59 protein-coding genes and 3 tRNA genes (1 of these 62 running past the window's edge) are annotated in these 57,671 nt (G+C 43.3%); 31 read left to right on the forward strand and 31 right to left on the reverse strand.

The window, feature by feature from the left end:
• Nucleotides 1-3: 3 nt before the first annotated feature.
• The 7 genes from VXP95_RS11170 (at nt 4) to panD (ending at nt 2,850) form a co-directional block, all read left to right on the forward strand.
• Nucleotides 4-78 (forward strand) — tRNA-Gln (locus tag VXP95_RS11170).
• Nucleotides 79-97: 19 nt separating this feature from the next.
• Nucleotides 98-172 (forward strand) — tRNA-Gln (locus VXP95_RS11175).
• 92 nt (nt 173-264) lie between these two features.
• Nucleotides 265-339, forward strand: a tRNA-Gln gene (locus VXP95_RS11180).
• A gap of 36 nt (nt 340-375) precedes the next feature.
• Entirely contained in the window at nt 376-1,329 is a 954-nt protein-coding gene (locus VXP95_RS11185) for a ribose-phosphate pyrophosphokinase (RefSeq protein ID WP_064096350.1), read from the forward strand.
• Between the two features lie 98 nt (nt 1,330-1,427).
• Nucleotides 1,428-1,724 (forward strand): 50S ribosomal protein L25, encoded by a 297-nt coding sequence (gene rplY, locus VXP95_RS11190; protein ID WP_004645781.1) that lies wholly within the window; start codon nt 1,428-1,430, stop codon nt 1,722-1,724.
• A 19-nt stretch (nt 1,725-1,743) separates the two neighbouring features.
• Nucleotides 1,744-2,325: an aminoacyl-tRNA hydrolase gene (pth, locus tag VXP95_RS11195; protein ID WP_416681978.1), complete on the forward strand. Its 582-nt coding sequence runs from the start codon at nt 1,744-1,746 to the stop codon at nt 2,323-2,325.
• Nucleotides 2,326-2,469: 144 nt separating this feature from the next.
• On the forward strand, nt 2,470-2,850 hold the full coding sequence (gene panD, locus VXP95_RS11200; protein ID WP_008307603.1) for an aspartate 1-decarboxylase: 381 nt from the start codon (nt 2,470-2,472) through the stop codon (nt 2,848-2,850).
• 66 nt (nt 2,851-2,916) lie between these two features.
• On the opposite strand, the gene VXP95_RS11205 is transcribed toward panD, so the two are convergent.
• The 4 genes from VXP95_RS11205 to VXP95_RS11220 form a co-directional block, all read right to left on the reverse strand.
• Nucleotides 2,917-3,483, reverse strand: a complete 567-nt coding sequence (locus VXP95_RS11205; RefSeq protein ID WP_416712041.1) for a GDYXXLXY domain-containing protein — start codon at nt 3,481-3,483, stop codon at nt 2,917-2,919.
• Nucleotides 3,480-5,273 (reverse strand): DUF2157 domain-containing protein, encoded by a 1,794-nt coding sequence (locus VXP95_RS11210; RefSeq protein WP_416712042.1) that lies wholly within the window; start codon nt 5,271-5,273, stop codon nt 3,480-3,482. The genes VXP95_RS11205 and VXP95_RS11210 overlap by 4 nt, the downstream gene beginning before the upstream one ends.
• 114 nt (nt 5,274-5,387) lie before the next feature.
• Nucleotides 5,388-5,999 (reverse strand): LysE family translocator, encoded by a 612-nt coding sequence (locus VXP95_RS11215; protein WP_416712043.1) that lies wholly within the window; start codon nt 5,997-5,999, stop codon nt 5,388-5,390.
• 45 nt (nt 6,000-6,044) lie between these two features.
• Nucleotides 6,045-6,530, reverse strand: coding sequence for a DUF1289 domain-containing protein (locus VXP95_RS11220; protein ID WP_416681971.1), 486 nt, complete (start codon nt 6,528-6,530; stop codon nt 6,045-6,047).
• A gap of 188 nt (nt 6,531-6,718) precedes the next feature.
• Between VXP95_RS11220 and VXP95_RS11225 the strand changes: the two genes are divergently transcribed.
• The 4 genes from VXP95_RS11225 to VXP95_RS11240 all read left to right on the forward strand — a co-directional run bounded on the left by VXP95_RS11225 (nt 6,719) and on the right by VXP95_RS11240 (nt 9,303).
• Nucleotides 6,719-7,651: a rhodanese-related sulfurtransferase gene (locus VXP95_RS11225; RefSeq protein WP_005265894.1), complete on the forward strand. Its 933-nt coding sequence runs from the start codon at nt 6,719-6,721 to the stop codon at nt 7,649-7,651.
• A 207-nt stretch (nt 7,652-7,858) separates the two neighbouring features.
• The gene (locus VXP95_RS11230; protein WP_064096355.1) at nt 7,859-8,137 is read left to right on the forward strand and encodes a hypothetical protein; all 279 of its coding nucleotides are present in this window, start codon (nt 7,859-7,861) and stop codon (nt 8,135-8,137) included.
• A gap of 87 nt (nt 8,138-8,224) precedes the next feature.
• Nucleotides 8,225-8,842: a DedA family protein gene (locus tag VXP95_RS11235; RefSeq protein ID WP_064102442.1), complete on the forward strand. Its 618-nt coding sequence runs from the start codon at nt 8,225-8,227 to the stop codon at nt 8,840-8,842.
• 29 nt (nt 8,843-8,871) lie between these two features.
• A complete protein-coding gene (locus VXP95_RS11240; RefSeq protein ID WP_144724353.1) occupies nt 8,872-9,303 on the forward strand; it encodes an ABZJ_00895 family protein in 432 nt (143 codons plus the stop codon).
• A 63-nt stretch (nt 9,304-9,366) separates the two neighbouring features.
• On the opposite strand, the gene VXP95_RS11245 is transcribed toward VXP95_RS11240, so the two are convergent.
• Entirely contained in the window at nt 9,367-9,891 is a 525-nt protein-coding gene (locus tag VXP95_RS11245) for a YecA family protein (RefSeq protein WP_064096358.1), read from the reverse strand.
• Nucleotides 9,892-9,962: 71 nt separating this feature from the next.
• On the reverse strand, nt 9,963-10,169 hold the full coding sequence (locus tag VXP95_RS11250) for a PA3496 family putative envelope integrity protein (RefSeq protein ID WP_064096359.1): 207 nt from the start codon (nt 10,167-10,169) through the stop codon (nt 9,963-9,965).
• Between the two features lie 373 nt (nt 10,170-10,542).
• Here VXP95_RS11250 and rpoD point away from each other — a divergent pair, with 373 nt between their 5' ends.
• From rpoD to VXP95_RS11280, 6 genes are all read left to right on the forward strand, one after another.
• Entirely contained in the window at nt 10,543-12,456 is a 1,914-nt protein-coding gene (gene rpoD, locus VXP95_RS11255; protein ID WP_264753795.1) for an RNA polymerase sigma factor RpoD, read from the forward strand.
• Between the two features lie 114 nt (nt 12,457-12,570).
• Entirely contained in the window at nt 12,571-12,858 is a 288-nt protein-coding gene (locus tag VXP95_RS11260; protein WP_064096361.1) for a YbeD family protein, read from the forward strand.
• Nucleotides 12,859-13,007: 149 nt separating this feature from the next.
• A complete protein-coding gene (gene lipB / locus VXP95_RS11265) occupies nt 13,008-13,667 on the forward strand; it encodes a lipoyl(octanoyl) transferase LipB (RefSeq protein WP_064096362.1) in 660 nt (219 codons plus the stop codon).
• A 74-nt stretch (nt 13,668-13,741) separates the two neighbouring features.
• Nucleotides 13,742-14,275 carry a hypothetical protein gene (locus VXP95_RS11270; protein ID WP_416681967.1) on the forward strand — a complete coding sequence of 178 codons (534 nt, stop codon included), beginning with the start codon at nt 13,742-13,744 and terminating at the stop codon, nt 14,273-14,275.
• 1 nt (nt 14,276) lies between these two features.
• Entirely contained in the window at nt 14,277-15,461 is a 1,185-nt protein-coding gene (locus tag VXP95_RS11275) for an iron-containing alcohol dehydrogenase (RefSeq protein WP_064096364.1), read from the forward strand.
• Nucleotides 15,462-15,725: 264 nt separating this feature from the next.
• Nucleotides 15,726-17,114, forward strand: a complete 1,389-nt coding sequence (locus VXP95_RS11280; RefSeq protein ID WP_064096365.1) for an APC family permease — start codon at nt 15,726-15,728, stop codon at nt 17,112-17,114.
• Nucleotides 17,115-17,183: 69 nt separating this feature from the next.
• Here VXP95_RS11280 and VXP95_RS11285 read toward each other — a convergent pair whose 3' ends face one another.
• From VXP95_RS11285 to rplU, 8 genes are all read right to left on the reverse strand, one after another.
• On the reverse strand, nt 17,184-17,663 hold the full coding sequence (locus tag VXP95_RS11285; RefSeq protein WP_064096366.1) for a hypothetical protein: 480 nt from the start codon (nt 17,661-17,663) through the stop codon (nt 17,184-17,186).
• 88 nt (nt 17,664-17,751) lie between these two features.
• Nucleotides 17,752-18,228: a tRNA (cytidine(34)-2'-O)-methyltransferase gene (locus VXP95_RS11290; protein ID WP_416712044.1), complete on the reverse strand. Its 477-nt coding sequence runs from the start codon at nt 18,226-18,228 to the stop codon at nt 17,752-17,754.
• Between the two features lie 31 nt (nt 18,229-18,259).
• A complete protein-coding gene (gene cysG, locus VXP95_RS11295; RefSeq protein ID WP_144724351.1) occupies nt 18,260-19,633 on the reverse strand; it encodes a siroheme synthase CysG in 1,374 nt (457 codons plus the stop codon).
• A gap of 75 nt (nt 19,634-19,708) precedes the next feature.
• Nucleotides 19,709-20,980 (reverse strand): serine--tRNA ligase, encoded by a 1,272-nt coding sequence (gene serS / locus VXP95_RS11300; RefSeq protein WP_064096369.1) that lies wholly within the window; start codon nt 20,978-20,980, stop codon nt 19,709-19,711.
• Between the two features lie 100 nt (nt 20,981-21,080).
• Nucleotides 21,081-21,839, reverse strand: a complete 759-nt coding sequence (locus VXP95_RS11305; protein ID WP_416681962.1) for an RsiV family protein — start codon at nt 21,837-21,839, stop codon at nt 21,081-21,083.
• Nucleotides 21,840-22,005: 166 nt separating this feature from the next.
• Nucleotides 22,006-22,701, reverse strand: a complete 696-nt coding sequence (gene lolA, locus VXP95_RS11310; protein WP_416681961.1) for an outer membrane lipoprotein chaperone LolA — start codon at nt 22,699-22,701, stop codon at nt 22,006-22,008.
• A gap of 247 nt (nt 22,702-22,948) precedes the next feature.
• Nucleotides 22,949-23,203, reverse strand: coding sequence for a 50S ribosomal protein L27 (rpmA, locus tag VXP95_RS11315; protein ID WP_004280639.1), 255 nt, complete (start codon nt 23,201-23,203; stop codon nt 22,949-22,951).
• Between the two features lie 19 nt (nt 23,204-23,222).
• Nucleotides 23,223-23,534, reverse strand: coding sequence for a 50S ribosomal protein L21 (gene rplU, locus VXP95_RS11320; protein WP_004651211.1), 312 nt, complete (start codon nt 23,532-23,534; stop codon nt 23,223-23,225).
• A gap of 444 nt (nt 23,535-23,978) precedes the next feature.
• On the opposite strand from rplU, the gene sdsA reads away from it, so the two are divergent.
• The 9 genes from sdsA to VXP95_RS11365 all read left to right on the forward strand — a co-directional run bounded on the left by sdsA (nt 23,979) and on the right by VXP95_RS11365 (nt 35,538).
• The gene (sdsA, locus tag VXP95_RS11325) at nt 23,979-24,956 is read left to right on the forward strand and encodes an All-trans-nonaprenyl-diphosphate synthase (RefSeq protein WP_064096372.1); all 978 of its coding nucleotides are present in this window, start codon (nt 23,979-23,981) and stop codon (nt 24,954-24,956) included.
• A gap of 15 nt (nt 24,957-24,971) precedes the next feature.
• The gene (locus tag VXP95_RS11330) at nt 24,972-27,014 is read left to right on the forward strand and encodes a site-specific recombinase (RefSeq protein ID WP_416712045.1); all 2,043 of its coding nucleotides are present in this window, start codon (nt 24,972-24,974) and stop codon (nt 27,012-27,014) included.
• A 158-nt stretch (nt 27,015-27,172) separates the two neighbouring features.
• Nucleotides 27,173-27,775 (forward strand): phosphatase PAP2 family protein, encoded by a 603-nt coding sequence (locus VXP95_RS11335; RefSeq protein WP_416681955.1) that lies wholly within the window; start codon nt 27,173-27,175, stop codon nt 27,773-27,775.
• A gap of 37 nt (nt 27,776-27,812) precedes the next feature.
• Complete coding sequence (locus VXP95_RS11340) at nt 27,813-29,075, forward strand: efflux RND transporter periplasmic adaptor subunit (RefSeq protein WP_064096375.1); 1,263 nt, start codon at nt 27,813-27,815, stop codon at nt 29,073-29,075.
• Between the two features lie 13 nt (nt 29,076-29,088).
• Entirely contained in the window at nt 29,089-32,265 is a 3,177-nt protein-coding gene (locus VXP95_RS11345) for an efflux RND transporter permease subunit (protein WP_064096376.1), read from the forward strand.
• Nucleotides 32,265-33,737 (forward strand): multidrug efflux RND transporter AdeIJK outer membrane channel subunit AdeK, encoded by a 1,473-nt coding sequence (gene adeK / locus VXP95_RS11350; protein ID WP_064096377.1) that lies wholly within the window; start codon nt 32,265-32,267, stop codon nt 33,735-33,737. Before VXP95_RS11345 ends, adeK begins: the two co-directional genes overlap by 1 nt.
• Nucleotides 33,738-33,844: 107 nt before the next feature.
• Nucleotides 33,845-34,201 carry a YbjQ family protein gene (locus tag VXP95_RS11355; RefSeq protein ID WP_416712046.1) on the forward strand — a complete coding sequence of 119 codons (357 nt, stop codon included), beginning with the start codon at nt 33,845-33,847 and terminating at the stop codon, nt 34,199-34,201.
• 3 nt (nt 34,202-34,204) lie between these two features.
• Nucleotides 34,205-34,645 carry a YbjQ family protein gene (locus tag VXP95_RS11360; RefSeq protein ID WP_416712047.1) on the forward strand — a complete coding sequence of 147 codons (441 nt, stop codon included), beginning with the start codon at nt 34,205-34,207 and terminating at the stop codon, nt 34,643-34,645.
• Nucleotides 34,646-34,863: 218 nt separating this feature from the next.
• On the forward strand, nt 34,864-35,538 hold the full coding sequence (locus VXP95_RS11365; protein ID WP_064102451.1) for a DUF1345 domain-containing protein: 675 nt from the start codon (nt 34,864-34,866) through the stop codon (nt 35,536-35,538).
• 114 nt (nt 35,539-35,652) lie between these two features.
• On the opposite strand, the gene VXP95_RS11370 is transcribed toward VXP95_RS11365, so the two are convergent.
• The 3 genes from VXP95_RS11370 to VXP95_RS11380 form a co-directional block, all read right to left on the reverse strand.
• Nucleotides 35,653-36,150, reverse strand: coding sequence for a DUF2505 family protein (locus VXP95_RS11370; protein WP_064102452.1), 498 nt, complete (start codon nt 36,148-36,150; stop codon nt 35,653-35,655).
• 148 nt (nt 36,151-36,298) lie between these two features.
• A complete protein-coding gene (locus VXP95_RS11375; RefSeq protein ID WP_416712048.1) occupies nt 36,299-36,574 on the reverse strand; it encodes a hypothetical protein in 276 nt (91 codons plus the stop codon).
• Between the two features lie 280 nt (nt 36,575-36,854).
• Nucleotides 36,855-37,340, reverse strand: coding sequence for a hypothetical protein (locus tag VXP95_RS11380; RefSeq protein ID WP_416706315.1), 486 nt, complete (start codon nt 37,338-37,340; stop codon nt 36,855-36,857).
• A gap of 383 nt (nt 37,341-37,723) precedes the next feature.
• Between VXP95_RS11380 and VXP95_RS11385 the strand changes: the two genes are divergently transcribed.
• Nucleotides 37,724-38,191 carry a GNAT family N-acetyltransferase gene (locus VXP95_RS11385; RefSeq protein WP_416712059.1) on the forward strand — a complete coding sequence of 156 codons (468 nt, stop codon included), beginning with the start codon at nt 37,724-37,726 and terminating at the stop codon, nt 38,189-38,191.
• Here VXP95_RS11385 and VXP95_RS11390 read toward each other — a convergent pair.
• The 5 genes from VXP95_RS11390 to VXP95_RS11410 all read right to left on the reverse strand — a co-directional run bounded on the left by VXP95_RS11390 (nt 38,188) and on the right by VXP95_RS11410 (nt 43,005).
• The gene (locus VXP95_RS11390; protein ID WP_416712049.1) at nt 38,188-39,999 is read right to left on the reverse strand and encodes a diguanylate cyclase domain-containing protein; all 1,812 of its coding nucleotides are present in this window, start codon (nt 39,997-39,999) and stop codon (nt 38,188-38,190) included. The two genes, VXP95_RS11385 and VXP95_RS11390, sit on opposite strands and share 4 nt — an antisense overlap.
• 231 nt (nt 40,000-40,230) lie before the next feature.
• Nucleotides 40,231-40,569 (reverse strand): FKBP-type peptidyl-prolyl cis-trans isomerase, encoded by a 339-nt coding sequence (locus tag VXP95_RS11395; RefSeq protein ID WP_004280661.1) that lies wholly within the window; start codon nt 40,567-40,569, stop codon nt 40,231-40,233.
• 85 nt (nt 40,570-40,654) lie between these two features.
• Nucleotides 40,655-41,278, reverse strand: coding sequence for an MgtC/SapB family protein (locus tag VXP95_RS11400; RefSeq protein ID WP_416681951.1), 624 nt, complete (start codon nt 41,276-41,278; stop codon nt 40,655-40,657).
• An 87-nt stretch (nt 41,279-41,365) separates the two neighbouring features.
• Complete coding sequence (locus VXP95_RS11405) at nt 41,366-41,896, reverse strand: YaeQ family protein (protein ID WP_416712050.1); 531 nt, start codon at nt 41,894-41,896, stop codon at nt 41,366-41,368.
• Between the two features lie 101 nt (nt 41,897-41,997).
• Nucleotides 41,998-43,005: a CobW family GTP-binding protein gene (locus VXP95_RS11410; RefSeq protein ID WP_416681947.1), complete on the reverse strand. Its 1,008-nt coding sequence runs from the start codon at nt 43,003-43,005 to the stop codon at nt 41,998-42,000.
• A 389-nt stretch (nt 43,006-43,394) separates the two neighbouring features.
• Between VXP95_RS11410 and VXP95_RS11415 the strand changes: the two genes are divergently transcribed.
• The gene (locus tag VXP95_RS11415; RefSeq protein ID WP_416681946.1) at nt 43,395-43,640 is read left to right on the forward strand and encodes a hypothetical protein; all 246 of its coding nucleotides are present in this window, start codon (nt 43,395-43,397) and stop codon (nt 43,638-43,640) included.
• Nucleotides 43,641-43,987: 347 nt separating this feature from the next.
• The gene (locus tag VXP95_RS11420; RefSeq protein WP_416706317.1) at nt 43,988-45,592 is read left to right on the forward strand and encodes a bifunctional 3-(3-hydroxy-phenyl)propionate/3-hydroxycinnamic acid hydroxylase; all 1,605 of its coding nucleotides are present in this window, start codon (nt 43,988-43,990) and stop codon (nt 45,590-45,592) included.
• Nucleotides 45,593-45,785: 193 nt separating this feature from the next.
• Here VXP95_RS11420 and VXP95_RS11425 read toward each other — a convergent pair whose 3' ends face one another.
• The 7 genes from VXP95_RS11425 to VXP95_RS11455 form a co-directional block, all read right to left on the reverse strand.
• Nucleotides 45,786-46,400: a glutathione S-transferase family protein gene (locus tag VXP95_RS11425; protein ID WP_416712060.1), complete on the reverse strand. Its 615-nt coding sequence runs from the start codon at nt 46,398-46,400 to the stop codon at nt 45,786-45,788.
• Nucleotides 46,401-46,621: 221 nt separating this feature from the next.
• Nucleotides 46,622-47,515, reverse strand: a complete 894-nt coding sequence (gene hcaR / locus VXP95_RS11430) for a DNA-binding transcriptional regulator HcaR (RefSeq protein WP_064096390.1) — start codon at nt 47,513-47,515, stop codon at nt 46,622-46,624.
• Nucleotides 47,516-47,519: 4 nt separating this feature from the next.
• On the reverse strand, nt 47,520-48,716 hold the full coding sequence (locus VXP95_RS11435) for an MFS transporter (RefSeq protein WP_416712051.1): 1,197 nt from the start codon (nt 48,714-48,716) through the stop codon (nt 47,520-47,522).
• 31 nt (nt 48,717-48,747) lie between these two features.
• On the reverse strand, nt 48,748-49,311 hold the full coding sequence (locus VXP95_RS11440; RefSeq protein WP_416681940.1) for a TetR/AcrR family transcriptional regulator: 564 nt from the start codon (nt 49,309-49,311) through the stop codon (nt 48,748-48,750).
• A gap of 427 nt (nt 49,312-49,738) precedes the next feature.
• A complete protein-coding gene (locus VXP95_RS11445) occupies nt 49,739-50,260 on the reverse strand; it encodes an acyl-CoA thioesterase (RefSeq protein ID WP_064096393.1) in 522 nt (173 codons plus the stop codon).
• A gap of 285 nt (nt 50,261-50,545) precedes the next feature.
• Nucleotides 50,546-50,722 carry a hypothetical protein gene (locus VXP95_RS11450; RefSeq protein WP_416712052.1) on the reverse strand — a complete coding sequence of 59 codons (177 nt, stop codon included), beginning with the start codon at nt 50,720-50,722 and terminating at the stop codon, nt 50,546-50,548.
• A gap of 346 nt (nt 50,723-51,068) precedes the next feature.
• The gene (locus tag VXP95_RS11455) at nt 51,069-52,073 is read right to left on the reverse strand and encodes a patatin-like phospholipase family protein (protein WP_416712053.1); all 1,005 of its coding nucleotides are present in this window, start codon (nt 52,071-52,073) and stop codon (nt 51,069-51,071) included.
• A gap of 123 nt (nt 52,074-52,196) precedes the next feature.
• Between VXP95_RS11455 and chrA the strand changes: the two genes are divergently transcribed.
• Entirely contained in the window at nt 52,197-53,402 is a 1,206-nt protein-coding gene (gene chrA / locus VXP95_RS11460) for a chromate efflux transporter (RefSeq protein WP_416712054.1), read from the forward strand.
• Between the two features lie 54 nt (nt 53,403-53,456).
• Here the strand turns inward: chrA and VXP95_RS11465 are convergent, their stop codons facing one another.
• Entirely contained in the window at nt 53,457-54,932 is a 1,476-nt protein-coding gene (locus VXP95_RS11465) for an alanine/glycine:cation symporter family protein (RefSeq protein ID WP_191730547.1), read from the reverse strand.
• A gap of 45 nt (nt 54,933-54,977) precedes the next feature.
• Nucleotides 54,978-56,216: a sodium/glutamate symporter gene (gltS, locus tag VXP95_RS11470; RefSeq protein ID WP_416712055.1), complete on the reverse strand. Its 1,239-nt coding sequence runs from the start codon at nt 56,214-56,216 to the stop codon at nt 54,978-54,980.
• Between the two features lie 899 nt (nt 56,217-57,115).
• Here gltS and VXP95_RS11475 point away from each other — a divergent pair.
• A protein-coding gene (locus VXP95_RS11475; protein WP_064096398.1) for a nitroreductase crosses the window boundary here: on the forward strand, nt 57,116-57,671 show its 5' portion. The gene runs 152 nt beyond the window's last position; only the first 556 of its 708 coding nucleotides appear in the window; the start codon lies at nt 57,116-57,118; its stop codon lies beyond the right edge, outside the window.

Here is a 57,671-nt window from a genome sequence, read left to right on the forward strand (position 1 = left end):
ATTAGGGGTATCGCCAAGTGGTAAGGCACCGGGTTTTGATCTCGGCATCCGTTGGTTCGAATCCAGCTACCCCTGCCATCTTACAGTTCATCAATTTAGGGGCGTCGCCAAGTGGTAAGGCACCGGGTTTTGATCTCGGCATCCGTTGGTTCGAATCCAGCCGCCCCTGCCATTTTCTCGAAAAAAGACAGAGCACTCATTTGCTGTAAGACTATTAATTTACCTTGACACTTTACCGCAAAAATATTAAAGTTCTGCCGCATTAGGGGTATCGCCAAGTGGTAAGGCACCGGGTTTTGATCTCGGCATCCGTTGGTTCGAATCCAGCTACCCCTGCCATCTATTCCCATATATCCCAACCGCCAAGGGTGCTTCATGCCCAATCTTGTCGTTTTTAGTGGATCTGCGCATCCACAATTCGCTCAAAAAGTCGTAAGTCACTTACATATTCCTCTAGGCGCTGCCTCTGTAGGTCAGTTCTCTGACGGTGAAATTGCTGTCGAGATTACTGAAAACGTTCGTGGTAAAGACGTATTTATCGTACAGCCTACTTGTGCCCCAACCAATGATAACCTGATGGAAATCCTGGTGATGGCTGATGCTTTGCGTCGTGCAAGTGCTGGTCGTATTACTGCCGTGATTCCTTATTTTGGTTATGCTCGTCAAGACCGTCGTCCACGTTCAAGCCGTGTGCCAATTACCGCTAAAGTCGTTGCAGACATGCTGACTACTGTCGGGATTGACCGCGTTGTGATGATCGACTTGCACGCTGACCAGATCCAAGGCTTCTTCGATATCCCTGTAGACAACATCTACGGTACTCCTGCGCTTTTAGCTGATCTTCGTCAGCAATCGCATCACAACCTGATGGTGGTTTCACCTGACGTGGGTGGTGTAGTGCGCGCACGTGCTGTTGCGAAACAAATGGGTGATATCGATCTTGCAATCATCGATAAACGTCGTCAAAAAGCGAATGAATCACAAGTGATGCATTTGATTGGTGATGTTAAAGATCGTGATTGTGTCATTGTTGATGACATGGTAGATACGGCTGGTACGCTATGCAAAGCTGCTGATGCATTGAAAACCTTCGGTGCTCGCAAGGTGGTTGCATATGCAACACATCCAGTACTTTCTGGTAAAGCACTTGAAAACTTAAAGAATTCTGTAATTGATGAACTGGTTGTGACTGATACCATTCCTCTTTCAGATGAAGCTTTAGCACTGGGTAAGATTCGCCAGGTTTCAGTAGCCAGCATGGTTGCCGAAACAATTCGTCGTATCAACAACGAAGAATCTATTAGCGCAATGTTCGATTCTTATCTATAATAGAGCGCTGAATTTTCAAAGCCCTGCCATTTGGTAGGGCTTTTACTCACCAGACTGGTCGCAAGTCTGGTTCATTTAACTTAAATAGGATGTCTATCATGGCAAACTTCGTATTAAACGCAGCAGCACGTGAAGAAGCAGTTCAAGGGAAAGGTGCGAGCCGCCGCCTTCGTCTTCAAGCTAAAGTTCCTGCAATCATCTACGGTGGTGAAGCTGCTCCTGTAGCAATTACTGTTGAGCTTCGTCAGCTTGTTAAATTCTTAGAAAACAATTCATTCTTTGAAGAAGTTATCGAAATTGATGTAGACGGCAAAGTTGAAAGCGTGAAAATCCAAGCGTTACAACGTCACCCAGCTAAAAACACACCAATGCACGCTGACTTCAAACGCGCATAAGTGTTAATGGTGTAAATTAGTGTCAAATATTTCACTGATTGTAGGTTTGGGTAACCCAGGTTCTGAGTATGCCCAAACCCGCCATAATGCAGGCTTCTGGTTCGTAGAACGCCTTGCAGACCAATATGGCATTACCCTCAAAAAAGACCCAAAATTCAATGGATTTAGCGGTCGTGGCAATATTGAAGGTCAAGACGTCCGTCTCCTTCTCCCAACAACCTTTATGAATCTTTCCGGTAAAAGTGTTGTTCCTTTCGCCAAATTCTACAATATCGCACCTGAATCGATCCTGATTGCCCATGATGAACTGGATATGAATCCTGGCATCATTCGCCTGAAAACTGGCGGTGGTCACGGGGGTCATAATGGTCTACGCGATATCGTGCCGCATATCGGTCCAAACTTCCATCGCCTTCGCATTGGCATTGGTCATCCTGGTGCCAAAGACCGTGTTTCCGGTCATGTGCTCAGTAAAGCGCCTAGCAGCGAACAGAGTTTAATGGATGATGCGATTTCCCATGCCCTCGCCCGTACAAAAATGCTGGTGAACGGTGAAGTACAGCAAGCCATGAATCAAATCAACGCATATAAGCCGAACTGAACATTCAAAAATTGCTGGACAATTCCGCTTGCCAGAAAGTTTATTTAAGCGCAAAATGCGTTTGCTCGATTGTTCACCATACAGCAAGCAAGATTGATTTAACCAAATGATCAAACTCTTAGGTCAACTCAGGGGACGCTAGCCATGCTATCTCGTTTATTAAAATGCAAAATTCACCGCGCTCACGTTACACATGCAGAACTACATTATGAAGGTTCATGTGCAATTGATGGCGTTTTGATGGATTTGGCTGGCATTCGTGAATACGAAGAAATTCATGTGTGGAACGTGACCAATGGTAAACGTTTTGCAACTTATGCAATTCGTGGCGAAGACAATTCAGGCATCATTTCAGTGAATGGTGGTGCTGCGCATCAGGCTGATGTTGGTGATATCGTCATTATTGCTACGTTCGGTGATTTCACTGAAGCTGAAGCAAATGCTCACAAGCCACGCTTAGTCTATGCAAATCCAGACAATACCGTGAATCACACAGCAAACTGCATTCCGGTACAAGTTGCCTGAGGTTTTAGATAAGATTCTAAAAAGTCCGCGAAAAGCGGACTTTTTTATGGACGAATAAAAATAGAATTAACTCCCCTGCCACCAGTTTTTACGGCTTTCACAAGTTAAGGATTTAAGCTGATCATCAACCAGATCTGCCAGCAAAGCCTTGCCATCAGCTTGTACTTTTAATTCGGCAAATTTGGCATTGCGATAACAAGGCTCAAGGCCTTCGGCAAACATAAAACTGTTGGCAGCCGGATAAAGCCCGTCAAATGTATTGCGCGGATTTTTCAGAACTAATCGGGCTAAATTTTTAGACTGATCCAGCTCAGTTCGATTAAAACTGGTTTTAATAACTCTGCGCTGCCGATCCAGCTGTACATAGCTCATCACATGCGATTGATTGTTAAAATCCTTGATACTGATTTCAGGTACAGGCTGTTGTGTAGCATCTTCAGGTGCTGTCGCACTAAAGTGCAGATTATAGTTCAAAGCCATATAATCCCCCTGCAGAATTGATCGCGGATCCACAGGAGCCAGCTCTACATAAATACTCTGGCTATGACGTAAATGCCATTCATGCTGCAGAATCAACCCACAAAATAAGGCGATGCTAAAAATAGCCAAATGCAAAGGAAGCAACTTTTTCATATTGTCTTTCCTTGAGCATGTTGTAGTTTTGGCTGTTTTAAAATATGGGCCAGCCCCAAGACTAATATTCCTGAGGCAAAAATGCTGATGCTTTTAAACAGGAAACTTAAACCCAGATTATAATACAGCATCCATAACCAGAAGATCAGCAGCAAGATGGATAAGGCCTGAATCAAAGACTGCCGATAGGCAATTGCCCAAGCCATCAACATCAAAATAACCAGAATCTCAAAATAGCCGAGCCAGATCAGGATTGCGCCCAAGACTGGAATCAGCCATAAATCATGCCGAGTAAATTGATGTCGCTGCACAAGTATAAAGCTGAATAACCAGATTATTGGCAGAATATAGAAGACCATGACATTTTCAGCACCCTGTTCAGTTATCTGCCGATGATCCAAGTGGAATAGAGTTTGAAACACTGCCATGACTACCAGTACGCAAATGCTCCATAACTGGATACTTCGGCTATAGTGAGACTGCAACCAGTACCCAGCAGTGAGCAAAACCACAATCAGAACCAGCCAGTTGATTGACATGGCAATGGTCATCAGATGATCATTATGAAGCACTGAATATAAAGCTATAATGGTCAGAACATGTGTCAATAGTAATTGCAGAAAGACGATCCACCAGTGCATGCGGCTTAAGATCGTGACCAGCATCATTCCCAGCTGAATCAGCCAGATCAGCGGCCAACTTTCGGTTAGTAATTCGCCATGAATCAGGATAGCCGCCTGGCCACATACCCATAGACAATATGCAAACTGGCGCAGAAAAATAGAACTTTTGACATGAATCAGCCACCATGCAACCCCAATGAAGATAATCCCCATAAAAATGGAAAAACTTTCCCAATAAGTCAGCAGTAGAACTGCCAAGATCACGCCGGCAATCCAGGCACCTAATGCCATTGGGATGACAGAAAATTTGCTCTTAGGTAACAGTTTCATCAGCACAGTACTGATTCCTGCAAACCAGCCGAAAATGAGAATCGCCAGCACAAGTAAACTCAAGGCCGACTCTTGCAGGTATTGCTGGGTCAGATCAAAAATCAAAATACTAAAACTCAGTGCCATTCCTGCAACGAGTAAGCTGGTTTCGAGCTGTTGCTGTCGGGTATAGAAATAAACACTGAATAAAATCGGCAGAACCAGTACCGAGCTCAAATACCAGATCGAATCCGAGTCGATAAACCGGAACATACTCAATATTGAAATGAATACAATAAGCAGAATAAACAGATAACGTAAGACCGGATAATAGCGCAGAGCAAAGAGAAAGCTTAATCCTGTAAAAATATTAAACATCAAAAAATAAGCTGTTTCAGCACGTATCAGCCAAAAGCTTTGTTTGAAATAAAAATACAGCGCCAGCTGGCTCACCAGACAAAATAAGACAAATACACCAATATTAGGCCGATACAACCAAGGCAATAGCAACACAGCCCAAAGTAGAAATAACTGATAGCTGTCAGCACCCGTCTGATAAATCTGTCCAATGACAGCCAGACTCAGCCCCAGCATCAGAGCAGAAACAGCATCCAGACTTTGCCGCAAGACAGCCTGGGTATCCAAGCGTATACTCAGTATCGCTGAAGCAAGCAGTAAAATCTGAGGAATAAACAGCTGCACAAATTTCGGCAACATCCACCAGTTTGCTGCCAGCAGATATATGATACTGATGGCGATTAGCGCAATGCCAATGATCTGCAGGTATTGAATGACAACAGGTTGAATGAATAACAACGGTGAAAATGGATTGTCTGACTTATGCAATATTTTAGACATTCTAATCTGTGCACTTTTTATTTGATTTTACCTTAACATGATTTTTGGCGGTAATTCCAGCCTAGGCCATAGAACCTGTCTTATCATTCTGTGTATCAATCTTAATTTTTTTAATTAAATAAGAACCTGATATATCCCATAAACGGCAATAATGATCAGGACCATACCGCACAATGCCAGCAAGTGTGGATATAGACGAGAGTGACGCAAACGGTTAAAGCCCAAATAAACCAAAGATAAAGTCATAAAATCCAGTACGATCCAGCTCAGGGTTAGAATTATTAAACTTAAATCCAGAGTGGGTGTAATCCCGATAAATTGTGGGAAAAAAGCCGCAAAGAAAATAATGTTTTTCGGATTAGAAATTCCGACCAGAAAACCTTGCTGAAAGCCGCCACGTACCGGAGATAACTTTTCTTGAGTTACCTCTGCTTGCTCAAAGAAAACCTCCCAGAATATCTGCAGCCCCAGATAGCCGATATAGAGACAACCCAGCAGCTTGATGGCATCTAGCCATTGCGCATTGATAACCAGCAAACCTTTCAAACTTAATATAGATAAAGCAATTAAAACCAGAGAGGCGAAATTGGTGCCAAAAATAGTTTTTAAAGCCGCAGCATAGCCACCTTTTAATCCTGCGCTGGCAACCAGTAGCATCACTGGTCCCGGTGTGGCAATCATCAGGACGACGGCCAGACAATACAGGATATATTCACTGATATTCACGCCATTCCCTCAGCTGTTATTATTTTGCCGCATAAAAAAGAGGACTTAGTCCTCCTCTTGCATATGCATCAGATGTTGACTGATGCCGTCTGCCCGTAGAAAAGCCAGATCATAGCTGGCGGTAGCCAACGCCAAAATACGGCGTTCGAACTCATCCCAAAGTGGGCGCACCTGCTTATAATGAATACCCAATCCACTATCGTCAGTAAAATGCCGGTTTTTCTCACACAGCTTTAACGCGTGATACAGTTTGCGCCCTTTGGAAGCATCCTTACGCAAACGTACCCGTTTTGAGAGCACAAAGGCCTGTACCCTGGCAAGATCGGCATGCGGCAACAGTGGCACCAGAATCTGGTCCAGTTGCACATCCAGACGCTGCCACACGGCACGATGCTGCTCGGCACTATAAGTATTCCAGTGAATCACTTCATGATTAAAACGGCGACAACCACGACATACCGCATCACCAAATACGGTCGAGCAACGCCCTGCACATGGGGTTAATGACGCAATACGACGATCTGAACTCAAAACATACTCCAAAGATACTGCAACTTTCAGTATCTGCATTACTTCACAAAATCCTGGGTCGGGCATGACTATACACGCTCTCCTCCCTGAATTGAAGCCTGCTAAAAGACTCGTGTTTTACTCGCTTATTCACTCGAATCAAGCTAAAATGTGCGCCTTTCAAATATCATGCTACGTTGGAGTATTCCATGAACGCTACTGTAGAACAGCTTGCACCTGTAGAACAGCAAGCGACGACTGGTTGGGTTGTTGCCGCACTTTATCAATTCAAAGAAGTTCAAGATCCTGCCGATCTTCAGCAACGTCTTTTGGACCTGGTAAAATCCATCAACCTTTGCGGTACTCTAATTGTGGCAGGTGAAGGCATCAACGGTACAGTTGCAGGCGACCGTGCATCGATTGATCAAATTCACCAGTTCCTTCTAAATGAAGGTTTTAACGAAATGGAATACAAAGAATCTGACAGTTCTGAAAAGCCATTCCGTAAAATGAAAATTAAATTAAAAAAAGAAATCGTAACTTTGGGTGTGGAAGTGAAACCGCGTGATCTGGTGGGCCACTATCTTGATCCGAAAGAATGGAATGAACTGATTGCACGTGATGACGTGATTCTGGTTGATACCCGTAACGATTACGAATACAAGGCAGGGACTTTCAAAGGTGCGATTGATCCGAAAACTGAAAGCTTCCGCGAATTCCCTGAATATGTGAAAAATAATCTGGAACAGCACAAAGACAAGAAAATTGCCATGTTCTGTACTGGTGGTATTCGTTGTGAAAAATCTACTTCACTTCTACTGCAAGAAGGCTTTACAGAAGTGTATCACCTGAAAGGTGGCATTCTAAAATACCTGGAAGAAACCCCGGCTGAAGAAAGCATGTGGGAAGGTGAATGCTTCGTTTTTGACGGGCGTACTGCTGTAACACATGGTGTTGAAGAAGGTCAAAATACCAAATGTCATGCTTGTGGCTGGCCTTTACTTCCAGAAGAAGTGGCCTTACCAAGTTATGAACATGGCGTCTCTTGTGTGTACTGTATTGATAAGACCACGGAGAAACAAAAAGAGGGTTTCCGTATGCGTCAGTCACAAATTTTAGCGGCGAAACGTAAACGTCTTTAATTCTATCTTTTGTAATAAAATCATATAAAAACCCTCTTCGGAGGGTTTTTTGTTTACATAAAAATTACAACTGTAATAAAACTCTTACCAATCCTTTACCAAGAACCTCATTTTTTTTCAAACAAGATTGTTAGTCTAATGATACGGTGATTTACATGCTAAGTCTTTCATTATTAACTGAAATTTTTAAATGAAAAGGAATATAAAATGCCAGGCTCACTTGCTCAAGATTCAGAAAATCTGGTTCATTTCCAACCTCAAGAAAATATAAAGCTGCAACGACTTCATCAAATTACTGAGGAGCTTGAACATCAGTCACATTTATTTGTCGTTATTCTGGGAACGGTTATTGGCGCGATTTTGGCGCTGTTCATTGGTTACCATATCAATACCGGTATCATACATTTTATCCTGCTGAGTATTTTGCCGGTGTGCTTGGCCTATTTCTTACGTAAAGTTTATATTTATACGCTGACGCATAGCTGATTCTGTCTGAGCATTTATATTCCAAGACTTTACCGCACCAAAAATACTGCTTAGGATACAGGCAGTATTTTTTATTTTGCCAATCATATGAATCTGACCGAATGGATTATTTCCATCATGGAGCAACTGGGCTACTGGGGCATCGCCCTGCTCATGTTCCTGGACAATGTCTTCCCGCCCATCCCGTCTGAAATCATTATGCCTTCTGCGGGCTATTCAGCCTCTCAAGGTGAGCTGGTACTGGTTGGAGTAATCATAGCAGGCTGTATCGGCTCCTTACTAGCAGCTGCTTTGCTGTACTGGATTGGCTATAAATTCAACCATGACTCTATTTTTAAATTTGTCGATCGTTATGGCAAATATTTATTTATTAAATCAGAAGATGTAAAAAAATCATTGAGTTGGTTTGAGCAGTACGGTCACCGGATTGTGTTTTTTGGCCGCATGATTCCTGCTGTTCGCTCCTTGATCAGCATTCCTGCAGGTATGAGTCATATGCCTTTCTGGAAATTCATGTTCTATAGCGCACTTGGAACCATCATCTGGACCACATTTCTGGCCTGTGTCGGGTTTTATTTTGGCGAAAACCAGCAGTTGATGCATCAGATTTTCAGTAAAGTCAGTTATGTGATTATTGCGATTGTTATCGTAATTATTGCCTGGGCTTTCTACCGTAGACAGCAGCGTAAAAATCGTCCATCCTGAATAGACCTCAGCATAAGGAGGTCAAAACGATGTCGCATTATCTGAAATATTTTGCCACCGTTTATCTGATCTTGGTTCTATTGGTGGGCCTATTCGTCTATTTATTTGGTCTGGGCGCTATTCTCCTGATTCCTGCCCTGATTGCTTCTGCCTTTCTCAGTGCCCGGTACTTCGTTAAACACCAACACCGCTTACCAACCCAGGAGGAGAAAAAACCACTCATCTGGGGTTCTACGATTATTGCCATGACCTTTGAGTTTATATTTTTATTTGTGCTGATCTGGATGTCCCCTCAGACAGATGAAATTTATAGAACCATCGCCTATACAGGAAGAGGACCTAACTCATTTCTGGTGGCTGCCAGCATTGCCTTACATGCCTTGCTGTTCCATATCGCCTACAATGGTTATGCCCGCTATAGTCTGTCCAAACGCGCAGGTCTGGAGAAAAACCGGGATTGAATATCTTTACCCATGTAAAAGTCCAAAGCTAAAAAAAGCACCGTACGGTGCTTTTTTTATGAATTATTCTGGCGTGTGGTACATCAGATACAATTCATTCAGGTTTTCTGGAATTTCTTCTGCAAGCTCATCCATTAACTGGCCGTTACGACGGAAAGTTTCCATTTGTGGATCTTCATCATCGATGCCGCTGAAGACCATGATTGGCAAGGTTAAATCAACCAGTTGTTCTTCAAACTCTTCAGTAAACCAAGCCTCTTCGTTCAGGAACATGGCATCTACAAAGCCCACGCTCCAGTCACCCAAGCTTGATTCGGTATCTGCTTCTTCAATTTCAAACGGGAATGTAATCCCTTCTTCATTGGCTAAGCTTTGACGAATAGACTCTAACCATGCTTTCACCTGACTGATGATTTCTGCAGGCACTTTCTTTTGATTGTTATCAAAAAGTTCGTCTAACCATTTGTCAAATTTTGGGCCTACTGCAATAGCACATAAGAAACCATGGGTTGCTGCGAAATCTAGACCGTGTTCATTCTGGTCACCATCTAGATACTCACTCAACAGGTCTAAATCTAAAGCACTCATCTAACATCCAAACTTAGAAAACCGAAAGGTTTAGCATAGCATTTATTCAGGCGATGCTAAATCCGAATTCGTTAATCTTCGTCATCAAAGTCATCGTCATCGTCGAAGTCGTAGTCAAAATCTTTGAGTTCGCGTTCCAAGCGACGCTGTGAAAGTAAATCATCAATCAGACGACGTTTTTCCAACGACTCTTTGGCACTCAGCTTACTGGAAGCCTCATCGAAATTAACATCATCCTCACCGAAGTTATCATCTAGTTCAAAATCTGTAGAAGACACTAAAACTTCCTCATAGTGAAAAATGTAAATGGTTTTAGCGCTATTTATCTTGCCTATAATCACAAGTCAAGTTTTATTTAAATTTTCCTATGTTAAAATTGTAAATAGGGCTTTTTTTCTAGCTCCATTGTGTGGCATGATATAATCCACCCTGCGTCCTTATGTTTTTTGACTACACATTTTTTGGTCAAATATACATATGCATGGGTTGGACTTGAAAATAACAAATTCATCCCCACCTTAAATTACTGAATTTCATTTTAAATATTTTATCAGTGAGCTTTAATGCTAATTACCCTGATGAAATAAGTAGGCTATTCACTAAATTTAATGAGCTTAAATCGTGCATACATAATTGTACGATTTTTTTACTATCACAGATTCAACGAAGAGTAAGCAAAAGATGAGCGATATGACTTCCCCTACTTCTCAAGTAGCGGCTCTGATTAGCCGAGGCAAAGAACAAGGTTACTTAACCTTCGCTGAGGTTAACGATCATCTGCCGGACTCCATCACAGAAAGCGAGCAGATTGAAGACATTATTCAGATGCTGAATGATGTGGGTATTCCTGTACATGATCGCGCGCCTGAATCTGATGATACGATGTTCGAGGACACTGCAGAAGCTGCCGATGAAGTTGCGGAGGAAGAAGCTGCAGCAGTACTTGCATCTGTAGAAAATGAGCCAGGTCGTACAACTGACCCAGTGCGTATGTATATGCGTGAAATGGGTACCGTAGAGCTTTTAACACGTGAAGGCGAAATTAGCATTGCAAAACGCATCGAAGAAGGTATTCGTGATGTTTTGCATTCAATTGCTTACTGGCCAAATGCGGTTGAAGTAGTACTGCAAGAATACAAAGATTATGAAGCGGGTGAACGCCGTCTTGCTGACCTTTTATCCGGTTATTTAGATCCCGAGTCAGATGAAGAAATTCCTGAAGTTCTAGAAGAAGAAGCCGTTATTGCTGATGAGACTGACTCGACCAAATCGACCAAAGACGTAAAACTGGACGATGATGAAGAGGAAGAAGAAGCTGAGTCAGATGACGAATCAGAAGCAGATTCTGGACCAGATCCTGAAATTGCCAAAGCGCGTTTCACTGAACTCGAAAATGCGTGGCTGAATACCAAATCAGCCATTGAAAAATATGGTCGTGACAGCAAACAGGCTGAAGAAGCCTTGCAGGCCCTTGCCACCGTATTTATGATGTTCAAATTCACTCCGCGTCTATTTGATATCATTTCTGAAATGATTCGTGGCACGCATGACCAGATTCGTGGTGCAGAACGTGAAGTGATGCGTTATGCGGTACGCCGTGGCCGCATGGACCGTACCCAGTTCCGTACCAGCTTCCCTGGTCAGGAATCGAATCCGGCCTGGTTAGACGAACAGATCGCGAAAACACCAGCAGACCAGAGAGCCTATCTGGAAAAAGTACGTCCAGACGTATTGGCCTTTCAGCAAAAGATTGCCGATATCGAGAAAGAGCTAGGTCTTGATGTGAAAGGCATTAAAGACATTGCCAAACGCATGGCTGTGGGGGAAGCAAAAGCACGTCGTGCCAAGAAGGAAATGGTTGAAGCAAACTTGCGTCTGGTAATTTCGATTGCCAAGAAATATACCAACCGTGGTTTGCAGTTCCTGGATCTGATTCAGGAAGGTAACATCGGTCTGATGAAAGCGGTAGACAAGTTTGAATACCGTCGTGGTTATAAGTTCTCGACCTATGCCACTTGGTGGATTCGTCAGGCAATTACCCGTTCGATTGCGGATCAGGCACGTACCATTCGTATTCCGGTCCATATGATCGAAACGATTAACAAGATCAACCGTGTATCTCGTCAGCTTCTACAGGAAATGGGACGTGAACCGACTCCTGAAGAACTGGGTGAACGTCTGGAAATGGACGAGGTCAAAGTACGTAAAGTTCTGAAGATTGCGAAAGAACCAATTTCGATGGAAACCCCAATCGGTGATGATGAAGATTCGCATCTGGGTGACTTCATTGAAGACAGCAATATCACTTCACCGATTGATGCGGCAACATCTGAAGGCCTGAAAGAAGCAACACGTGAAGTTCTGGAAAACCTCACTGAACGTGAAGCCAAAGTCCTGAAAATGCGTTTTGGTATCGACATGCCGACCGACCATACTTTGGAAGAAGTAGGTAAACAGTTTGACGTGACACGTGAACGTATTCGTCAGATTGAAGCGAAGGCGTTACGCAAGCTTCGTCATCCATCGCGTTCTGAACACTTACGTTCATTCCTTGAGAATGATTAAGATTTGATGCTTGATGTGGAGACTTGAAATTTAATCATCAGTCTCCATTTTAAGTAGCTAAGACAGACCCAAACGCCTGCATCATTGCAGGCGTTTCAAATCAGGGGGACTACCATGTTAGACCGTACACCATCTCGCGAACTTCAAGAACATCTTTGGGTGTTCCCAATGGACTATCCAATTAAATTAATTGGTTTGGCTGGCGAAGAACTCCATCAGGCCGTGAATGATATTTTTGTAAAGCATTTTCCTGACTTTGATGGCAGCCAAATGACTGTAACGCCTTCACGTACTGGTAAATATCATTCGATCACTGCCCAGCTGCGCTTCCTGGAACTAGAACAGGTTCATGCAGTATATGCTGACTTGGCAGCATGTCCGTTGATTAAAACAGCACTTTAATCAAAAACACAAAAGACACGCTTCCGGGCGTGTTTATTTATGCCCATTCAAAGCTGAGCTATGGCTTAAATATTGTTGATCTCACCCCTATTTCATGCCGAAATCATTATAATTATTGGCAGTATTTTTCATTATCAAGGACCCTCCCTGTGACTGATGCGCTGCAAAAGCCCGAGCTGATCATTCGTCAATATCATGATCTTACCCTGTATGAAGATCGTTTTCTGGAAATGAAAGCATTTACGGAAACGCGTGACGAAAATAGCCCTGATCAATTGTGGATTCTGCAACATCATGATGTCCTTACCCAGGGTCAGGCAGGTAAACCAGAACATATTCTAATACCTAGCAGTATTCCGGTAATTCAGACCGATCGTGGTGGTCAGGTCACTTGGCATGGTCCAGGCCAGTTGGTGGCTTATTTCATGTTTGACCTGAATCGCCTGGGCTGGAATGTGCGCACACTAGTGTCTTATGCTGAAAACCTGATGATTGATCTACTAAAAAAATATGGCATCGATGCCTATGCCAAACCAGATGCACCCGGGGTATATGTGGCTGAGCGCAAAATAGGTTCTCTCGGTTTTAAAATTCGTAAAGGCCGCAGTTATCATGGTCTTTCCTTGAATCTGGATTGTGACCTGAGCGGATTCAATACCATTAATCCTTGTGGATATGCAGGACTAGAAATGGTACGCATGAGTGACCTCCTAGACCAGCCACCCCAATTCAATCAGTTGTGCACTGAAATTATTGAAACTTTGCACCACAGCGGTTACTTTAATCAGGTAACTGTCGAGCAAAGATAAAGCCTTTGCATTTCACCCTTAAATAAATTAGAGTATTTACTCTAAACCAATAATATTGAGATAGGGATCATCACGTGATTGCAACTAAATCCGTAAAACCCGCTTTGCAGCTTGCCTATGTCAAACTCATGATGGATGTGATTGGCCGAGGTCTGGTCATGGCAAGTCAGGTGGATGAAGAAATAAAACAGGAAGTGGCTCATTTTCCAGTGAATTTTAGTCTTTCCATGAAAGTTTTTCCGCACGGCCCGGCCTTTGTGGCGCGGGTCACTCAGGATAAACAACTGGAACTGGTGAAAAATCTGGAAAAAGCGCCCGATCTGACCATTACCTTTAAGCACCTGCACCATGCCTTTTTAGTATTTTCTTTTCAGGAAAGTACCTCTCAAGCTTTTGCCAATGACCGCATGATTGCTGATGGCGATATTTCCAATGCCATTCGTCTGGTTCGCTGCCTGAATAAAATGGAAGCCCTGATTTTGCCGAAAATGGTGGCTCAACTGGCTGTTAAAGAATATCCAAACAATCTGAGCCTAAAAGAAAAACTAAGTGAAGCGAGCAGCATTTATCTGAAAATCGCTCAATCCTATTTGAAACGGAGTGTATAACATGGCTAAACCTTATTATGAATTTTTCTGTCCGGTCAAAATAATTGCCGGCCATGCCGCGTTAGAACATATTCCGTTTGAACTTGCAACCTTGGGAGCAAAACGTCCGCTGATCATTACTGATAAAGGTGTGCGCGCCAACAATCTGCTGGCACCGATTGAAGCTGCATTTGAAATGGCAGATGCTGCAATTGTCGCCATTTTTGATGATGTACCACCCGACTCCAGTTTGGGTACAGTTCGCAGTGCGGCAAAGCTATACCGTGAAAATTACTGTGATGCGATCATTGCCGTGGGCGGTGGTTCAGTTATTGACACCTCCAAAGCGACCAATATTCTGGTCTCTGAAGGGGGTGATGATCTGCTGAAATACTCAGGTGCACATAACCTGCCCAAACCGCTGAAACCGTTCTTTGTAATTCCAACCACTTCAGGTACAGGTTCAGAAGTGACCATGGTCGCTGTCGTGTCGGATACTGAAAAGAATGTCAAAATGCCGTTCGCTTCTTATTATCTGATGCCGCATGCCGCGATTCTAGATCCACGCATGACCCAGACCTTGCCGCCGCATTTAACTGCCATGACTGCGATGGACGCCATGACCCATGCAGTCGAAGCTTATACTTGTATGGCAGCCAATCCGATTTCGGATGCCTATGCGACCGCTGCCGTCAAGAAGATCAGCACCCACCTATTTAATGTATTGGACAATCCTACCGATGCACAAGGCCGTCTGGAACTGGCTCAGGCATCGACCATGGCGGGCATTGCATTTTCCAACTCAATGGTGGGCATTGTACATTCTCTCGGTCACTCATTAGGTGCAGTGGCTCACTTGCCGCATGGTTTATGCATGAACCTATTCCTGCCTTATGTGCTGGAATACAACAAAGATGTCAATGGTGACAAAATTGCAGATCTACTCTTACCTTTGGCTGGTGCAGATATTTATGCACAAACACCGGCGCATCTACGTGCTGACAAAACCATTGCAACGATTATGACCATGCGTGACCGGATTTACAGTCTGACCAAATTACCACGTACATTACGTGAAACCGGTAAGATTTCTGAAGCCCAGCTCGATGAAGTTGCTGAAAAAGCACTAAATGATGGTTCCATCATTTACAACCCGAAAGAAGCCAACTTGGAAGATTTAAAATCAATCTTAAAAAAGGCTTGGTAATTACTGAAAAATAAGCCAATATAGCAAAAATTTAAAGCCTGATGTTTTTTTAGACATCGGGCTTTTATCTTGCAGGAAATAGCCATTTTTTGCTACGAATGGCACACTTCGTGCAAATCTAAATTTAAAAAATAGCTAGCAAAAGCCGTAATTTTAAAGTAGATTGGCGCGCTTTTATAGAAAATTGTAGGGGGGATCGTTCGTCTCAAACGATCCTTATTAAATATGACTGATCCTTGATCAACGATTAAGAGGATAACGCCGTTGACAAATTTCTCTGGGACTCAATCGGCAGCTAAACTGCAAAAAACGCTAGGACTCTGGCACATCATTATTATTGGTTTAGCTTACATTCAACCCATGACCTTATTTGATACCTTTGGTTTGGTATCTGAAGAAAGTCATTTGCATGTTCCTACTTCTTACATCATTGCCCTCATTGCAATTTTGTTTACATCGATCAGCTATGGTCACATGATTCGTCGCTATCCTTCTTCGGGTTCGGCCTATACCTATGCGCAAAAATCGATTCACCCGAATATTGGCTTTATGGTGGGATGGTCTTCATGGCTTGATTATCTGTTATCACCAATGGTCAACATTATCTTGGCGGTGATCTATCTTGAGGCTTTGTTCCCGGATGTCAACCACTGGGTCTGGGTCGTCGTATTGACTGCCTTCATGACCGGGGTAAACTTGCGCGGTGCACGCTTCGTGGCCAACTTTAACAGTCTGATCGTACTGGTACAGTTACTGGTTATCGGCATCTTTACCTGGATGGTGTTTACCAAACTGCAGGCAGGCTTCAATGCCGATGGTCCGATCACGGCTGAACAGCGTTACCAGCTTTGGAGTCTCGAGCCTTTCTGGAATGAACTGACATCAGTCGGTGCACTGATTACCGGTGCAACTTTACTGTGCTTCTCATTCACTGGTTTTGACTCTTTAAGTTCTCTGGCAGAAGAAACCAAAGACACTGAAAAAACTTTGCCTAAAGCAATTTTCCTGACTGCTTTAATCGCCGGGATTATTTTCATTATTAGCACGTATTTCATGCAGCTGTACTTCCCTTCTAATCCAGGTTCTTATTTTAAGAATATTGCTGAAACTCAGCCAGAAATCCTGTTACTCGTAGGCGGTTCATTGTTCCAGTCTTATGTTCTGACTTTTGCAATCATTACAGTAATGGCATCAGGGATCTCAGCACATGCAGGGGTATCTCGTCTGATGTATGTAATGGGTCGTGATGGCGTGATCAATAAGAAGATCTTTGGTCATATTAGCCCGAAAAGCTACACGCCAAACTACAATATTCTGATTGTCGGTGCTGTGGCCTTAACGGCAGGCTTCATGGATCTGGATATCGTCATTTCAATGATCAGCTTCGGTGCCTTGACAGCGTTTACTTTCGTTAACCTGTCGGTGATTTCACGTTATGCACTGCGAGATGGCCGCACTAAAACTGCGAAAGACATTTTCAGCTTCGTGGTCATTCCAATGCTTGGTTTTTTCAGTATCTTTGCAATGTGGCTGGAAATTGAAGAAACTGCGCTGAAATACGGTTTATGGTGGGCGATGTTCGGTATTCTGTACTTGGGCTACAAAACCAAGGGCTTTAAGCACCCTGCTCCACAACATAACGAATTTGAATAATCGGTATTGTTCATCCTTAAAAAAGGCGCTTCATGCGCCTTTTTTATTTTTTTGCTTTTTTCAAGCTGACTAATTTAGAAGGCAATCAAAACCCATTTGAGTATCGACCCGATTATTTTTGTAGCCCAGTTTTTCAATAAACAGGCGACGGTTAGACAACATCTTCTGCTCTTCCGGAGCTAAACGGGCTTTATTCTGGACAGCCAGTTGATACATTTCATCCACAACACCCTGGAAGATATCACAAACTTCTTGGCGCTTGGCCTGTTTTAGTTTACGTCCCTGCCAGGTCCATTGAAAATCATCTGCATCCAGGCTCTGTCCCCATTTTTCAATACGGGCATCCAGGCGTTTCTGCATGTCGCGAAGGCTCTGCTGGATTTCCGCTTGAGTAATAGGCCGATTTTCAGTTGTCAGGGTTGCAGCACTACCGTCTTCCGCACTCACAGAAGCAGCAATGATGCTAAAGCAACATGTGATGACAAGTTTTACTAGAGGCTTCAAGGCAGTACCTTTTGCTATATTTGATGACGTTTCAAACCTAAGCATACAATGAAGTGCAAAACCTTTTATCTATTTGTTACACAAAATAAAAAAGCCACCCGAAGGTGGCTTTTTAAATTATTGTAGATTTCAGTTAAAGCGCTTTAAAACCCTGTTGACGCCAAGCCTCATACACAATCACTGCAGTCGCATTTGAAAGGTTCAGACTGCGCGAGTTCTCTGCCATGGGTAAACGAATCCATTGCTTTTGCGGGAACAGCATACGCACCTGCTCCGGTAGGCCACGAGTTTCCGGCCCCATTAACAAGGCCACAGGACGGTTTAAGTCCGAGGTATGTGGCGTTGCAGAACCTTTAGTAGTGAGTGGATAGACTGCATCCGGACCAATGCCTTTACTTGCCAGATCAACCAGACAGTCTTCGATATTTTCCCAAATCTGCATATTGGCATATTCGTGATAATCAAGGCCGGCACGTTTCAGCTTTTTGTCATCCAGTTCAAAACCCAGCGGCTTGACCAGATGCAACTGCGCTCCGGTATTGGCACACAGACGAATGATATTGCCTGTATTTGCAGGAATTTCAGGCTCATATAAAACAACGTGGATCACAGAATTTCTCTACTTGGGTTTAAGTGACAGCTTATTGCCACTTTAATTGTTCACGCAAACGCACAACTTCACCAATAATGGTCAAAGTCGGAGCTTGAATCTGATGTTCGGCCACCTTGGATGCAATGTCCGTCAGGGTGCCCACTACGACTTTTTGCTCAGGGGTCGTACCTTTAGAAATTAGCGCTACCGGCATATCGGTGCGTTGACCATGAGCAATCAACTGCGCACAGATTTTTTCCAGTCCCACCAAGCCCATATACAGCACCAAGGTCTGGTTTTCATAGACCAGTTCACTCCAAGGCAGTTCAGGCGAACCTTCTTTTAAGTGACCGGTCAGGAAACGTACACTTTGTGCATAATCACGATGGGTCAAGGGAATACCGGCATAGGCTGAACAGCCTGAAGCTGCAGTAATCCCTGGAACCACCTGAAAAGTAATGCCTGCAGCGAACAGTTCTTCAATCTCTTCACCACCACGCCCGAAGATAAAGGGATCACCGCCTTTCAGACGGCAAACCCGCTTTCCTTCACTGGCATATTTGACCAACAAGGCATTAATCCCATCCTGCGGCACCGCATGGTTGGAACGCGCCTTACCGACATAGATCTTTTCCGCATCACGACGACATAGATCCATGATGGGTGCTGAAACCAGACGATCGTAAATCACCACATCGGCTTGCTGCATCAAACGTAAGGCTTTTAAGGTCAGCAGTTCTGGATCACCAGGACCGGCGCCCACCAGATAGACTTCACCTTTTGGTTGTTGCCATTCCTGTAATGCTTGCTCGATCAGGCGATCTGCTTCTGCAATATTGTCGTTAAACACCTGTTCTTTCAGTGGACTGGCATATAAGTCTTCCCAAAAAATACGGCGTTCATCCGGATTGACAATTTTAGCCTTAACCGCACTGCGCCATTTTCCTGAAAACTCGGCTAGCTTGCCCATTTCATGCGGAATAGTGGTTTCCAGTTGAGTACGGATCTGCCGCGACAACACGGGCGACGTACCATTCGATGCGACTGAAATTACCAAAGGTGAACGGTCAATAATCGCTGGCACCATAAACCGGCAATGCGGTGGATCATCGACGCTATTGACTAGGACATTTTCCGCTTCACACAGTTCAAAGACCTGACGATTGGTCTCGGCATCATCAGTCGCCGCAATCACCAGTCGATATTGGCGTAATGCAACTTCAGGATAAAAAGCTGCCTGCACATAGTGTCCTTGGCTATTTTGCACAATTCGCAGCAGACTCTCTTCGATTTCAGGTGCAATCACATGAATGATCGCACCTGCTTTTTGAAGTAAAAGTGCTTTACGGTATGCAATATGCCCACCACCGACAATCAGACAAGGTTGCTGCTGCAACTTTAACGAGATTGGAAAAATATCCACGAACTACCTCAAAATTTTAAATCTGACTGTCTATGCAATTTTCATGCACATTTATAGGGATGCAAAGATCGACAATTAGTCGATATAAGTCGCACCACCCATATATGGACGTAATACTTCAGGAATCTCAATCGAGCCATCGGCGCGCTGATAGTTTTCCATCACTGCAAGTAAAGTACGACCCACGGCCAGACCTGAACCATTCAAGGTATGCACAAATTCAGTTTTCTTCTGATCAGCACGGTAACGCGCTTTCATGCGACGCGCCTGGAAGTCCCCCATGTTTGAGCATGAAGAAATTTCACGATAGGTACTTTGGCTTGGTACCCAAACTTCTAGGTCATAAGTCTTGGTCGCGCCAAAGCCCATATCACCACCACACAGGATGATCTTACGGTATGGAAGACCTAATGCCTGCAAAATACCTTCTGCATGACCAGTTAATTCTTCTAGTGCCTGCATCGAGGTTTCAGGTTTTACAATCTGAACCATTTCCACTTTGTCAAATTGATGCTGACGGATTAAACCACGCGTATCACGACCATAAGAACCAGCTTCACTGCGGAAACATGGCGTATGCGCCGCATATTTCAGTGGCAGACGGTCTGCATCAATAATTTCATCACGCACAAAATTCGTTACTGGCACTTCAGCAGTCGGAATCAGATAAAATTCTTTTTCGCCCTGCAGTTTAAACAGATCTTCTTCAAATTTTGGCAGCTGACCAGTCCCACGCAATGAATCTGCATTCACCAGATAAGGCACATAGGCTTCGGTATAGCCATTTTGGTCTGTGTGTGTATTCAGCATGAACTGGGTAAGAGCACGCTGTAAACGTGCCAATGGACCTTTCAGTACGCTAAAACGTGAACCGGTCAATTTGGTAGCGGTTTCAAATTCCAGACCGCCCATCATTTCGCCAAGATCAGTATGGTCTTTGATTTCGAAATCAAATTCACGTGGCGTACCCCATTTCAGGATTTCCACGTTATCGCTTTCATCTTTACCTGCCGGTACAGATTCGTCTGGCAAGTTTGGAATAGACAATGATTTTTCTTCAAGCTCAGCTTGCAGTTCAGCCAGTGCAGCTTCAGCAGCTTTGATTTCATCACCAATCGCTGACATACGTGCCATGATTTCAGATGCGTCACCGCCGGCTTTTTTAATTTGACCAACTTGTTTCGCACCCGCATTACGCTCAGCTTGTAGCGATTCAGTTTTGGATTGAATTTCTTTGCGGCGAGCTTCAAGTGCAGCCCACTCTTCGACATTCAGTTGAACACCACGTTTTGCCAAGGCTAAATTTACAGCCTCAATATTATTTCTGAGTAATTTCGGGTCGATCATAGCCAATCTTTTGTTAAGAAAAAAACTGGCTATAGTGTAAGCTCTTAACGTCAAAAAATACAGCGACCAGAACCCAAGCTTCGCCCTATTAGCACAATATTTAGGAAGTTGTCTGCTGCAAAATGGCCCAATATTCTGGCCGAATCACTTTTTTTAAATCTGCATAGGGTACTTTTAATTCAGGCATGCCTGCGGCTGTCGGAGCCAACTCACCCGCCGGATACACTATCACCAGACCAGAGCTGTCAAAATAATAGTTATCACTCAGCTTTAACTGTTGCCGTTGAATCCCTTGTTTATTCAACCATGGGGCATTGGCACGATACATCACCTCAAGCAGTTTCTGTTCGCTGCCATTGAACAAAAATTGATGTAAAGCCAGACGTTTTTTCTGCTGTAAATCAAAATTGATATATTCAGTATGAGTCATCGGTTGAACATGATTCCGAGGTAAATTGGAACTTTTTAAGGCAAAAGTGGCCAGATGAGCGCGCTGAGCCATAAATTCCACCTTGATCGACCGCTGATCCAGATAATGCGGTTCATGGGCTTTTTTAGGATTTTTCTGGATAACTTTAATGAATGCAACAGGTTCGGTATGCTGAATGCGCTCAACAAAATATTGATTAATCCAGTCAATATTGGTGTCTACCGTCTGCAAATCAAAGCGTATACACCCCTCTATTTCACACACCACTTTGGCCGCCCCCTTGAGTGGAACTGCTTTAGTTTCAATCTGCACATTCTGGTCTGTTTCAGGAATAGCAACTGAACTGGATTGAGGCTGACAACCCAGTATGCCCAGACCGATCAAGAACACTAGGTACACCCTGGAAATTTTAAACCGATTGATCTTCATACTGAGCTCCTAAAATTTTGCAATTTCATTGACTCGACTTTTATTTATTTTAAGATGCACTGCCATCCAGATATAGCTAAACCTTGTATCCAGTCCAACCGTATCCTGATCTCTGGCAATAAAAAAGCAACCTAAGTAAGTTGCTTTTATCGGTTCATTTTAAAGTTTATTGATCAATGATGTCTGTACCCTTGGGTGGGGTGAAGTTAAAAGTAGAAGCAGGAATACTGCTATTCACTTTTACATTGTTAAATTTGATTGTGGTGGTTTGCCCCAATGAATCCTGCAAAATCATCAAATTTGGTGCTTTATTCGTTCCAAAACTGATAGTCAGGCTTTCAAATACACCATCGGTATTTTTAGGATAAAGCGTGTAATAGGTTTTACCCTTATTTGGCTGAGTGACCCGGTAAGACTGCATAATCTGTCCAGTATTACCTGACAGCAATAATGCCGGTGTGTTGGCAACTTGCTCATCTAGACTTTGACGAACCGCCTGCTGCAGGTCAGGATCATAAATCCACACAGTTTTACCTGTAGTTGCAATTACCTGCTTGGATGGTGCTGTCGTTTCCCAATAGAATTTACCCGGACGCTCGACTTTCATCACCCCTTTAAAGGTTTGATTCATATGCTGTGCAGTCAGACCTTTCTTCTGAGTTGCTCTCGGGTTAGTCACCTTGGAGCTTTGTTCGAAGTTTGCCGTCATACTACGTACATGATTAAGCTGTTTCACCAGACTTGCAGTTGCCTGCTGCTCCGAAGCTGCTACAGGGGCAGCAAACACGGTTGTACTCATCACCGGAGCTAAAGTCACTGCACCCAGCGCCATCGCACAGACGGTTTTACGAAGCATATTCATAATTTCACCCTTATATTTTGCGTCATCGCAATTTATTTGATAACTCATCTTAAACGAAAATTAAAAGCTAAAATGATAGAAAATAAGAACTTTTGTATTGTTATTAATTCGAAACCGGTTTTTTTGTTCATCATCATGAAGATTTCAGAACAATTTTTACATTATGGAATGTCACTTAACCTGAACATTATTTTTCAGGCATAAAAAAACCCACAAAAATTGTGGGCTTTTTTTCTATCTCAGCGGATTACGCGTCAACAGATACGTAGCGACGGCCAAATTGACCTTTCACTTCGAATTTTACTACGCCATCAGCAGTAGCAAATAATGTATGGTCACGGCCCATACCTACGTTTTGACCAGCGTGGAATTCAGTACCACGTTGACGAACGATGATGTTACCTGCAGTTACAGTTTGACCACCGTAAACTTTAACACCTAACATCTTAGGATTCGAATCACGACCGTTCTTAGTCGAACCACCGGCTTTTTTAGTTGCCATGTCTATTTACTCCTCGTAATTAGCCTGAAATAGCTGTAATTTTCAACTCAGTGAACCATTGACGGTGACCTTGTTGTTTACGGTAGTGTTTACGACGACGCATTTTAACAATACGGATCTTGTCGTGACGACCATGGCTAACTACTTCAGCAGTTACAGTAGCACCAGCAACAACTGGAGCACCGATTTGAATGCTTTCACCGTTAACAAGCATCAATACGTCATCGAACGTAATAGTCGCGCCAGTTTCAGCTTTCAATAATTCTACTTTAAGGGTTTCACCCTCAACTACACGGTGCTGTTTACCACCGCTTTGGATTACTGCGTACATAATGTACTCCAAACTAACCCGTGTCGTCGTGCCGATAAAGGAATATATCGAACTTAAGACGTACGCCACTGGGGGGATATCTAAGGGCGAGGATTTTAAGGGATATTCAAAAAAACAACAAGCCATTTTACTGAAATAATAATGACCCGTTTACGCAAATTATTTAACTATTAAATATTTCCTATCAAATCAAGCACTCAAGATATATTCAGCAACAAAATACTACAGCAGAAATCTGGCGCATTTGATTAATATACTCAGCCGGATGAAGGGGGTGCGTCCTGACCTTTTGTGATTTTTTATGGCTCGAAATAGGGAGCAATTTCTCTTAATATCTATAAAAAGCTGATTTTTAGTGGAGTTTATGCATTTCTTAGGTTTCACTCATGTTATAAATTGTTAAACTACGTCCAGCGATTTACCAGACCAGAGGTTTTCTTTCACATGACCATCGACTTTAAGCAAGACATTCTCGCTCCTGTTGCTAACGACTTTGCTGCGATGGACACATTCATTAATGAAGGAATTACCTCAAAAGTTGCGTTGGTGATGGCCGTCAGCAAACACGTGGTAGAAGCCGGTGGCAAACGCATGCGCCCGATTATGTGTCTTCTGGCTGCCAAGGCGTGTGGTGCTGAAAATTTGGAACCGCACCGTAAACTTGCTGCAATCATTGAAATGCTGCATACCGCAACACTGGTGCATGATGATGTCGTCGATGAATCAGGTCTGCGTCGCGGCCGCCCCACTGCAAATGCAACCTGGAATAACCAGACTGCTGTTCTAGTCGGTGACTTTCTGATTTCACGTGCTTTTGATTTGCTGGTCGATCTGAACAATATGGTATTGCTCAAGGATTTCTCGACCGGGACCTGTGAAATTGCTGAGGGTGAAGTACTGCAACTGCAATCCCAGCATCAACCGGAAACCACTGAAGCAACTTATTTGAATATTATTCATGGCAAGACCTCGCGTCTGTTTGAGCTGGCCACCGAAGGGGCTGCCATTTTGTCGGATAAAAGTGAATTCCGTCAGCCTTTAAAAACCTTTGCCGGACATTTCGGTAATGCTTTCCAGATTATAGATGACATTTTGGACTACACCTCCGATGCGGACACGCTCGGCAAAAATATCGGTGATGATCTGATGGAGGGCAAGCCCACCCTGCCATTGATTGCGGCATTGAAAAACACCACCGGTGAGCAACATGAAATCATCCGTCGCAGTATTGCAACGGGTGGCACAGAACATCTGGAGCAGGTCATTCATATTGTTAATGAATCTGGTGCACTGGATTATTGCCGTCAACGTGCGACTGAAGAAACTGAAATCGCAATCAATGCCCTGCAGGCCTTACCTGATTCTGAATACCGTCAAGCCCTGATTAATCTGGCCAAACTGGCCCTACACCGAATTCAGTAATCTTTAAATTTGCCTATGCATATCAATTTTCTTGATCTTTTCCAAAACATGCAGCATCAGCTTGAACAACCTCAGGCAGTTCTGGATGAAAATCTTCTGATTGAGCTGGTTGAAAGAATCAGACCGGAAGACAGCAGAAATACCGAGGAGATCGAAGCAAAATTCAATGCATTTATTCGGGCTTTATTACTTACCCCGAATGCCGTTGCGACGCTTCAGACCTTTACCCTTCGGATCATTAATCGTTATAAACAGACGGGACTGTTTTCCGATACTGGCATTTTATCCCTAGATGGTTTCTGGAACCAGCTGAACCAGCGTATTGGCGCGCATATTTTGCCGCTTATTCCTGACCATCAGCAGCTACAGGAACTGTTTCGTAAGGTCTTTTATCATCGTACCGATAAATACTGGCTGGATTATTTTGATGCGGCAGACTGGCAGCGTTTGTTTTCGATCCTGAATCAGGGACATTCCAACCAGCCTGAAAAAACCCGGATTAAGGATGAGCTGATCAAGGCCCTGACTATTCTGTCTTATCGAATCAGCGGTATCGGTCTGCATCCCGAATTTATTAATGCCCAACCTGAACTGATGGAATATGAATCTCCTTTTCTGGTACAGAACCGTGAGATCAACGAATTTATTCAGGAATACAAGAAACGTTATAACACGGTAGCACTGGTCGATTCGATTACCCCACCGGATGCCTCACAAGCGCTGGTGATGCTGGAGCAATGTCATGATGTAGCGGCCAAGGTGCGCCGCTCTACCAGACGGATTGGGGTCAGTGTCAGTCTGACCTATATGTTGGCTCTGCTGGAACAGTGTTTGGAACGAGTCGAAATCCTGCTGAATATGGTCATGGATGATGATGACCTGCGTTATAAGTCGATTGGCCTTTTTATTGCGGATATCACTGAAGCAATTTACAGTGAACGCAGTGTCCGTGCCTTACTGGCAACCAATAGTGAACTTTTAGCTTTGCAGGTCACCGAAAATGCCAGCAAGACCGGTGAGCATTATGTCAGTACCGACAAGCAAGGCTTTCTCGCCATGTATAAGTCGGCTGCAGGTGCAGGCGTAATCATTGCCATTATGGCCACGCTAAAAACATTAATGGCTCGGGTTTCTATGGCACCCCTGATGCAGGCCTTTAGCTACAGCATGAATTATTCGCTAGGCTTTATGCTGATTCATGTCCTGCATTTTACCGTTGCGACCAAACAGCCGGCGATGACGGCTGCCGCGCTGGCTGCGACAGTACAACAGCGCAAAGGCACAAAAATGGCTCAGATTGCCGAGCTTGCGGCGCTGATTGTGAACATTATCCGCACCCAGTTTGTTGCCATTTTAGGCAATATTTCGATCGCGATTCCGGTAGCCGCTCTGATTGCCTTAACTTGGGATTATGCCCTGCATGAACCCTTAATGAGCCATGCCAAGGCAGCCAAAACCCTGCATGACCTGAACCCCTTTACTTCTTTAGCTATTCCGCATGCTGCAATTGCTGGAGTCTGTCTGTTCCTGTCCGGATTATTAGCAGGTTACTTTGACAATATGGCAGTTTATCGCAAGGTAGGACCTCGCCTGAAAGCAGATGTGCGTTTAGCCCAGCTTATGGGGCAGCAACGCCTGCTGCGCTTTGCTGACTATATCGAGCGTAATCTGGGGGCACTGGCGGGTAATTTTCTGTTTGGTATTATGCTGGGAAGCATGGGGACACTCGGTTTCATTTTGGGTCTACCACTGGATATTCGTCACATTGCCTTTGCATCAGCTAACTTTATTCAGGGTCTGATCAATATTAATGGTCCTGATGTCGGCTTGATTGTCGTATCTTTCCTCGGTGTCTTGCTGATTGGCCTGACCAACCTCTTTGTCAGCTTCAGCCTGACTATTATTGTAGCATTGCGTGCGCGACGGGTTCGTTTTGAACAGTGGAAACCGCTAGCAAAACTGGTCATGACTCACTTTCTGACTCGCCCCAGTGATTTCTTCTGGCCTCCTAAGCAAACACTTGAAATTGACGAAAATCATACATCTACAAAGTCCTAAAACTGTGATAATTTCGACATATTTGCTTCCAAATTCCTTACTAAGATAATGGAATTCGCATAAAATACACACACTTGAAAAAAAGTGTACTGACAAGTACACTTCACTTCAGACAATGAGCCGATCCTTTATCGGTGAGAGGGACAGAGATTCTCGGTATGCCTTACTTGTTGCTTTTTGTCGGAATTTTGCTTTTATTTTTCAGTGTTTTATTTCTTAACCTTCCAGTCTTGAGCCAGTTTGACTTGCTCAGTGTACAGTGGATGAGCGAGCATCGCACCGGAACTTTAAATCAGATTGCAACATACTTATCAGCAATAGGTGGCATGCCATTTGTATTATTTTTATCCATACTATGGTGTATTTATTTACTGTGGTATAAAAAGCGTACAAACATAACTTTTATATGTATCGGAATTATCGGAGGAATACTCCTAGCTTGGCTGTTGAAATTTGCGATTGCCCGACCAAGACCATCAGCATCCCTCCATCTGGTGGAAAGCTTTGGAAGTTCTTTTCCAAGTGCCCATAGTCTGTATGCAGCCTGTCTGGGATGTCTGGCAATTTATATCTATCGGCAACATTCCCGGTATTACATTATTGTGATGGGCGCAGTGTTATGGATGCTGATGATGGGAATTTCAAGAGTTTATCTGGGCGTACATTTTCCTTCAGATGTCATTTCTGGCTGGAGTATCAGTTTTATTTGGATTTCGTTGTGGTATATGGTGTGGATCAAATATTGCACGGCGCACAAATAAAAAAATATTTAGATAAAAATCTAATTGAGGTGGAATAATGATGTCTGCAAAGCTTTGGGCACCGGCCCTGACTGCTTGCGCATTAGCAACAAGTCTTGCACTTGTTGGTTGTAGCAAAGATCCCAAAGAGGGCCAGCAAGCTGGCGCTCAACAAAAAATGCCACCGACTGAAGTCGGTGTTCTTGTTGCACAACCGCAAAGTGTAGAGCAGTCTGTAGAGCTCTCGGGTCGTACAACTGCATTTGAAATTTCAGAAGTACGCCCGCAAGCCAGTGGCGTCGTTCTAAAACGCTTGTTCACTGAAGGCAGTTATGTACGTGAAGGTCAGGCGCTGTATGAAATCGATTCAAGCTCCAGCCGTACTACAGTAGACAACGCCCGTGCAGCGATTGCCAGTGCTGAAGCAAATCTGGGTGTATTGCGGGTCAAAGAAGGACGCTACCGTCAACTGGTCGGTACAAATGCCATTTCGAAGCAAGAGTATGATGACATCGTGGCACAGGTAAAACTAGCTGAAGCCGAGTTGAATGCCAATCGTGCCAGCCTGCGTAATGCTGAAATCAACCTGGGTTATTCAACGGTACGTGCCCCGATCTCGGGTCAGACCAACCGTTCGTCTGTGACTGCAGGCGCATTAGTCACGGCCAACCAGCCAGATCCGTTAGTGACAATTCAGCGTCTGGATCCGATCTATGTCGATATTAACCAGTCTAGTACTGAACTTTTGCGTTTACGTCAGCAATTGAGTAAAGGCGACCTGAACAGTTCAAACAATACCAAAGTCAAGCTAAAGCTTGAAGATGGCAGCACCTACCCGGTAGAAGGCCGTCTTGCATTCTCGGATGCCAGCGTGAATCCTGAAACAGGTACAGTCACCTTACGTGCAGTATTCCCGAATAAAAACCACCTGCTTCTTCCTGGCATGTTTGCAACTGCACAAATTGTGCAGGGTGAAATCCCGAATGCTTACCTCATCCCTTTGGCAGCCCTCACTCGTACCCCTACAGGTCAGGCGATGGCAATGCTGGTCGGTGCTGATGGTAAAGTGGCATCGCGTCCAGTGACTACAGTCGGCACACAAGGCGCTGACTGGATTGTGACAGAAGGTCTAAACCCAGGTGATAGAGTGATTGTAGACGGTATTGCGAAAGTTAAGCCTGAACAACAAGTCATTGCTAAACCTTATCAACCTCAAGCTGCTGCTCCACAAGGTGCTGCACCGAAACAGCCTGCAGCGAGCGAGAAAAAGGCAGATGATGCTAAAGAGAAACCTGAACAAAAACCTGCTGCAAATGCATAAGGAGTAATGGTTCATGGCTCAATTCTTTATTCATCGCCCGATTTTTGCATGGGTGATCGCATTGGTAATTATGCTGGCGGGTATTCTAACCATCAGCAAAATGCCGATTGCGCAATATCCGACTATCGCTCCGCCAACCATCACCATTTCTGCAACTTATCCAGGTGCATCTGCTGAAACTGTTGAAAATACAGTAACTCAGATCATTGAGCAGCAGATGAATGGTATGGACGGATTACGTTATATTTCGTCCACCAGTGCGGGTAATGGCTCTTCGTCTATTGCTGTAAACTTTGAACAGGGTATAGACCCTGACCTGGCGCAAGTTCAGGTTCAAAACAAATTACAGTCTGCTACCGCACTACTTCCTGAAGATGTACAGCGTCAGGGTGTACGTGTTACCAAGTCTGGTGCCAGCTTCTTACAGGTACTGGCTTTCTATTCGCCAGATGGCACCCTGACTGCAGATGACATTAAAGACTATGTGAACTCCAATATTTCTGAACCTTTAAGCCGTGTCGAAGGCGTTGGTGAAGTTCAGGTCTTTGGTGGTTCATATGCCATGCGTATCTGGCTCGATCCAGCCAAAATGGCAAGTCTGCAAGTCACTCCAAGTGATATTGCCACCGCAATTCGTACCCAGAATGCACAGGTTGCCGTGGGTCAGCTCGGTGGAGCACCTGCAGTAAAAGGTCAGGTACTGAATGCGACAGTCACAGCACAAAGCCTGTTACAAACCCCGGAACAGTTCAGCAATATTTTCCTGAAAAATACCACGTCAGGTGCACAGGTTCGCCTCGGTGATGTAGCACGTGTAGAACTGGGTGCAGATAACTACCAGTTTGATTCCAAATTTAATGGTAAACCGGCCGGTGGTGTAGCCATTAAGCTGGCTACAGGCGCCAATGCCCTGGATACTGCAAAAGCAGTTGAAGAGCGCTTAAAACAGTTACGTCCAAACTATCCTGAAGGGATGGTAGATACACTGGCTTTCGATACCACGCCTTTCATTCAGTTATCGATTGAATCTGTGGTTCATACCCTCATTGAAGCGATTATTCTGGTCTTCATCGTCATGTTCCTGTTCTTGCAGAACTGGCGTGCGACCATCATTCCAACCATGGCGGTTCCAGTCGTGGTATTGGGGACCTTTGCTGTTATTAATGTCTTCGGCTTCTCGATTAACACCCTGACCATGTTTGCCATGGTATTGGCGATTGGTCTTCTGGTCGATGATGCGATTGTCGTAGTCGAAAACGTGGAACGGGTAATGACGGAGGAACACCTCGATCCGGTTTCTGCAACTGAAAAGTCAATGAAACAGATTTCTGGTGCATTGATTGGTATTACTTCGGTACTTTCTGCAGTATTCGTGCCTATGGCATTCTTCGGTGGTACGACCGGGGTTATTTATCGCCAGTTCTCGATTACCCTTGTGACTGCAATGGTTTTATCACTCATTGTGGCGCTCACCTTTACCCCTGCTCTGTGTGCGACCCTGCTGAAACAGCATGATCCTAACAAACCGGAAAGTAATGGTGTGTTTGCACGCTTCTTCCGCTGGTTTAACAGCAGCTTTGAAAAGATGTCAGTGAAGTATCAGGGCGGAGTTAACCGCATGACTCACAGCAAGATCTTTTCGGGCATCATTTACGCTGTAGTACTGGGTATTATTGTTCTTATTTTCCAGAAACTGCCTTCTTCGTTCCTGCCGGATGAAGATCAGGGTGTAGTAATTGCACTGGTACAACTACCACCGAACGCAACGCTGCAAAGAACTGATAGTGTAGTCAATACCATGACTAACTATTTCCTGGAAAACGAGAAAGATACAGTTCAGTCCGTATTTAGTGTGGCAGGTTTCTCCTTTACCGGCGTAGGTCAAAACGCAGGTCTGGCTTTCATTAAACTGAAAGACTGGTCTGAACGTACCAATCCGGAAGCTCAGGTCGGTGCCATCATTCAACGGGGTATGGCATTAAACATGATTGTGCAGGATGCTTCTTACATCATGCCGCTACAGTTACCTGCAATGCCAGAACTGGGTGTATCCGCTGGCTTTAACCTGCAGCTCCAGGCAGCAGGTGGCCAGACTCATGAACAGCTTCTTGCAGCCCGTAATGCAATTTTGGGCATGGCAGCAAAAGATCCACGTCTGGCGGGTGTACGTCCGAATGGTCAGGAAGATACACCTCAGTACCATGTGATTATCGATCAGGCACAAGCGGGTGCTATGGGCGTGAGCATCGCTGAAATTAACACCACCATGGGCATGGCGTGGGGCGGTTCGTATATCAACGATTTCGTAGATCGCGGTCGTGTCAAGAAAGTCTATGTACAGGGTGAAGCAGATGCGCGCATGATGCCGCAAGATCTGGATAAATGGTATGTCCGTAATAATCGCGGTGAAATGGTTCCTTTCTCGGCATTTGCAACAGGCGAATGGACTTATGGTTCGCCACGACTAGAACGTTACAATGGCGTATCGTCTATGAACATCCAAGGTACTCCGGCGCCGGGTGTCAGCTCGGGTGCAGCCATGCAGGCCATGGAAGAAATTATCGCGAAGTTACCAGAGATGGGCTTGCCAGGTTTCGACTATGAATGGACAGGTTTGTCGCTGGAAGAACGTGAATCTGGTGATCAGGCTCCATTCCTGTATGCCCTGTCGTTATTGATTGTATTCCTGTGTCTGGCAGCCTTGTATGAAAGCTGGTCAATTCCGTTCTCGGTGCTGCTGGTGGTGCCATTGGGTATTGTGGGTGCGTTATTACTGACCTTTGGTGGGATGATGCTGTTCCAGAATCCAAACCTGTCCAATAACATCTACTTCCAGGTAGCGCTTATTGCAGTCATTGGTCTTTCTGCGAAAAATGCCATCTTGATTGTCGAATTCGCTAAAGAGCTGCAAGAACAAGGTGAAGAATTATTTGATGCTACCTTGCATGCGGCAAAAATGCGTTTACGCCCGATTATCATGACCACTTTAGCCTTTGGTTTTGGTGTATTGCCGCTTGCGCTGTCTTCAGGTGCTGGTGCTGGTAGCCAGCACTCGGTAGGTTATGGTGTACTCGGTGGTGTTATCAGCTCGACCTTATTAGGTATCTTCTTTATCCCGGTATTCTATGTATGGATTCGAAGTGTCTTTAAATACAAACCAAAAACACAAAATCAGGAGTATAAGTCGTAATGCAAAATCTATGGTCTATTACAGGTCGTAGCATTGCGGTATCTGCCCTTGCGCTGGCTTTGACTGCCTGTCAAAGCATGCGCAGTCCAGAACCCGTTGCGCAGGCAAATATCCCGAGCAGCTATACCAATGCGTCTGGTACTTCTGTAGCAGAACAGGGTTATAAAGAGTTTTTTGCTGACCCGCGTTTACTGCAGGTGTTGGATTTAGCGCTGAACAATAACCGCGACCTGCGTACTGCAGCACTCAATATTCAACGTGCGCAGCAGCAGTATCAGATTAGCGAAAATAACCAGTTACCTACGATTGGTGCCAGTGGCAGTGTACTGCGTCAGGACACTTTAAATAACAGTGCCCAGAACCGCGGTCCTATCACCAGTTATAACGTGGGGCTAGGCGTAACCGCATACGAACTGGATTTCTGGGGCCGTGTCCGTAGTCTGCGTGATAATGCGCTTGATACATTCTTTGCGACCCAGAGTGCACGTGATGCGACCCAGATTTCCCTGATTGGTCAGGTTGCACAAGCATGGCTCAGCTATTCGTTTGCCAATGCCAATCTGGCTTTAGCACAACAGACGCTGCAAACCCAACTTGAGTCTTACAATCTGAACAGGAAACGTTTTGACGTTGGGATCGACAGTGAGCTTCCTGTACGTCAGGCACAAATTTCAGTAGAAACAGCGCGTAACGATGTTGCCAACTACCGGACTCAGGTGGCACAGGCACAAAACCTGTTAAACCTTCTGGTGGGCGAGCCAGTGCCAACCAGTTTATTACCGGCACAACGTGTTACCCGTATTACTTCCAATACTGCACTAGGTGCGGGATTGCCAAGTGATCTGCTGATTAACCGTCCGGATATCCGTGCAGCAGAATATCGTCTGTCTGCAGCAGGTGCCAATATTGCGGCAGCTCGCGCACGTCTGTACCCGACCATCAGCCTGACCGGCTCTGCAGGTCTGGCGTCAACTGATCTGGGTGATCTGTTTAAGTCTGGTAGCTTTGTCTGGTCAGTAGGCCCAAGTCTGGATATTCCAATTTTTGATTGGGGTACCCGTCAGGCCAATATCCGCATTTCTGAAACTGATCAGCAAATTGCCCTGTCAGATTATGAAAAGTCGATTCAAACTGCTTTCCGTGAAGTCAGTGATGCCCTGGCAGTTCGCCAGAATATTGGTGATCGTCTTGCAGCTCAGCGCCGCCTGGTTGAAGCAACCAATACGACCTATCGTTTGTCACTTGCACGTTTCCGTGCCGGGATTGACAGCTATCTGAGCGTACTGGATGCACAGCGTGCTTCTTATGCTGCAGAACAGGGTTTATTATTACTTGAACAGGCCAATCTGAACAATCAGGTTGAAGTCTATAAAACCCTGGGTGGCGGCTTAAAAGTCAATACGACCGACATCGTGCCAAACCCACCGTCTGTGTCTGAACAACGCCGCGCGGCCGAACAGCAAGCGCAATAAATTCCAGACAGATCAAGAAAAGCTCACTTCGGTGGGCTTTTTTTATTGCATTTTCAAGGTAGTTTTCCTATTGTCATAGGCTAGCGATTTATTTAGAAAACATACACATGTTACTTAGCAATCTGGAATCTGTACCGGGACATACCATTCGCCAGCAAATAGATGTCGTTTATGGAAGTACCGTACGCAGCAAGCATGTCGGACGTGACCTACTGGCCGGGCTAAAAAATATTGTGGGTGGTGAACTTACTGCCTATACCGAACTACTGGAAGAATCCCGTCAGGAAGCGATGAACCGTATGACTGAAAAAGCTCGCAGTATGGGGGCCAATGCAATTGTCGGTATTCGCTTCTCGACTTCTAATATTGCCCAAGGCGCTTCTGAGCTCTTTGTTTATGGTACAGCCGTAGTGGTTGATCCAATCATGCCAAAATTACCCGATCCTTTTCCGCAGGCAGATTAAAGCATGGATGGTTTAATTTTCCAGGTCATCATTTTTGCCATTCTGTTTAGTGTCGGGTTTGGATTTGGCCGTTATAACGAACATAAACATTTTCGCTATCTGGATGAACAGGAACAACGTCTGGCATATATTCAGATGAACAGTAGTCGCTTTATCATATCTGAATATTCTGGACAAATGATCAGTAGCAATGTGGTTATTTCCCATGATTATTTTAAATATGCCATTGCCAATGTCCAGAATATGCTGGGGGGCCGTCTGACCAGCTATGAAAGCGTGGTAGAGCGCGCACGGCGTGAAGCAATTGTACGTTTAAAACTTGAGGCTGAAAAAATCGGGGCGACCCAGATTATGGGAATTCGTCTCAGCACCACTGAACTCGGCATGCAAGGCGGTATGGTGGAAGTCTTTGCTTATGGTACTGCACTAAAACAGCCTTCTTGACCGAACTGAATGTCTACCCAGAAACTCTGCCGAGCTGATCCAGCCCTGCTACACGATTCTGGTACTCAAATGACTAAACCTGAATAGACATACCGCTTTAAAGAGGAAATAGAGCGATAGGCAGTCATTGAGTCCGACTTCAAGCCGCTGGAATCATCTTTATTCCCTATTATTCTGTGCTAGGATATTAAGTAATCAGCAGAATAAATATAAATAAGATGATGCAGTTTCTCGACTCTATAAAAACTACACTTCAATTCCATCTGTATTTCTTTATTATTTTCCCAGCCATCTTGGTATTTTATCTGGTCTTACAGACCCTCACTCCTTTAAGCTGGTCCAGCTGCCTATTAAGCAGCTGGAATATCGCGATCTATGCTTATTTGTTTTTTACTATAAAAAAGCTTTGGCACATTGACCACGCTCATATTCTGCAACGTGCCATGCAACAGGATGCCGGTAAATGGATCATTCTATTTCTGGTGATCATTACGCTGATCATTTGTTTTATTGCAATTATTATTGAAATTAACCATTTACCCAAAAATCCCCTGATTAGAACCGGCCATTTAATCCTGTCTGTTATCACTATTATCTCAGCCTGGTTCCTGATGCATACGATTTTTGCCATTCACTATGCACATGATTTTTATTTGGCTCTGGAAAAACAGCAACAAGGCGGACTGGATTTTCCCAACACCGCGAATCCAACTTATCCGGACTTTCTATATTTTAGCTATATCATCGGAACTTCTGCGCAAACGGCAGATGTCTCCATTACTTGCCAATCTATGCGGGTGTTAAATACCCTACATCTGCTTTTGGCTTATGGATTTAATACCACCATTCTGGCTATCAGTATTAACGTCACGGCAAACTTTATCAGCAATTAAAAAGTGTCCTGAAAGAGGCAGCACACTGAAAATAGCCATCTACTGCCTCTATCTACTAGTATTCTCTAGTCTCTACATGACCGATTTTAAAGTTAATTATCTTGCTTCATAATTTCAGGCAGTCAGGTTTTTACGCAATTCATCTTCAACAATGCTGAGTTCAATTTCACTAAATTTACGAATCTCACCTTCGGCATGCTTTTCTAACATTCCACCCAGCAAAGGTACTTTAACTTTCACCGTCCAGTTTAACTGAAACTGGATCTGATCTTTATCTCCAGTGACTGCACGCTGACAGGTAGCCTCAATCGGCAAATTGGCCCCAAGTTGTACCGTCGAGGTCATTTCATCCAGATTACTGACATCGGTACGCTGCAAACGGAATGCATCTTTAAGTAGTTTTTTTGCCATATCCGGAATATTGACATCCAGGTTATAAGCACGTTTCAGGGTATACATATGCCCCTGCTTTTCCGAAACCAGAATCTCCAGATTTTGAGCAGGAATTCGATGGCAGACTGCCTCATGTAAACGGATATCATTGGCTAAACGCTTAAACTCATCAATGGACACGCCATTGATAATTGCTTTTACGGTAAACTGATGTGCCATGCTATTTTTCCTTATTTTTATTAAGTTATTTACTAACACCACTTTTGACAGCGGCGAATAAAAACCAAACACAGAGATGACTCTGCAATTTATATCAACTCTATAATAGATGTCATTATTCTTTTATCGGGAAATAGCGGCAATCCGGTCAATGTTTGCAACATAGTTTTGCAAAGAACTGTGCCTGACCACAGCTGATCCGTAGCTGCATTTCGCCATAACAGATCACTGCATAAAACTCTTCGGCACCATCGTCCAGACCTGAAGCAAAATATTCAGTACCAGAGGGAAAAGCCTGCAACCAGTCAGCCTTATAAAAATCTGCAACTGATTCAAACTGCAAATACAATTCAGGCACTGCCTCGATTTTCATCGCCAGAGCCATAAATTTCTGTAATTGTGCTTGATGAAAATCAATAATCATGAACTTCCTGCTTCACTTCCCAGATTGTTCTTAAATAACTGTGCCACGGCTATGGAGAAAGTTTTGCGGTTTTTTTCTCTAGCACCATGGCATATGAGAAATGGGATATATGGGATATATGGGATATATGGGATATATGGGATATATGGGATATATGGGATATTCTCGCCCAGATAAAGACAAAGCTGGTAAAAAGTTCCATCTGATTTCATCAAGTTAAATCGACTGAGGTACACGGCTTGAGATCTTTAATATTAGAGAGCGAATAAAAGTTGTCTACCTAAGCACAGTCTGGATGCAAAAGGTCAGTACGGATTTCCTGCCGGTGCTCTTCTGCAAAACGGTCAACATGCACGTAAAATATTCCATAGCGGCCGACATAATATTCTATTGATTGATCATAGAAATTCCAAAAAATTGACCATTCCCCTAAATCCATCTGACGGATCTGGGTGCTACAGTGCATTGGCATCTTTTGTAATACTTCCTGCTGTAACTGTTCAGCCTGTGCTCGATTCCCAATATGCACCTGCCGTTGAAAGAATAGCTGTGCCACATCATCAAACAGTTCCAGCTCATATGCATCCACTAGATACACCTGCTGCTCTTGCTCGATGACTTCTTGCTCTGTAATGCTGGAAATCTGTACCTGTTTTTTTAGGCACTTATGAGCCAGATGACGCTGAGCCTTATACATTTTCCTGCCCACAATCCAGGCAGCATTCAAAATGAATAAAACACATAATAGGAGGAGTAATTTCAGCATAATTGATCATCTCATGTGACTGATTCTTTTTTATTTTATTTTTATCGCAGCAGGCGCAGCATTTACTGGAATAGCCCACGTGGATCCAGAATACGTCTATTTTTTAGACAGTGCAAATTTAAGGCTTATTTTTATAATTTATCTTCTTTTCTGGAGCATTTTCACCCCCTTCTCGAGTTCATTTTTATTTTAAGATTTAATTTACTTTGATTTTTATCTTTAGCTTCATCATGAAACTTAGGCACTTGAGATAATAAAAAAGGACAAATCCATAACAGACCTGTTCTTCAGGCGTATGGATATCAGCAAAAATTCTCAAAATCACTACAATATTGTTCTGTTTTTTACCTAGTGTTTTTTTATCAAATAAACCCTTCCTATAAATATTTGAGAAAATGAATAAGATTATGATTCGGGAAGGGAAGATCGAAGATATACCTCAGATTATTCAGGTGATTCATGACAGTATTCAGTCCTGTGTTCTGGATCATCAGCGTGAAGCCAGCAAAATTCAAACCTGGCTAGAAAAATTTGATCATGCCAGCCTGATTGTCGACATGCTTTATAACGATTGCTGGGTTTACCTTGTACATGACAAGGTGGTCGGGTTCTTATTGGTCAGTGATACTGGAGAAATCCGGATGCATTATATCGCCCCTAACTACCAGAGACTGGGATTTGGTACCCAGTTGTTTCACCAGATGCATCACACCTTATTAAAGAAAAAAATTCATCAGATTGAAATACAGTCCACTCAGACCGCCTTGAGTTATTATCAACGCTGTGGCTTTCATCTGCATTCTGCCGAGTCAGAAGAGGAGGCATGCCTTCTTTATAAATATGTTTTTTAATCAGTCTCTTTCTTAATTTTTAACTGATCACGCCCTGCCTGTTTGGCGGCATAGAGTTGCACATCTGCAGCTTTCATCAGCTCATGAATATCTGCATATCCATGTGTTTGTGCAGTCCATGCTGCCCCCATACTGACCGTAATATATTTTTTTGAATCTGGCCGGTTCAGATGTTCCATACGTTGTTCCCGAATCTGCTCTAATACATTTTCCAGATTTTTCAAGGCAGTTTGAACTGGCATACCTGTGAGCAGAATCGCAAACTCTTCGCCACCATAACGTGCCAGATAACCCGACGGCGGCAAGGCTTGCTGGATAATCCTGACCAGATTTTTCAGGACTTCATCCCCCTTTAAATGGCCATAATAGTCATTATAGTTTTTGAAATAGTCGACATCGAGCATGGCAAAAATCAGCGTATGTTGCGACTGCTGCCGGGTCTGCAAAAACTGCTGCTGGATTTCATGATTTAAAGCGCGCCGGTTAAAGGCACCTGTCAGTGCATCAGTATTCATCTGCTGCTCTAATTTAGCATTCAGTTCATGCAGTTGCTGGGTACGTTCTTTGACTTTTTGATCGAGTGAATTGTTGAGTGCGATCAGATTCAGGTTCAGCTGTTCGGTCTCATAAGTTTGATGCGCATAATGCCTCGACTGCCGGAACATGATTAATAACGCGTAGATACTGGTTGAGATAAAGAACAGATGCGTCGTTTTAATTACATTGATCAGCAATAGATAATCATTCAAAAACGTCAGACAGAGGAAAATAATCGCAATCAGATTCAAACGCGAATAATGTTCTTTATAGCGTAGAGTCTGATAAAAGCCGTACATAAAATTGGCAAGGATGACTAAAGCATAGATCGCACTAAACAGAGCCAGACGCTCAAATATTTCCGGAGATGAAAAAAGAGTGATAATAATATTAAAGACCAACAATATAACTGCAATATAATAAATCACCGGATTCAAATAGCGCCGGTTAAACAGATGCATATAGCTGAGAAAAAAGAATGCCGCAAAAAAAGTAAACAAATACTCTAATCGGCTTCCCCACAACCAGTTGATATTGGTAAACACTGAATAAGCATAGGGTGCAGAAAACAGGTTATGCATGGCCAAAAAGACAATAAACCAGCCAAAAACAAAGATACTTTTACTGTTGCGTTCTCGAGATCCTCTGAATATCGAAAACAGAATGGTAAACACCCCTACCCCAAATACTGCACCGCACACCATGGCAATACTCATCATGAGCTGCTGGAATTGGCGATTGATTGTCGCCGCAATGCCGATCTGCATTGGTCGTTCGAGGCCGCCATGCAAATGGGTATAATTCGAGGCCTGAATACTTAAGGTAATATATTCAGTGTCTGGAACAAAATAGCCAATCCGCGGTGCTTTTTCAGTCACCTGTTTTTCAGGTGTGGTACTGATTTCTCCGAGTCGAACAATAAACTGTCCATTGACATACATTCGATAGGCGCCGTACTGGGTTGGAATACGGATCGCGATCCGTCGTCCGAGAAATTCTTTTGGAATTTTAAAATGACCAATGAAAGTCCCATAACCCGCATTTGAGCCTGCCAAAGTTTTAAAAGAAGCTGGCAATTGAACGGTTTTTGACTGGAGTATGGAGCTGGGCTGGATTATAAACTGGTTTGGGTAGAACCACCATTTTCCCTGCAAAGAACTACTGCTATGTTCGGTAAAATGGACTTCTGTAACCTCATTTTGAGATTGCTGCTGAAATGATGGCAATGTGAGTTCGTTCTGAGCGATCGCTGGACTAGTTATGCAAGTCAACCAGCTAAAGGTCCAGATAAATACGATAAAAAAGACATTCCTTATCAATTTATGCAAATACGTTATATCTCAAGATAATTGTTTATTATTCTTATAATTTACAAGGAATATTTATGATTTCAAATGTTTTTTGTATTTAGTCCGGTACAGCCTGTATTGGGCCGACTGCACCGGAAAAGCTCAAATATTTTAATTAGAGAAAACTATTTATGTCTCGCTAATTATATTGTTTTAATCACGTGTTTTTACATCAAACAATTCAATTTCAAAAATCAGGTTAGAATTGGCTGGAATGACCTTCCCCATTTTACGTTCGCCATAAGCCAAATGTGCAGGTACCATCAGTTTACGTTTACCACCAACTTTCATTCCCAGAATGCCCTGGTCCCAGCCTTTGATCACACGCCCTGTACCAATGACAGTTTCAAAATAATTGCCCCGGTCAATGGATGAATCAAACTTGGTTCCATCTTCCAGCCATCCAGTGTAATGCGTGGTAATTAAAGCGCCTTTTACCGCTTCTTTCCCTTCACCTACTTTTAAATCAATAATTTCAAGTTCGTTTATCATCGTCATTTACCTGAGATTAGCACTAAATTTAGAGTTCAGTATAAACTGGATTGAGCTAAATTCCTTGGCCTTTAGCTTCAATAGGTCAAAAGCTGAGTTTCTGAATCTTTTTATCCTGTAATAAATACTGGGTTAATTTCTGATGATTTTTAGCTGACCCCATCAGGATCCAGCGGCTTGTAATCAGCTGGTCGATTTTTTGCTGGCTGGAATGAATTACTTTTAATTTGTATTGTTTAAACAGTTTTTCATAATGTTCCGGCTCATGCTGCTCAAAAGGACAGACAATTTCGTAGTTACGTTCATGATTCAGATGCTCGATACCACGTTGCACATAGACCAATAGGACCAGTACGATCAACACGATCACCGTTGTCCAAATACTTAACAGTTCATAACCCGCACCGACTGCCATGCCCAGTGCCGCTGTCATCCAGATCGTGGTTGCAGTGGTAATACCAGAAACCCGGTTATCATCTTTTAAAATTACTCCGGCTCCCAGAAAACCCAAGCCGGTTAAAACATTGGCTGCCAGACGGTCAGGGTTGTCCACGCCGATTTTTAAAGAAATAATGGTAAACAGACAGGAACTCAGACTGACTATGATCATGGTGCGCAGTCCGGCAGATTTACTGTGATATTCCCGTTCTGCCCCAATGATTGCACCAATCACGACTGCTAATAGCAACTCATAAAGTTCATGATACATGCTTCGTCCAGAGAACTTATTTTTCTCTCCAGATATACGAAATAGTGAGGCAAGGATACAAGTTGAAACTTGCATCCTTGTGAATTCTTATTGTAACTGTTCCCACTCTACAATCACTTGACCCTGATCACCAATCAAGGTCCATTCCCCATCCATCACATTTAACTGTAACTGCATGGTGCGTGCACCCAATTGTGGTAATGCATCAGTGGTTGCAGTGGATAATTTCCATACTTCCACATTTTTTAAGGTTTTTAACTTGCTGCTACGCTTATACCATTCATCTACCGCAGAACCATAGGTCACGACTGCGACCTGCTTGCAACGCGCACTGGCCTTTTTGACTTTATCTTCGTCCGGACTGCCCACTTCAATCCATTTGACCAGTTGCCCGGTCAGATCCTTTTCCCAGAGTGCCGGCTCATCCGTTTCGAACAGATCCTTGGTAAATTCAAGCGCTTCACCAGCAAAACGTGCATAGGCCAAAATACGCACCATCAAGCGTTCAATGGTTTCCGAAGGATGCAGCGCCATCGTCAGTTGATAGTCTTCATAACGATGCGTATCCATATCCGCAATATTCAAATCAACTTTATAAATCGTCGCTTTTAACGCCATCACACAATCCTCAAATTTGGCGCTTAGCATATAAGATTTAGCACAATTTTGCTGAACAGATTTAGGTCAAAGATTCATTCAGCGCACTAGAAACAGTGCCATTATTTTTCCGGATCAATACGACATTGCATCAAGGCAGTTTCAAATGCCAGCCAATCGCATGACTGTTGATAAATCACTTCCACCCGGTTATCAATACCTTCATCTGCCGACTGATAATTGAACTGTTCCGGATTGAAATTAAAACTTTTCCAGCCCTGATCGGTATGGAAAATCCCCTTGATTCTAAGCCAGTCTTTTTGTTCACACAGCAGATCCAGCAGATCATAAAAATTAAACTGCCAGCGTTTTGGCAATTTCCAGCCTGCGACCTGATATCCCTGGGCACTTTCTACATAATGATAAGGCATCTGTTGAATGACTACGGAAGTGTCTGCGGACGAGATCGTCTGTTGCTGTTTTATCAAAGGCTGAATCTTACGGGCAGAACCCTGATACTTCTGCTTGATCTGTTCGATATCGAGTTGTCCGTGCTCGGTGAACAGCCACTGTTGCGCATAAGGTTGATATTCTGCCTGAAGTTGCGTGAGCGCTGCGTTATCTTCGGCTGTCATCAAGTCAGCATGTGAAATCACCACGATATGCGCTGCCTTGAGTTGGTCTGCATACAGGTTTTGCTGGGTCCAGTCCCGGTCATGCAAACGCGAACCATCTACCACGGTGACTAAAGCCTGCATGTTCAAATGGCTATGCCAGTGCGGTTCGGTCAGCTGTTCCAGTAATTGTCCCGGGTGCCCCAGCCCGGTAGGTTCGATAAACAGGCGATCCGGTTTCACTTCTGACAGCAAGCGCGATAAGGCGATCTGCATCGGCAATTGACTACTGCAACATAGACACCCGCCTAGTAGCTCTTTGACTGCATAACCCTGATCTTGCGGCAATAACTGCTGGTCTACCCCAATCTGGCCAAACTCATTCATCAGCACTGCCCAGATTTCCTGTTCCGGTTTCTGCTGTAGTAAATGTTTGAGTAGTGTGGTTTTACCTGCACCTAAAAATCCGGAAATGATATGGACAGGAATAGCCTGTGATGCTGACAGAATTTTCAAAATCGGCTCTCAAGAGATTGAATAGAAATAGCAATGCTCTGCATTATAAAGCACACCCAGATTATAAAATGCGTCTTCTTAGTAAACACATGATGAAATTACAAAGACCAAAATTCATGGAATGATCCAGAATTATCAATTTGCTATGTTAACTTTTATTGCCAATTTAATTTTTGAAATATTCATACACATTTTTATTGAATAAAACCCTGCATAATTAACAGAAATAAAACAACTTTCTCAGTTTTGTATTGCTTCGGTTATTGCCTACGTGTCGCTTTTGTTAATTGGTTTGCCTCGTAAAAATTCAGTGCTTAGGATGAGCATCTGTCGAATTGATGTGATGGTCAATTCCGCAGATTAATAACCTGAATAAAAGGATGCCAAAAATGAACTATGCACAAATCTTACTCGCCACGACTCTTACTGCTGCTGCAGCTACCAGTTTTGCAGACAGCAAAACCACAGATGCAAAAACCACCACTGAAGAAAAAGTGGTCGTGAGCACCCAAGAATTACCTGAATCAAATGCGCCGGTTGCAGGTGCATCTGCAGAGCAGCCTGCTGCCTCTGAAGCAGCTGCGTCTGAAGCTACTGCAGAAAGTACAACACCAGCAAAACCTGCTGCACGTTAAGTTATTAGATGACTCGTTTAACCCTATAAGGATATTCGTGACAGTATTTCTCCAGTAGGCTGTGTCCTAGGCTGTCCGATATTTTTCGATGCTGAATCATGCTTGATGCTGGTTCAGCATTTTTATTGCACAGAATCTATTTAGAGCCATAGTCAAAACTGATCACAGAATTAATAGCAGCTATCAAATTTATATTAATTTTATTTTTAAATTCAATTGATTAGCTAAAAATAATCTATCAAATTCAATATTAATCATATCCTTCAGCTACTATCGCATAACTTGTTTCTGGTGTTCAGCTGCTCCTTAATAGCCTTAAATGCAAGTCGATTGAATGGACATTCGCTATGAGCAATACCAATTACACTACTGAAGTGGCAATCCTAGGTGCCGGCCCCGTAGGCTTAACCCTTGCCAACTATCTAAGCAAACAAGGCGTAGTTGTCACGATTGTCGAGCAACTGGATAGTTTGATTGATTACCCACGTGCGATTGGAATCGATGATGAATCCTTGCGTACTATTCAGTCTTTAGGTTTAGTCGAACAAGTTTTACCACATACCACCCCAAATCATGCAATGCGCTTCTTGACTCCGAAAGGACGCTGTTTTGCTGATATTCAGCCTTTAACGCGTGAGTTTGGCTTCCCGCGCCGTAATGCTTTTATTCAGCCACAAGTCGACAACGTGCTGCTGCAGGGCTTGAAACAATATAAAAACACCCAAGTGCTATTCTCACGTCAATTGACCCATTTTAGTCAGGATGCTGAAGGCGTGACACTCAATCTGCAAAATAAAGATGGCGTTGCAGAAACCGTACGCGCTCAATACCTGATTGCCTGTGATGGCGGTAATTCTTATATACGCCGTAACCTGGGTATTGCATTTGAAGGTGAGACTGCACCGAATCAATGGATTGTAATCGACCTTGAGAATGACCCTCTCGCTACACCGCATATCTATTTATGTTGTGATCCGGTACGTCCTTATGTATCGGCAGCATTGCCACACAGTATTCGACGTTTTGAATTTATGGTCATGCCAGGTGAAACTCAGGCAGAACTGAGCAAACCGGAAAATATTGCCAAACTTCTGTCCAAGGTTTTACCAAGCACGGATGGTATTGAAGTGATCCGTCAGCGTGTTTATACCCATAATGCCCGTATTGCTGACAAATTCCGTGTCGACCGTATTTTGCTTGCCGGTGATGCTGCGCACATTATGCCGGTATGGCAAGGACAGGGTTATAATAGCGGTATGCGTGATGCCTTTAACCTGGCCTGGAAAATGGCAATGGTCATTCAGGGCAAAGCGACAGCTGAACTGTTGGATTCTTACCAGATCGAGAGGAAAGACCATGCCAAAGCCATGATTGATCTCTCCGTTATGGCCGGCCATGTACTGGCACCACCGAAAAAATGGCAGGGTTTTGTCCGTGACGGTATTGCCTATGCCCTGAACTATATCAAACCCATCAAACAGTACCTGCTGGAAATGCGCTTTAAACCGATGCCTAAATATCATGACGGCGCACTTTTGAGTAACGGTGCCAAGAACTCTCCAGTCGGCAAGATGTTTATCCAGCCACAGGTTAGACTTGAGTCAGGTGAAAAAGTTTTACTGGATGACGTAATTGCTAATGATTTTGCAATTATTGCTTGGGGTGTAGACCCGCAATGGGGTATTTCGGATGCCACCATGCAAGTCTGGAAAAAATTAGACGTCAAATTTATTCAGGTCATTCCCGAAGTTCAACTGGACAATAAAAACCGCAAGCAATTTGAAGGCGTGATTACCGTTGGTGACATCGGCACTGATATTCGCAGCTGGTTCGGTAGAACCACTGAGTCAGTCGTTATTTTACGACCTGACCGTTTTGTGGCAGCCTTGGCGATTCCACAAACACTGGATCATATCAGCCAGCAGCTGTTTAAAAAGCTACATGTAAAATAATTACGAGCATAAAATACATTTACTGAATTATATTCAGAGGTCTGACCACGTGAAAGCGTGGTCTTTTTTTATGTGTATTTTTCTTGCATAGGGCTGGTTTATAAGTTGCTTTCTTTAAGGTCAATGTCTCATTATTCAAGAAAAAGAGCATGTCTGTCAGAAAATATATGAACCACACTTTTTTTTATTGAACTTAGGCATTGATTTTCTGTAACCAGGGTATATCTTTCATTGAGTCACGCTGCGCCAGCAACTGAATAAAGGGCTTGAACTCATCCAGATAGGGCAATATTTTCAAAGAAATGGCAAAAATCAGCCAGTACCCCAGAAATACATCTGCAGCTGAAATTTTCTCACCCAGCAGATATGGATTGGCTTCTTGCATACCTTTTTTGAGAAAGGCTAATAGGCTCTGTGCATGACCAAAGCTCAAGCTCCGTGTTCTTTGCTCAATCTGTTCATCCGGTACGCTCAACCCTTTTAAATCCATAAATTCTGTTAAAGGGCCATGAGTAAAGAACATCCATTTCAGATAGGCACCGCGCTTGGGATCGTCCAGAGTCGGTGCCAAACCTTTTTCTATATATTTATCGGTCAGATAGGTAAAGATAGCCGCAACTTCAGTAATTATCACGTCCTGATCGACCAGACAAGGTACTTTGCCCATGGGATTAATCGCTAAATATTCGGCCTGATGCATGTTTTCATAAGGTACGTTTATAATTTCAACCTGGTCTGTAATGCCCAACTCCTGTAATAAAAGCATTACAGTCATGCCACGGGACTGGGGATTGCTATATAACTTCATCATTTTTATTCACTCTTTGCTGTTATTTTAATTTTTTAATGCAACTTTTTTATTGGCTGCCTTTGATTTCTCTCAATGCAAGAAAAATCAAAGATATCATGTTAAAAAGAAATCTAGTATAAAGTGCTTCGATAGCCTGTGAAGAACGATTATGTGACAGATTTATCTGCCGAAGCCTTTTTGCTGTTTAAAAACATGCTGTGCTATCAGGTCTTTCTTTTTTAAAAGAAACCCATATAAAACTGTTCTTTCAGGATTTTTAAAATGAGTTCAAGCAGCTCGTTTTTCTGCCCTTTACGATAACTGGCATACAGATTAATCATCGGCAAGGGTTCAATGGTATTTTTGACGATAATTTTATCCCCCAATAACGGGATCACATAAGCCGGAACCAGGCTCCAGCCCACGCCCATCCCGACCAGATTGACATTGAGCAGGATATTGGTTGAGTGCTGGACCACATTCACATTCAGTTTGGATTGCTTGAAAAAGTCAGTGATGATTTTATGGAGTTGTGGTGAAGCATCTTCATCACTAATTACAAAATCCTGATGATTAAAGCTCTTGATACTCACATGGCGCTGCTCGGCAAGCGGTGAATCCTTGGGCATAATCAAGGCCAGCGGCTCACTAAAAATTTGCACATGTTCCAGCTCATCAGACTCATCGACATAGCGGGTAAAGGCAATATCAATCTCGCCTTTTTTTAAGGCCTTTAACTGGCTGGCATCGGTCAGGCTATGAAAATGAATTTTAATATTCGGGAAATGTGCGCGTATATTCGGCATGATATAGGGGAAGATTTTCATTTCAGCGACCGGCACGAAACCGATATTCAACTGATCCTGCTGTGCATTTGCGATCTGTCTAGCGCTCTGTATAGCACGCTCTGCATGTTCAATACTCAATAAGGCTTCTGTTAAAAATGCCTGCCCAGCCTCAGTCAGCCCCACCTTACGGTTATTGCGCTCTAGCAACTGTACGCCTACCTCACGTTCCAGATCCTTGATTTGCTGGCTGAGCGAAGGCTGTACCGTATTTAATTTTTCCGCAGCACGGGTAAAGTTCAGCTCCTGTGCCACGGTCACGAAATAGCGTAAATGTCTTAATTCCATCTTATCACTCCAAGCCTGCAGGGCGCTTATGTCGCTTTTTGGCAACATACTGACGATATACCCATATTGTCATCATGACGAGTACAGCACTTAATATATAGGTGGTTTCAAAGCCCCAAGAGGCAATCAATATTCCGATGACTACTGAACCAATCGCCAAACCCAGATCAAACAGGGTAAAGAAAGTTGAAATCGCATGTCCCATACGCTGCGTATCAACCGACTGAATCGCTAGCGTCTGCAGACATGGGAACAGCGAACCGTAACCAATGCCGATAAATACTGCCGATAACCACAATATCCATTGATTGGAAATCAGACTGACGATCACCAGACCAATAGCAAAAAACACAAAAGAAGGATAAATAACGGCACTTGGTCCCTTACGGTCATAAATCTTCCCGATCCAAGGTCTAACCAGCAGCATAGAGGCAGCAAAGACAATAAAGAATACACTGGTATAATCCAACAGCTGCTTGGTTTCACTAAATGCAGTAATAAAGCTCATGATACCTGAGTAGGCAAAAGCCGTCAGCAAGGCGACAAAACTCACCGCCAGAACTTTGACTTCCAGAATATCCTTCAAGCTCAGGCTATTCTTTTCTTTACTTATGGCATCACGTTTAGGTAACTCTGTAATTTTCAGCATCCAGCAGAAAATGAGTCCCAGAGAAATAATAACGGCGAGAACGCCAAATAACACCTTGAAACTGGTGATCTGAATGACAGTCAATGCCAGCAAGGGCCCAAACACTACACCCAGATTGGTCGACATGACGAAATAACCCATGCCCTCACCTTTGCGCTGATCAGGAATAAACTCATTGGCGACGGGTACTGCTACCGTAGTCAGAATACTGAACCAGATGCCATGTAAAAAACGCACCACTAACAGCGACCACATGCTGTCCACCAGTAAATAGCTAAAGGCAAATAAGGCAAAAACTATGCCTGCACTACGCATGGTGATTTTTTTGCCGAACTTTTCAATGATCATGCCGGAAAATGGCCGAATGGCAATCGATGAAGCCAGGAATAGCGTCAGTGCCAGACCAGCTTCTTTTACTGAGCCACCCAGATCTTTCATGATGTAAATCGGTAAAACCGTCAGCAAGGCAAAGTAATAAACGAACAGGAAAAAATTATTAAATAAACACAGGATAAATGAGCGATTCCATAAACGCTCAGCATTAACTGACATAATCACCAACTTTTAAGAAATAAGATCAAACTCAGGCTTGAACAGCAGCAGGATTCAGCACCAACTCGACCAGATTCTGGATATAGTGTTCATCTGGAATGCGGTTGAAAAAAATGATCTGGTAATGAATCGGGCCGTACAAGGTATCCAGCATCAAATCAAAAGGATAATCCGCACGGATTTCTCCGCGTTCAATCGCTTGCTGAATCAGTTGATGAATCTGTTGTCGCCGAGGTAAAAGATATTGCTGAAAAAATCCACCTGCCAGTTCCCGGTGATTGGCAATGACCACCAGTAAAGCCCGCCCTACTGGATGATTCAGTGCCTCTGATAAAAAAACGAGTTGTTGAATAAGATTGCTTTTCAAACTTTTGGAGGTATCCAGTTCAAATACTGAAGCGGTCTGTTGCTTAAAAGTATCCAATACCAGTTCCGATTTATGCTTCCACCAGCGATAAATCGTGGACTTGCCTACGCCAGCGCGTGCAGCCACATCTTCAATGGTCAGCTGATGATATTCACATTCTGCTAGCGCATCTGCGACTGCCTGTAAAATGCATTGCTGTCGTCGGGAACTTCTCTCGTCATTACTCATATTTTTCTGCTTAAGCCTTAAAAACGAAACGATACGTATCGTTTTATATTAGAATAAAATGTTATAAAGCTCCAGCCATAAACTAAAATTAATACAAAAAAAGAACTTCAAAAGATTAAGGAAGAATAGAAAAGAAATTGACTGATTTTTATTATTTTAATGCTGATAGAAATTAGATATATGGAAACGTCATTTCCGTATTTGAGACAGGACTTAATCAGACAATAGATGTTTTCACGACAGATTAAAAAACTGAATGTTAGCAAACCAGTTTTTTAGCGAAGAGTATTGCTCCGCAAGACAGGTTTCTTGCGAAGCTCCATTTTTTATTTTGCCGAAACAAAAGTAGCATCTAGACTGCATCAATTGAATTTGAAAAGAAAAACAACGTTATTCACTATAAATGATTAAGAGGTTATTTCTATATTTAACTTTGTGCGGTCTTTTTATAAATGCTGCATGAGGGATGATGGTTCTCTTGTAAACGCGCTATTTTGCGCTGTTCGGCTGCCTCAAAACGGCAACGCTTCCAGTCATTGTTCAAGTTTAAAGCTGGAATCTGTTTGGGTTTACCATGCTCATCTACTGCCACCATCGTGAAATAACAGCTATTGGTATGACGCACGGTTCTCTTTTGAATATTCTGTGCTTCTACACGAATACCAATTTCCATTGAGGTACGACCAACATGGTTAACACTGGCCAAAAATGTTACCAGTTCACCGACATGAATTGGCTCTTTAAAATTCACCTTGTCTACAGATAAGGTCACAACATAACTACCCGAATAGCGACTTGCACACGCATACGCCACCTGATCCAATAATTTCAGAATGGTTCCACCATGAACATTACCTGAAAAATTTGCCATATCTGGCGTCATGAGAACTGACATCGTTAACTCTGACTGGTCATCTGCTAATGCTGCAATTTGATCTAAAGGGGCCATCGTTTTCTTTGAACTCTTTGAATGATAAGGTTATCATTTATTATTATAGCGTTTTTAACGTGAATAAAATGTTCAATTCGGCAAATCGGGCATCATAATTATTGATATAGAAAATGTGTTCATACAGAAAAAAATATATTTAATTGCTTAAAATGTGAATTAAAAACAAAGTATAAATTATTCAATACCTGTTTAACCAAGGGCTGACAGGCCTGTAATTGAATCATCCATACTATCCCTCCATCAATCCAAATACTTAAAAAATAGAGGGAAATTATTAGAAATTTAAAGCTTTAGTAGTCTGAGCATTTCCTGAACTACATTTTGATAGCTCAAAATTTGTTGGCCATCCAAGATGGTTTCAACAGTGAAAGAACCGTCCTGATGGGCAGCTGTTACTGTAAAAATATAATGTTCGAATTGTGCCAGTTTGACCTGATGTCCAATTTCTATATGTGTCATGCTGTCTACATCTGCTGAGTGTTCTGTTTTAACTACATTCTGGCATGAACGGGGGAATTTTTGAATATTTGATCAACTTAAGTATACGAATAATAATGTTAAAATTAGAAATCAGAATTAATAAAGCTTATGTCTTAAAGTAATAAATTTATAATTCAATAGCTTATATTTCAAATTAGTTTTGTATTTGATAAAAAGTTAAAGCTACTTATAGACATCAGCACTTATCTCATCTTTCATAACAATTAGTGAGCTATTAAAGCTGATAATGTTTAATCCTAGTACTGAATATCCCCATCTTCTCCTTTGATAAAATGGCAATATTCAGAAAATTCATGTAAGAGATTTATTGGGAGTAATGATCCTTGACCACAAACTGCGGAATACGGTGCCCTCGGGCATAGTCGTGTTTTTGATAGGCCTGTGAAATTTCCATCAACTTTAATTGAGCTGCCTCAATACCAGCCTGCATGGTCAACTCTCTGCCACGCACATCAAAAATATGGCCTTTTTCACGCAGATCTGGCTGAATCACCACATCTGCATGCTTTAATTCTTCATGCGCCAGATGTTGCTGCATAATATTGATGTTCTGATTAAACAGTCCCCAGACATTGCTGGTTTCGGTATGAATAGGCTGTGCCAGAATATCCACCGCAATCACAATATCGGCTCCCAGGTCACGCGCCACATCTACGGGTACCGGGCTGACCAGCCCACCATCCACATATTCTTTACCTTGAATAACGGTTGGAATAAACATACTTGGAATCGAGACTGAAGCCCGTACTGCCTGTCCGGTATTGCCATAGTTAAAGACCACTTTTTTACCTTCTTTAAGTGCCGTGGCTACGACAAACATCGGGATTTTCATGGCTTCAAGCGGTGTCTGATCGACCTGTAAATTGACATAGTCTTCAACTTTTTTGCCATCAAAAAAGCCTTTTTTAGCCAGTTTGATATCACGGACATCATTGGGTCGCATCGTTAAGGCAATATTGCGCAGTTCAATCGCCGGCTTGCCACTCGCATAAAGGGAGCCCACGATGCTGCCCGCACTGGTTCCGACAATAAAATCGGGTTGAATACCTGCTTGTTCCAGTACTTCCAGCACACCAATATGTGCATAACCACGCGCACCGCCACTGCCCAGAACCAAAGCAATCACTGGACGTTGTTGGGTCTGCTTGATCTTTTGAAAATCAATTTGATTCGGACGTGCCTGAGCTTCTCCGCGTTGTGCAGCAGCTTGCAGAGAACTGGTAGCCGACGGGGCTGTCATTTGGGTCGTTTGGCAACCACTTAGGCCAAGTACACTCAGTATTACCATACTCAACGCATATTTCTGCATGCAGAGAATGTCCTCATTAATCTAAAGCAGCATAGTGTATAAACACATGCATAAATAGTCTGTAGAATTTCGTTAAACTGTCATACAGTTCAGCTACTTTATCTTCATTTTTCCTATAGCCACATGCCTTCGACCTCGCTGTACCGGATTTTCCTGATTTTCCTGCAACTGGGCTGCATTTCATTTGGCGGTCCAGCGGCACATTTGATATTTTTTCACCGAAAATTTGTCACCCAACTGCAATGGCTGAATGACACCCAATACAGTCAACTGGTCGCCTTGGCGCAACTTTTACCCGGGCCGAGTAGCAGTCAGGTGGGATTATCGATCGGCTATCTACAACGTAGCTATAGCGGTGCCGTGATCGCATGGCTGGGTTTTACCCTACCCTCTATGATTCTGATGGCCTTGGTAGCGCTCTTGGGTCAAAGCTATTTTCATATTTTAAACTCAAACTGCTTTCATACCATCCAGTTAATTGTATTTTCTGTCATCGCCTGGGCTTTCTGGCAAATGCTGAGAAGCTTCTGTAAAACGGCTTGGCAATATGCGGTCTTAATCCTCTCGGTGGTATTACTGATGGTAGTCTCAGTGAGTTTTAACCAGATCCTGGTGATTATGTTGGGTGCGATCTGTGGAATCTTGGCGGGACATTTTTCTCAATCAGATTCGAAACCCAAAGAAATCAATAAAATGGCAATCAGCTCGCCATATATTCGATCTGCCACTGCACCCTATTGGCTGCTGGCATTTATCTTGCCGTTTGTTCTGCTCCCCTTAGCTGGAAAATTATGGGGTGAATCAGACCTGCTATTTTTTTCCAATTTCTATCAAACCGGTTCATTGGTATTTGGTGGTGGTCATGTGATTCTGCCTTTGCTATATCAGGACTTTGTCACAACCGGTTTAGTCAGTGCACAATCTTTTGATCTTGGCTATGCATTTGCCCAGCTGATGCCGGGGCCTTTATTCAGTTTTGCCAGTTATATTGGCGCTTTGCTGCCTTGGACGCCTTATGTCTGGCTGAATGCAGTGCTAGCGACCTGTACAATATTTTTACCTTCATTTTTTCTGATTTTTGCCACCTTACCCTACTGGTCATGGCTGATACAGCAGCGCCATATTTATCAGGCGGTGATGGGCATCAATGCTGCCGTGGTGGGGCTGTTACTGTATTTATTGCTGGATCTTTCACAACGTTATTTTAGTTATGGCTCCGATCTGGTCTTTGTCGCGGTGATGATTACCCTGCTACGTTCAAAACTACCAGTCTGGTTCAGCCTGATTTTCGGCTTCGTGCTTTATCAAAGTTACTTAAATTTCTTCTAAATAAAAATTTGGCACAAAAAAGCCCCGAATGTTCGGGGCTTTTTGCTTCAAGTCTTACCAGATATCTGATTTAACCTTGTCTTTAAATTTAGGATGGTTATCCAGTTTAAATTCAGGTTCCTTCACACCACGCTTCAGCTGACCGGTATAGTCTTTGAGAAGCATCAACAGGAAAGGCATCAGCAACAGGATTGAAATCAGGTTGATACTTGCCATCACGCCCATAAACAGATCTGCCATATTCCAGATCAATGGCACACTCGCGATCGAACCGAAATACACCATCACCAATACAAATAAGCGGAAAATCAACATGACCCAACTATTGTTATTGATGAACTGAACGTTGCCTTCGGCATAAGCATAGTTACCAATAATCGAAGAATAGGCAAACAGGAACAGAATTAGCGCCAGGAAATCATCACCCCAAGCACCAATCTGGCTTTCAAGTGCCATCTGGGTCAAAGTCACCCCTTCAAAGCCTGCATTTTCATATACACCTGAAACCAGAATAATAATGGCGGTACATGTGCAGACCACAAAGGTATCAACAAATACACCCAGCATTTGGATCAGACCCTGATTCACTGGATGCTTGGCATCAGATGCCGCAGCAGCATTCGGTGCTGAACCCATACCGGCTTCGTTAGAGAACAGACCACGCTTAATGCCCATCATCATCGCCATAGATACCATAGCACCAAAGAAACCGCCAGCAGCAGCTTCAAACTCAAAGGCTTTAGTGAAAATAAGCTGGAAAATCGATGGCAAGATATCGTAATTGATTACTGCAATATACAGGGCCACTGCCAGATAGAGTACCGCCATGAGCGGTACAAAGCGTTCAGCGACTTTAGCAATCCGTTTGATTCCACCAAAAATGATCAGGGCTGTCATTACGACCAGAACCAATCCAATCCAGGAAATTTCAAAATCAAATCCGCCCAATGGTAAAATGACATTGGCCTGATTCCAGCCCCAGGCATGAGAGGTTGCCCCAATAATCGCATTGGCCTGAACGGCATTGAATACAAAGCCATAAGTGGTGATCAATGCAATCGCAAAGACAATCCCCAGCCATTTCTGCTTCAAACCTTGGGTAATATAATAGGCAGGCCCACCACGGAATTGCTGGGTCTTACTATCCCTGACTTTAAACAGCTGTGCCAGTGAGGATTCAACTAAAGCAGAGCTCATGCCCAGAAAGGCAGTAAACCACATCCAGAACACGGCACCCGGCCCGCCAATCGCAATTGCAATTGCAACACCCGCGACATTACCTACCCCGACCCGGCTAGCAAGACCAGTAACAAAGGCCTGGAATGGCGTAATACCATGCGCATCTCTGACCTTGCCACGGCTGCCCTTCATCACTTTCATACTGTGCCAGAACAAGCGAATTTGAACTGCACCTGTCGCTACAGTATAGAAAATACCGACTGCGACCAGAAACACAACCAAAAAGTCCCATAAAGGGCCATTCAGGGCATTAATCCAGCCCAGCAAGGTTTCATTTAACTGATCATTCATGTCACGTCCTTATGAGCCTATGACTCATCGTATCAAGCATAAAAATCATGCAAAAAACTTCAAAATCATCTGAATAACAGTGGCATTGATCAAATCAACAAAGAATGCGCCACATAATGGCACGATCAGGAAGGCTTTATGCGATGCACCGTACATATTGGTAATTGCCTGCATATTGGCAACCGCTGTTGGCGTTGCACCCATACCAAAACCACAATGACCCGCTGCAAGTACCGCAGCATCATAGTTTTTGCCCATGATACGGAAAGTGACGAAAGCTGCATACAAAGCCATCGTGATGGTTTGCGCACCCAGAATCACCATGAGTGGTCCTGCAAGGTCAGCCAATTGCCATAATTTTAACGACAATAATGCCATCGCCAAATACAGTGACAATGAAGCATTACCAAACACATCAATCGCGCGATCAAAAATCTGAACCTTGAAAATGCCTTCCAGTACATTACGCAGGAGTACACCGCCGCCCAATGCCCAGACAAATGTTGGCAGTTCAAAAGCAGTACCTTTACTGAAACCTGTCATAAACTCTGCAAAAGCCAAACAGCCTGCAAACAGGCCCAATGTGGTAATTGCATTATCGGCAGTAATCAGACGCAGACGATGTGGATATTCAAATTGTACGTATTCCTCTGAAGTGCTATCCATTGGGGTGTTGTCACGCTTTTCGATCTGCTGATCGGTACGTGCAGTAGCCAGGTTATAACGGTTGATCAGCAACTTGGCCAAAGGTCCACCAATGATCCCGCCGATGATCAGACCGAAAGTCGCACTGGCCATACCCAGTGCCAAAGCACCCTGAATGCCATGTTCAACTTCAAAAATCTCCCCCCATGCACCCGCAGTACCATGACCGCCGGTTAAGGTAACTGAGCCTGCAATCAGGCCAATCAGTGGGTCAATACCAAGCAGTGTTGCCAGACTCATACCGACTGCATTTTGCAAAACAATAAAAATCGATATAGCAAACAAGAAAATTACCAGACCGACACCGCCTTCACGCAACTTGGAAAAGTTGGCACTCAGACCGATCGAGGCAAAGAAGATCAACATAAAACTGGTTTGTAGCTCTGAACTGGTGGTGATGCTGTATCCCCACAGTGAATGCACCAGTAATGAGATGATCGCAGCAACCAAACCGCCTGCAACCGGCTCAGGAATGTTGTAGCGCTTTAAAAAAGCGATTTTATTAACCAGGAACCGCCCAAGTAATAAAACAATCACTGCGGCAATCAGGGTATAAAATGCGTTAAAAGTAAAATCCATAATTTTTTGCCCAAGATGATTCTGAATTTTTTATTATTCTAAAAGTCGTAGAGTTGACTATATGTCTAGCTCTCTCATTAGATATGCATCCGTTACATCCGGATTTAATCTATGACCTTTAGAAAACAAAACGTTTATCATCTCTTTCAAACTTATGAATATCATCGTCACGATCATATTCAACAAATGAGAGATTTATAAAAGCAACACCATTTCTATTCCGATACTCAGTCTTTTGGAAAATTGCAGGCAATCTTCAAACAGACATACATGCTAATAAAAAAACTGTGTTTTAAGCTCAAAAAACATTCACTGATTGATGAGTGCTTTCAACCTAAAGGCTTCATTCAAGCCATCTGGAATAGCGTTATTTCAAACAGATCTTGATCATGCAAAGCATGAATTAAGATGAAAAGTCGTACATTATGCTGTTTCTTTGTATAACGTTATATTGTTTTTTATTAGCAATAGTTAATAAAACTATAAAAAATAATTATAAGTTCTCATTTTTTATATGAAGATTAAACTATCTTTTAATTCAAAAAAAATATTAGTCTCTTACTCAAAACAGAATAACACCAGAATCCTGAAATTAAATTAACTCGATTTTCAGGCAAAATAAATGTGTTCTCTGTGTGAAATTGTTATTGTTAAATTGTTCAAACACTTGGGATTTAAGCTATTTTTTTCACTTAAAGACAATTTTCATAACGATCTTTATTCTAATCATTTAGAGGACTAAACTCGTATTTTGGAAGGCCAAATAAGTGCTCTTTGGCCATTTTTTGGATAAATCATTTTTATCAGCCGGTAAACAATGAATTTTTCCTATCCCCCCTTCTGTTTGTTTAGTTTATAGTCATTGCCAACTCAATAAGGATATTTGACTGGACTTTACAATGGATCAAAATTTTGTTCATGCGGTAGATCACACCATTACCTCTCGTCATTCAGTACGTGCTTTTTTAAATACACCCGTGAATACCGACACCTTAAAAGAGATTTTGGCCGTTGCCAGCCGTGCCCCTTCAGGCACCAATACCCAACCCTGGAAAGTGTATGTGGTAACTGGCAAAAAGCGCGATGAAATCGTGCAACGTGTCTGTCAGGCACAAATGCAAATCTATGCAAATCCGGAATTGTCACAGCAGTATCAGGAAACTTTTGCCTATTATCCTGAACAATGGATCTCGCCATTTATTGAACGTCGTCGTGAAAATGGCTGGGGTTTATATGGCTTGCTTAACATTCAAAAAGGCGAAAAGGAAAAAATGGCACGTCAGCAGTTACGCAATTTTGAACTATTTGATGCGCCTGTCGGCCTGTTCTTTACTGTCCATCGTTCTTTGGCGATTGGTTCCAAAATGGATGTTTCAATGATGATCCAGAATGTCATGCTGGCCGCAAAAGCCCGCGGTCTGGACACTTGCCCGCAGGCTGCCTGGAATCATTTTC

Origin of the sequence: Acinetobacter sp. 226, from assembly GCF_048147925.1 — a bacterium.
GTDB lineage: Bacteria > Pseudomonadota > Gammaproteobacteria > Pseudomonadales > Moraxellaceae > Acinetobacter > Acinetobacter pecorum.

What these genes read in the sequence shown, in the direction of transcription:
- rplY (WP_004645781.1), top strand. Translation starts at nt 1,428, where the DNA reads ATGGCAAACTTCGTATTAAACGCAGCAGCACGTGAAGAAGCAGTTCAA.
- VXP95_RS11235 (WP_064102442.1), top strand. Translation starts at nt 8,225, where the DNA reads ATGAATCTGACCGAATGGATTATTTCCATCATGGAGCAACTGGGCTAC.
- VXP95_RS11435 (WP_416712051.1), bottom strand. Translation starts at nt 48,716, where the DNA reads ATGTCAGTTAATGCTGAGCGTTTATGGAATCGCTCATTTATCCTGTGT.
- VXP95_RS11330 (WP_416712045.1), top strand. Translation starts at nt 24,972, where the DNA reads ATGCATATCAATTTTCTTGATCTTTTCCAAAACATGCAGCATCAGCTT.
- chrA (WP_416712054.1), top strand. Translation starts at nt 52,197, where the DNA reads ATGCCTTCGACCTCGCTGTACCGGATTTTCCTGATTTTCCTGCAACTG.
- VXP95_RS11455 (WP_416712053.1), bottom strand. Translation starts at nt 52,073, where the DNA reads ATGCAGAAATATGCGTTGAGTATGGTAATACTGAGTGTACTTGGCCTA.
- VXP95_RS11395 (WP_004280661.1), bottom strand. Translation starts at nt 40,569, where the DNA reads ATGATAAACGAACTTGAAATTATTGATTTAAAAGTAGGTGAAGGGAAA.
- VXP95_RS11240 (WP_144724353.1), top strand. Translation starts at nt 8,872, where the DNA reads ATGTCGCATTATCTGAAATATTTTGCCACCGTTTATCTGATCTTGGTT.
- VXP95_RS11360 (WP_416712047.1), top strand. Translation starts at nt 34,205, where the DNA reads ATGGATGGTTTAATTTTCCAGGTCATCATTTTTGCCATTCTGTTTAGT.
- VXP95_RS11405 (WP_416712050.1), bottom strand. Translation starts at nt 41,896, where the DNA reads ATGGCGTTAAAAGCGACGATTTATAAAGTTGATTTGAATATTGCGGAT.
- VXP95_RS11425 (WP_416712060.1), bottom strand. Translation starts at nt 46,400, where the DNA reads ATGAAGTTATATAGCAATCCCCAGTCCCGTGGCATGACTGTAATGCTT.
- VXP95_RS11205 (WP_416712041.1), bottom strand. Translation starts at nt 3,483, where the DNA reads ATGAAAAAGTTGCTTCCTTTGCATTTGGCTATTTTTAGCATCGCCTTA.
- VXP95_RS11370 (WP_064102452.1), bottom strand. Translation starts at nt 36,150, where the DNA reads ATGGCACATCAGTTTACCGTAAAAGCAATTATCAATGGCGTGTCCATT.
- sdsA (WP_064096372.1), top strand. Translation starts at nt 23,979, where the DNA reads ATGACCATCGACTTTAAGCAAGACATTCTCGCTCCTGTTGCTAACGAC.
- VXP95_RS11445 (WP_064096393.1), bottom strand. Translation starts at nt 50,260, where the DNA reads ATGGCCCCTTTAGATCAAATTGCAGCATTAGCAGATGACCAGTCAGAG.
- VXP95_RS11355 (WP_416712046.1), top strand. Translation starts at nt 33,845, where the DNA reads ATGTTACTTAGCAATCTGGAATCTGTACCGGGACATACCATTCGCCAG.
- VXP95_RS11380 (WP_416706315.1), bottom strand. Translation starts at nt 37,340, where the DNA reads ATGCTGAAATTACTCCTCCTATTATGTGTTTTATTCATTTTGAATGCT.
- VXP95_RS11465 (WP_191730547.1), bottom strand. Translation starts at nt 54,932, where the DNA reads ATGAATGATCAGTTAAATGAAACCTTGCTGGGCTGGATTAATGCCCTG.
- VXP95_RS11450 (WP_416712052.1), bottom strand. Translation starts at nt 50,722, where the DNA reads ATGACACATATAGAAATTGGACATCAGGTCAAACTGGCACAATTCGAA.
- serS (WP_064096369.1), bottom strand. Translation starts at nt 20,980, where the DNA reads ATGATCGACCCGAAATTACTCAGAAATAATATTGAGGCTGTAAATTTA.
- panD (WP_008307603.1), top strand. Translation starts at nt 2,470, where the DNA reads ATGCTATCTCGTTTATTAAAATGCAAAATTCACCGCGCTCACGTTACA.
- rpmA (WP_004280639.1), bottom strand. Translation starts at nt 23,203, where the DNA reads ATGGCAACTAAAAAAGCCGGTGGTTCGACTAAGAACGGTCGTGATTCG.
- VXP95_RS11260 (WP_064096361.1), top strand. Translation starts at nt 12,571, where the DNA reads ATGTTAGACCGTACACCATCTCGCGAACTTCAAGAACATCTTTGGGTG.
- VXP95_RS11420 (WP_416706317.1), top strand. Translation starts at nt 43,988, where the DNA reads ATGAGCAATACCAATTACACTACTGAAGTGGCAATCCTAGGTGCCGGC.
- VXP95_RS11245 (WP_064096358.1), bottom strand. Translation starts at nt 9,891, where the DNA reads ATGAGTGCTTTAGATTTAGACCTGTTGAGTGAGTATCTAGATGGTGAC.
- VXP95_RS11185 (WP_064096350.1), top strand. Translation starts at nt 376, where the DNA reads ATGCCCAATCTTGTCGTTTTTAGTGGATCTGCGCATCCACAATTCGCT.
- VXP95_RS11305 (WP_416681962.1), bottom strand. Translation starts at nt 21,839, where the DNA reads ATGAAGATCAATCGGTTTAAAATTTCCAGGGTGTACCTAGTGTTCTTG.
- VXP95_RS11285 (WP_064096366.1), bottom strand. Translation starts at nt 17,663, where the DNA reads ATGCTTAGGTTTGAAACGTCATCAAATATAGCAAAAGGTACTGCCTTG.
- VXP95_RS11375 (WP_416712048.1), bottom strand. Translation starts at nt 36,574, where the DNA reads ATGATTATTGATTTTCATCAAGCACAATTACAGAAATTTATGGCTCTG.
- VXP95_RS11335 (WP_416681955.1), top strand. Translation starts at nt 27,173, where the DNA reads ATGCCTTACTTGTTGCTTTTTGTCGGAATTTTGCTTTTATTTTTCAGT.
- VXP95_RS11365 (WP_064102451.1), top strand. Translation starts at nt 34,864, where the DNA reads ATGATGCAGTTTCTCGACTCTATAAAAACTACACTTCAATTCCATCTG.
- lolA (WP_416681961.1), bottom strand. Translation starts at nt 22,701, where the DNA reads ATGAATATGCTTCGTAAAACCGTCTGTGCGATGGCGCTGGGTGCAGTG.
- hcaR (WP_064096390.1), bottom strand. Translation starts at nt 47,515, where the DNA reads ATGGAATTAAGACATTTACGCTATTTCGTGACCGTGGCACAGGAGCTG.
- VXP95_RS11345 (WP_064096376.1), top strand. Translation starts at nt 29,089, where the DNA reads ATGGCTCAATTCTTTATTCATCGCCCGATTTTTGCATGGGTGATCGCA.
- VXP95_RS11275 (WP_064096364.1), top strand. Translation starts at nt 14,277, where the DNA reads ATGGCTAAACCTTATTATGAATTTTTCTGTCCGGTCAAAATAATTGCC.
- VXP95_RS11415 (WP_416681946.1), top strand. Translation starts at nt 43,395, where the DNA reads ATGAACTATGCACAAATCTTACTCGCCACGACTCTTACTGCTGCTGCA.
- rplU (WP_004651211.1), bottom strand. Translation starts at nt 23,534, where the DNA reads ATGTACGCAGTAATCCAAAGCGGTGGTAAACAGCACCGTGTAGTTGAG.
- VXP95_RS11340 (WP_064096375.1), top strand. Translation starts at nt 27,813, where the DNA reads ATGATGTCTGCAAAGCTTTGGGCACCGGCCCTGACTGCTTGCGCATTA.
- gltS (WP_416712055.1), bottom strand. Translation starts at nt 56,216, where the DNA reads ATGGATTTTACTTTTAACGCATTTTATACCCTGATTGCCGCAGTGATT.
- VXP95_RS11230 (WP_064096355.1), top strand. Translation starts at nt 7,859, where the DNA reads ATGCCAGGCTCACTTGCTCAAGATTCAGAAAATCTGGTTCATTTCCAA.
- VXP95_RS11225 (WP_005265894.1), top strand. Translation starts at nt 6,719, where the DNA reads ATGAACGCTACTGTAGAACAGCTTGCACCTGTAGAACAGCAAGCGACG.
- VXP95_RS11440 (WP_416681940.1), bottom strand. Translation starts at nt 49,311, where the DNA reads ATGAGTAATGACGAGAGAAGTTCCCGACGACAGCAATGCATTTTACAG.
- VXP95_RS11210 (WP_416712042.1), bottom strand. Translation starts at nt 5,273, where the DNA reads ATGTCTAAAATATTGCATAAGTCAGACAATCCATTTTCACCGTTGTTA.
- adeK (WP_064096377.1), top strand. Translation starts at nt 32,265, where the DNA reads ATGCAAAATCTATGGTCTATTACAGGTCGTAGCATTGCGGTATCTGCC.
- VXP95_RS11400 (WP_416681951.1), bottom strand. Translation starts at nt 41,278, where the DNA reads ATGTATCATGAACTTTATGAGTTGCTATTAGCAGTCGTGATTGGTGCA.